This window comes from Leisingera sp. UBA4491, assembly GCF_002388965.1.
In the GTDB taxonomy this organism is placed as follows: Bacteria; Pseudomonadota; Alphaproteobacteria; order Rhodobacterales; family Rhodobacteraceae; genus Leisingera; species Leisingera aquaemixtae.
In genome coordinates, this window is the sequence record NZ_DGNN01000014.1 from 56933 (window position 1) to 99271 (window position 42339).

The following is a 42339-nucleotide window of genomic DNA, read 5'->3' on the forward strand; positions in this document are numbered from 1 at the left end:
ATCCTGCGGAACGTTTCATGTCGGGCTCCTGATCTCTGTTGCTGCCATATTGCGCCTGTCCGGAAGGTGATGGATTGCCAATTATGCCAGCCAGAGAGTAGAATTTGGCATAATCTGCCAATCGGGGGCCGCATGGACAGCAAAGACAGACAGATCATCCGCGCCTTGCAGCGCGACGGGCGGATGACCAACCAGGATCTGGCCGAGGCGGTGAACCTGTCGCCCTCGCCCTGCCTGCGCCGGGTGCGGAACCTGGAGGCGAGCGGGGTGATCCGCGGCTACAGCGCCGATGTGGACGCCACGGCCTATGGCCTGGCGATCACCGTCTTTGTGCGGATCCGGCTGGAGCGGCACAATGAAACCGACGTTCAGTCCTTTGAAGGCCGGGTGCGGCGGATGGACGAGGTGCTGGAGTGCCATGTGCTGACCGGGGCGATGGATTACCAGCTGCGGGTGCTGGTGCCGGACCTGGAAGCCTATGAAAGCTTCATCCGCAACCGCATCCACCCGATCGGCGGCATCGCCTCGATCGACACCAGTTTCGTGTACGGCACGGTCAAGAAAACAGCCGTGTTCCCGCCCGCCTCCTGACCGGCAGGGGCAGGCGCCGGCCCGCTGCCCGGTTTGGCATGCCAAACGGCCCCGTCTTGTGGTATCATGGCAGCTTGGGGGCATGCGGGCCGGACGATCCGGCATCGTGCCCGAAAACGGCTCGCCTTTTACCCCAAGGGAGAGTCAGAATGCCAAGATTTATCGTGACCGGTTGTTATACCGCCTCTGCCATGAAGGCTATGGTTGAACGCCCCAGCGACCGCGAGGCTGCGTCCCGTGCTTTGGTCGAAGCGGCGGGCGGCACCCAGGAAAGCTTTTTCCTGACCACGGGGGACAGCGATTTTGCCATCCATGTGAACATTGACGATGTGTCGGCCCTGCTGGCGGGCTTGCTGGCGGTGGGCGCCAGCGGTGCGGTCAGCAACCTCAGGACCGTGCGGGCCTTTACCGCGGACGAATTCCTCGAGATGCAGAAGAAGGCCAGCGGCATTGCCGGCGCCTACAAGGCGCCTGGGGCGTAAGCGCCGCCTGCGCCGCGTTTCTGCGATGATCTGACAGCTCCGCCGTGCGGAAGCCGCCCGCCAGCGGCGCGCGGCGGAGGTCTCTGTGTGTCTGCCCGGCTGCTGGAGTGGTGCGGGCTGAAAAGTAGCGAGTCGAAATAATACTTGAAAAAGATAGCGACTCGAAACTACAAGAGGGCATCGCGAAGGGCATAACGGAGACATTGCAATGCGGATTTCACTTATTTCGGGCGCGGCGCTGATGCTGGCGGCTAGCGCAGCTTTGGCAGATGAGGGCCACGGCCGCGCGGCGGATCAGGACGGCGCTGTGCTGTCGGCGGCATCGGCGGACGGGACGCGGGCGGCCTTTGATATTCTGGCAGCACATGCGCACCGCAAGGGCAACCTGGTGACCTTTCACATGACCACCAATGGCGACGCGGGCGCCGAGGTGCCGGAGGCAACGGGCGCCGTGGGCGGGGCAGGGGTGCTGTCCTATGTCTGGCCGACCTCGCTGGACCCGTCGGTGGTTGGGTTCGAGGGCGGCACCGGCATTCTGGCGCTGGCGGCGACCAGCCACCCGGATTTCGACGACACGCCCCTGTTCGACGAGAACCAGGACGGCGATCCGGCTAATGACGGGGTGGTCTGGCACAGCCATTGGGTGGTGCTGACGCCAACTGAGGCCTGCGGCCCCGGGGCGCTGGCGGTGCGCGACATTCCGGAAGGCGAGACGCCGCAGCTGCCTGCGACCTGGCCCGGGTTCCCGGTGTTCCTCGACAGCCCAGGATTCTCGCCCGTGTTCGACGGGCCGGAGATCGCGGTGACAGCGGCCTTCGGCCGGGAGGTGGCGCTGGAGGGCGCGGCCTATGACGGAGTCACCGCGGCGCTGCGGGTGAATGCCAATATCCACGCGCCGCTGCTGTGTGTCACCGATGTGTTCGATGTGGCCTCCGGCGATCTGAGCCTGCCGGGCAAGCTGTGACCCCTGCCGCCCCGGCGGCCCCTTTGGCCGGCGCGCCGGGGCGGCGCCTGTGACCGAGCGGAGACAAGGAGACAGACATGCCCGCACCCGAACTTGATACCGTGCAGTGGTTCAACAGCCCCGGTCCCGTCACCCTGCAGTCGCTGCGGGGCCGGGTGGTGGTGATCGAGGCGTTTCAGATGCTGTGCCCGGGCTGTGTGCGCCACGGGCTGCCGCTGGCGCAGAAGGTGCGGGCGGCTTTTCCGCAGGACCGGGTGGCGGTGCTGGGGCTGCACACGGTGTTTGAGCATCACGCGGCGATGACGCCGGTGTCGCTGGCGGCGTTTCTGCAGGAATACCGGATCACCTTTCCGGTAGGGGTGGACCGGCCCGGCGGCGGGCCGATGCCGCGCACGATGGAGGCCTATGGGATGCGCGGCACCCCGAGCCTGCTGCTGATCGGCAGGGACGGGGAGCTGCGGGCGCATCACTTCGGCGAGGTTTCGGAGCTGCGGCTGGGGGCGGAAATTGCCGCGCTGATGGCGGAGGACGCGCCGGCGGCGGCGGGCGCCGCGCCGGACGGGGCCGGACCCGCGGCCGGCTGCGGCCCGGCGGGGTGCACCGTCTGAGCCGTGCCGGGCAGAAGAGGTCAGGAGAACAGGGCGGTCCAGGTCTCGATCAGGCCGGGGACGGCCCCGGGCGGCAGCGCCAGAAGCAGAAGCTCATCCTCATGCGCGGCGGCCAGGATGCGCAGATCAGGTGAGACCGGCAGCAGCAGGCAGTCGGGCCTGTGGGCGGGCATTCTGGCCGATCCCGGGCGGGCGGCGCTGGCGGCAAAGGCGCTGCGGACCGCCTGCAGCTGTTGCAGCAGGGGGGGCGGGCCGCCGCTGTCCGGCGCCTGCGCACCGGCAGGGCAATGGATCCATGCCAGGGCCTGCGCTGCGGCGGCGCTGCGCAGCGTGCCAAGCGGGCTGCGGCTGGCGGCGGCGAGCGCCTCCTGCAGCTGGGCGGCGGTGCAGCTGCCTGCGCCCTGCGGCGCTGCGCAGGGGCGGCGGCGGAAAGTGATGCCGGCGCCTGCGGCCTGCGCCTCCAGCCGGCGCAGCCGGGCGGCAAACAGCCGGGCGGCGGCGGCGGGGTCCTCCGGCGCGGCGCCCGCCTCCGCCGTGCCGCCCAGGCTGAGGCCTGCGAGCCTGCGGTGGGCGGCGGTGAGAACGGCGGCGGGGGCCTGGCCGATGCACAGGGTGATTTCGCGCGGCAGCACGGTTTCCCCGATTTCGCGCAGCAGGGCGGGCAGCAGCGGTTCCTGCCCCGCGGCGGCGCGCTGAGCCTGAGCAGTCAGCGCCTGCACCGGCTGCGCCAGCTGCCGCAGCGCCTGGAGCAGGGCGTCCGGGGCGGGCTTTGCGCCGGGGAGCTGGCGGGCAGGGCTGGTCATCCTGCGCCCCCGCCGAGACCGGCCAGCAGCGCCCGCGCAGGCGCGGCGAGGCGGGCGGCGGTGTCCGCGTCGCTGCAGGCGCACAGCAGCGCGTCGCCGGAGCCATCGGGCGCGCGGATGCAGAGGCGGGCCTCGCCCGGGACCAGCATCAGGATGTCATCGGCGGGCGGGCACGCTGCCTCCGGCCCGGCCTGCGCCGCGGCGTCGAGCATCAGGAAGCCGCGGCGGGCCTGCTGGCACAGCGCGTCGAGGTATTCCTGCGGGTGGCTGGCGGCGCTGCTGCTGCGCAGAACGATGCTGGCGCCCAGATCGCCGAAGGCCGCCAGGCGGCAGCCGTCCGCGCTCTGGCGCAGGGTGTCGAGCTGGCGGGCAAGCGTCACCTTGGGTCTCCTTCGTGGCGCGGGCACTCCGGGGCGGCAGCGGCTGGCATGGCGGTGTCAGTCTCCGGCGGGCTGGGTTTCAGGGCGGGCGCGGCCCGGGCGCTGGCTGCGCTTGGCCGGCGGCGCGACGCGGCGCGGCATCACCCGGCTGGCGGGAGCGGCACTGGCGGCGGCCTCGCGTTTGCTGCCGAAATCCAGCACTTCGGCGCGCGGACCTCCGCCCGCTTGCGGTGCGATTTGCGGGGCAGACTGGGGCTGGGCCGGGGCTGCGGCCTGGGCCGGGCGGCGGCCGGGCTCTGCCCAGTTCAGCAGCAGATCCACCAGATATTCGGCAAAGCGGTCGGCGCCGCTGGTCTTCCACGCCTCCATGTCGTCGCCCGCGGTCAGCGCCTGGCTGAGCGACAGCGGGAAGATGGCGTTGAAGGCATCGCCGGTTTCCTTTTGCACGCGGCGCAGCACGCGGTCGCGGTCGCGGGGATTGCGGAGCTTGTCGAAGTGGGTGATCAGCAGGGTGCTGGGGCCGCTGAGACGGCTGGAGATCTCCTCCCACGCGGCGGCTTCGGACTGGCGCCAGGCCTGGGTGGCATGGGTGCACCAGATCACGCTGTCGACCTCGGGCAGCAGCGCCTGCCAGACGCTGGCGGGCATGTTCGGGTCGGAGATGCCGGGCATGTCGATCAGGTCGCACAGCTCCAGCGCCTCGGCGGGCAGGGTCAGGCGGATCAGCGCGGTGCTTTCCAGCGGTGCCGCGGCGATGTCCTCCAGCGGCACCTCGGTTTCGCTGCCGTCGGTGCCGGTGAGGCTGGCGCCCTCCGGCCCATGCGACAGCCAGACCGGCGGCAGCCGGGTGGCGGTGACGCGGGTGGGCAGCGGGGCGCGGCCGGCCAGCAGGTTGGTCAGGGTGCTTTTGCCGGCGCTGAATTCCCCCATCAGCGCCAGGCGGGGCTTGCGCGCCGGGGCCGCGTCCGGAGCGAGGGGGGCAGGAATGGCGGTGTGCTGGGTCATGCGGTGAAGCTCCTGAGGGTTTCCAAGGCGGTGGCGGTCTGGGTCTGGCGGCGGCGGGCCTCATCGCCGGCAAACAGCGCCTGCATGTCGCCGCCGCCGCGGCGGCAGTCGGCGATTTCCAGCAGGATGTCGCGCTGATCGTCGAAGAAGCCCTGCAGCCGGGCGAGGATGGCGGCGCGGGCGTCCGCGGTCTGCACGGTCTTGAGCTGGGTCATGAAGTCCTCTGTCTCGCCTGCGATCAGGCTGCGGAACTGTTTGGCAAAGGCCTTGTAGCCGCGGGTGCGGCGCCACCAGGAGGCCCACCAGCTATCGTTGAAATCCAGTGCGATGGACTGCGCCAGCGCCACCGGCGAGGCGGGCTGGGGCACCTCGGGCACCGCAAGCTGGATGCCCTCGACCGCCGGGCCGAAGCCGTCGTAAAGCAGCTCTGCCACATCCTGCACCGCGGCCTCGTAGCGGGTCTGCGCGGCGGATTGCAGGCGGCTGGCCATCACCGAATAGGCCGAGCGCAGCAGCATCCGCAGCCCGGCCGGGTCGTATTCCCAATGGCAGTCCTCGCCCCATTTCTCCAGATGGTCGATCAGCGCGTGGGTGGCGCGGTCGGTAAAGGTGGCATGCGCCCGGTCGGCGCGGTCGCGGAAGGCGTCGAGCACCTGGCCCGCCTCTGCCTCCAGCGCCTCAAGGTGGGTCTGGCACAGATCCTCAAAGGCGGTGCGGACGTCGTGCAGGTTGGCGCCGCCGCCGCTGCCCTCGCCCTGCACCATGACCGCGTTGGCGGCCTGCTGGCCGGTGGCGGCCGTGGTGGCGGAGGCGGCAATGCGCGTCAGCAGCGGGGTGCCGAGGTCGGCGGCGATGCGTTCGCAGACCGCGCGGTTCAGGGCCGGGATGCCCGACAGCTCCCACACCATGTTCTGGGCGGTGGCCTTGGCGTGGGACGCGTTGACCGACGCCTCGGCCCAGCTGAGCAGCGCGGCGGAACTGGCGGGATCCATATCCTCCAGCCCGCCGGTCAGCACCTTGTTGGCCCAATAGGCGCTGCCGAACAGGATGGTGGCCTCCTGCGGGCCGTGGTGCGCTTGCAGGGTCTGGCGGATGCTGGCCTCGATCTCGGCCACCTGGTTTGCGGGGTCGGCCAGCTCGTCGATGCGGTTGACGAAGATCACCACCTCGCGCGATTTGAGGTTGGAGATCATCCGGATCAGCCCCATGTCAACCGAGGTGAGCGCCTGGCCCGCCGACAGCACCACAACGCAGATGCGGCTGTCGCGGATCGCCTGGATGGTGATCTGCTCGCGCATCATGAAGGTGTCGTTTACGCCCGGCGTGTCGCGCAGGCAGAGGCGGTGCGGCACGCTCTGGCAGTTCAGGTACAGATCGGCGGCGCGGGTGATGTCGGCAAAGCGGCCCTGTTCGTCCACGGCGCCCGGTTCCTCGCCGCCGAAGTCGTCGCCGAGGCAGATGTAGCGTTCGATCAGGTTCTTGTCGAAATAGCCGTAGTCGTGCTTCTGCCCCATCAGGAGCTCGAACTTGCGGCCCAGCCGCTGGCGGGAGCGTTCGCGCATCTCCTCGATCTGGGCGCGGATCTTCTGCAGCTCGCTGCCGGCGCCGGCACGGCCGGCCATTTCGCCGATGCGGCCGCCCTTGGTGGTCAGCCGGTCCCATTCGTCCTCGGTCATGAACTGGAAGCTGGCCTTGTTTTCGGTGCGGGTCCCGTCCGGTTCCAGGTGCAATGAGGTGACAACCGAGGTCCAGGGATTGACGTCGGAGGGCAGCAGGTCGGCCCAGCCCGCCATGGCGTTCACCAGAGAGGTCTTGCCGGACTTCACCTGCCCCAGCAGGGTGACGCTGGGCTCGAACGCGGCGAGTTCCGCCTGCAGCCGGGCGAGGCTGCGCCGGACCCGCTCGCCCGACACCTCGGCAAGGGCGGCCAGCGCGGTATCCAGCCGCTGCGCCTTGCGGGCAAACGCCGCCAGCGGCTCCAGCCCGGCGTTCAGGTTGGTCGGCCGCGCGGAGGCGCGGATGTCGGTGGCACTCTCGATCTGGGCTTCCATGTTCATGGCTGAATCTGCTGTTCCTGCATTGGCGTGTTCTTGGGCGCGTTTCCGGGCGCGGGCGCTACCCGGGGGGGACTTCGGCCAGCTCCTTCTTCAGTTGGAAAAGCAGCGTCACCGCGTCGATGGCCGCGTCTTCGTCCTGTTCCAGCTGGCACAGCATCAACAGCTCCTCGCCGTCCTGGGCGGCGTCGCGGGCGGCGCTGACCGCGGCGCTGCCGGGCAGGGTCTCCAGCGAGGCGGTCAGGCTGCGGATCAGGTCCATGCAGTGCGCCAGGACAGGGCCTGCCTGCGGGCCGCCGGCCGCTTCGGCCTGGGCCAGCATGTCCTCGGCGCCGCTTTGCAGCTGGTCCAGCGCCGCGGCCAAGCTGGCGGCGGGGGCTGGCGGTGCTGCGGCGGGGCTGGCCGCGGGCGGCGGCGGAGCGTCTGCCGGGAGGGGGCCGCCAAACTGGCGGATCAGCAGTTCCGCCTGATCCGCATCCGAGGCGCGGCCCAGGCCGATCTGGCGCTGCACGTCTTCGGCCAGCTGCCTGCCGCCGCTGGAGCGCCACAGATCCTCTGCCGGGGCGCCGGCGTTCTGCGCCGTGAGGCCCTGGATGGCGGCCACCGGATAGACGCCGAGAAACTCCTCTGCGGCGACCGGCTCCAGCGACTGGATCAGGCCGGGAAGGATGCCGCGCATGATCTGGCGGTCGGCCATGGTGAGCACCAGAAAGCTGTGATCCTTGGTGCTGTCCGGCATCGCCGACCACAGGGCCTGCTCGGCCTCGGGGAAGGTTTCGCTGCACCACAGGATGATGTCCGCCATGGCGGCGGCCTGCTGCAGCGTGTCCTGCTGGCGGCCGGGCGGGCCTGCCAGCGGGATTTCGCAAAAGCTGTGGGCGCGCAGCCGCAGGTCGGGCAGGTGTTGGCGCACCCGCAGCGCATCCGGCGGCACGGCGGAGTCTGCCAGGCAGCCGGCCTGCTGCCGGCGCGTGCCCGCAGGGGTGTCGAACACCACCTGCTCCTCGGGCCCGTAGCAGATCTCGACCGGCAGGCCCGCGGCGGTCTTGCCGATCACCACCCGGCCCAGAAGCATGTCGATCAGCGCCGATTTGCCGGTGCCCGGGGCGCCGGTGACAGCCACCCGGACCGGCTGCCGCAGCCGTTGCAGCAACTGGCTGCCCCAGCCGGTGACGTCCGGCGGCAGCAGCCCGGTGCTGAGCGTGTGCTCCAGCTGGCCGGCAAGCGGGGTTATGTCTCGCTGGGGAAGGCTCACACCGGTGCATCCGTCTTGGTTTGGCTGGCGGCGGGCGCGCCGCGCCATGTCGCGGAGGCCAGCAGGGTCACGACGCGGCGTCCGGCGCGGGGGCGCGGTGCCGGAGTTTGCGGCGGCGGTGCGGGCTGTGCCGGGGCCGGAGCCGGGGCCGGTTCAGGGTGCCCGGCGCGCGGGTCGAAGGGTTTGATGACGCAAAGCGCGGCATTGTCCTGTTCGGGCGCGTTCAGCGCCTCCAGCCGCTGCATCAGCACCGCGCCGATGCGGGCGCTGGGGCTCAGGCGTTCGGCGGCCAGCACGGCGGCGATTTCGGCTTCGGGCAGGAATTGCAGCCCGTCGCTGGCGGCCAGCACGATATCGCCCGCCTGCAGGCGCACCGGGGCGCTGCGGCAGTCGAGGCGGGGGATGCCCGCGCCGGTCAGCACCGAGGTGACGCAGTGGCGGTCCGGGTGGCTGGCGGCCTCGGCGGCGTCCATCCGGCCCTCGGCCACCAGGCCATCCAATTCAGACGCCATCGAGTGATCGGCGTTGAGCCGGATCAGGCGGCCCTCGCGGAACAGGTAGAGCGGCGAGTCCCCGGCCGAGATCCAATAGAGCCGGTCGCAAAACAGCACCGGCGCCAGCAGGGTGGCGCCCATGCCGCGGGCCTGGGGCTGATGGCTGGCATATTCGCCAAGACAGGCGTCGGCGCCATTGGCGGCCTGCTGCAGCACCGCGCCGATGGCCTGTTCCAGCGCCGCCGGGTCGCCAGCCTGCAGTTTCAGCTCGCTGAACACCTCGGTAACCACGATCCGGCTGGCGATGTCGCCGGCCGCATGGCCGCCCATGCCGTCGGCCAGCACCGCAAAGCCGGTGCCGGTGCCGGCCGGGAAATCGGCGGCGACCGCATCCTCCTGACGCTCGCGGCGGCCCTGGCTGATGGCCGTCGCGGCGTCGTATTCGATCTCAGCGGAATGCAGCATCTGCGGCATCGCTGTGTTGCGGCTGGTCCCAGCCGAAGTCCGCGCCGCACAGCGGCACGAAGCGCAGGCTGGTTTCGCCGATCCGGATCACGTCGCCCGCCGACAGCGCCTCGGTGCTGAGCACGGGGCGGCCGTTGCGGCGCACCAGGTTGGCCTTGCCGCCGTGGCCGATGAAGAAGGACTTCTGCTCCGGATCATAAGCGATGGCGGCGTGGTTGTCGCGGGAGATGCTGTTGTCGCCGAAGTCGAGCCGCACGGTCTGGTCCGCGCCGCGGCCGATCACAGTGACGCCGCTGAACAGGGTGAAGGCGGCGCCGCGGCCCGGCCCCTGCACGATGGCGAGCCAGCCGACGGGAAACTGGGTGTAGCCGGGCGCCGCGGCCTCTGCGCTGCGGGCGAAGGGGTCGCTGGCGGCGGCCTGCGCCGGGCTGAACCCCAGGAGGCGGGTCTTGACCCGGCCCGCGCGGCTGGCGCCGCGGCCCATCGAGGGCGCGGGCACGTCAATCGGCGCGTCGGCCGGGGCGGCGGCGGGTGCGCAGACGGCGGCCTGCGGCGCCTCCGCCGGGGGCGCTTCCCATGCGGGCTGCGCTGCCGGGGCCGCGGCAGCCTGAGGGGCCGGGGGTTCCGCCGCGATGAAGGCGGGTTCCGGCTGCACTGCGGGCTGCACTTCCGGCTGCGGGTCCAGCTCAGGAGCGGGTGCTGCGGCGGTTTCGGTGCGGTCTCCCATGGCGTCCGGGGTCCGTCCGGCGGTGTGGCTGCGCGTGAAGATCCGGTAGGGTCTGGCGGTGTCCGCGTCCGGCTCCGGCTGCTGCAGGCGGCTGAAATCCGGATCCGCCGCGACGGCCTCTGCCGTGTCGTCGTTTGCGTGTTCCGGCTGGGCAAAGAAATCCTCTTCCGGCGCTTCCGCGGGATCCGCCTCTGCGGTGTCATGCTCCGGGGCGGCGAAGAAGGCGGCGGTGTCCGGGCGGTCCGGTGCCGCGGTCCGGGTCTGCTCGCGGGCGAAGAAGGCGGCAATCGCATCTTCTTCCGGTTCGGGCCCGCTCAAACCGGCGAAATCATCGTCCGGTTCACCGTCCAGGTCTGCCGCGGGCACGTCCGGCGGGTCGCGGAAAGCCTCTGTCAGAGCCGCGGCGGCGTCAGGGCTGGCGGGGGGCGGACCGGGTTCCGGGTCCAGCCGGAAGCTGCTGCCGAGGCTGAAGGGCGCGCGGCTGCCGGTGTCCTCTGCGGGCGGCTGCACCGGTTCCGCGGCTGGGGCGGCGGCGCCGTCCAGGCGGACTCGTTCCCGCTTTTCGCCAATGATATCCTTGATGAACTTCATACCCATTCCCTTCAGTTCTTAACCGTTTGCGGGCTGTTGGCGGGACGCCCGAAGATCCTGCGCAAGCGGCCGGCGAATGTCGGCTTGTCCCGGCGCAGGCCCAGTGCCGGGTCCGACGGATCTGCCAGCGGTACCGGGGCCGCGCCCGGCGGCTGCTGCGCGGAAGGGGCGATTTTCTTGCGCCAGGAGATCGCATCCTCTTCTTCCAGCCAGGCCTCCAGGTCGGTGACCGGCTCGCCGAAGATGTTGACCAGCGGGCGGCGCGGTCCGGAGGGCGGGGCGGCAGGCGGGGTCTGCGCCTGGCGGGCGGAGCGGGGCAGGCCGGGTTTGAGGCTGTCATTGGTCTTGGCGACCAGCTCGGAGATTGCCGCGGCCAGCCGGCTGCCGTCGTCGGCGCAGGCGGCTGCCGCCGCGGGGGCCGCCGGCCCGGTTTGCGGGTCTGCGGCCTGCTGCGGCGCGTCTTCCTCCGCCAGGGCGGCGGCCCAGCCGCTGGCGCTTTGGAACCGTTCCGCCGGAAGCACCGACATTGCCATGTCCACGGTCGCCAGCAGCGCCGGGTCCGCGGCCCAGGGCCCGCCCAGCAGCGGGCGGCAGGGGTCCGGAGAGCCCGCCAGCAGCGCCGCCAGCCGCTTTTGGCTGGCCGCGGGCGGAGCGCCGGTGATCAGGTAATAGAGCGTGGCGCCAAGCGCGTAGAGGTCGCAGGCCGGGCGCTGGGGCAGATCGGGGCTGTAAAGCTCATGGGCAGAATAGCCGTCCTTGACCGCCAGCAGCATCGGCAGCGCGGTGCTGTCATCGGGGGTGCTGCCGCAGGCGGCGCCGAAGTCGATCAGCGTCACGGTGCCGTCCTTGCCCAGCAGGATGTTGTCCGGTGAGATATCGCGGTGCAGGACGCCCAGCCGGTGCAGGCAGTCCAGCGCCTCCAGCGACTGATCGAGGATCCGGCGCAGCACCGGCCCGGTCAGCCGCTCCGGCTGCTCCTCGCGCACGGTGAGCAGGTCCAGCCCGTCGATGAACTCCATCGCGATATAGGCGGTCTGGTTTTCCTTGAACACCTGGTGGACACCGACGATGGCGGGATGCCGGGCGCGCGCCAGCAGATGCGCCTCGCGCAGGAAGGCGCGCAGCACGTTGCGGCAGGATCTGGCATGTTCGGGGGCGCTGGGTTCCACATCGGTGCCGCTGCGGCGGCAGAGTCCCGCCGGATAGCATTCCTTGATCACGACGCGGCGTTCCAGGCTGTCGCGGGCCAGATAGGTGATGCCGAAGCCGCCGCTGAGCAGAGGCCGCTCGATCTGGTACTGGCCCTGCAGCAGCTTGAAGCCGCAGGGCAGTTCGCAGGCCGGCGCCGGATCGGCGGAAAAGATGTCATGCGGCACAGCGTCAGGTCCTCGTGGCGGCGTGGGGCCCGGGCAGAGGGCGCGGGCTGGCCTTCACGCTGGAAGCCAATTGCGGAATGTTCGCGGCAGCTTCCGGGCAATTGCGGCAGGCTTGCCCGATTTTCGCCGCATTTTCCCGGAAAGGGCTGTAAACACAGGGTTAAGAGCCTGCCGGCGACTTGCGTTGAAGTTAGTTAAACTGGGCGCCTATACGGCAGGCAGCCCGGCAGCAGCGGGGCCAGGCCTGAAGCCGGCCGGCCAAGTGCCCCGCGGTAAGGGCCGCCCCAGCGCGGCTTGCGCAGGGGCAAGGCGCCTAAAGCGTTGCAAAACTTTGCTTTTCCCCGTCTTTTATCGCGGCGGAAGCCCATTGATTCGGTTTTGGCGAACGCTATAGTGCTGCTGACTAGGGGGAACGGTTCCGTGGCTAAGGCCCAATATGAGAACTTGCGTGCCCGGCTGCGCGGGGACACGCGGCACTGCCATGCCGCGCTGGATGATCAGGTAACCCGGCTGGATCAGCAGGGCACGGAGGGCTATGCGCGTTTTCTGCTGCTGCAGTGGCGGCTGTTTGCGGCGCTGGAGCCGGTGAGCCAGAGCGCCGCCTGCGCGCCGGTGATCCGTGATCTGACGCAGCGGGCGGGCGCGGATCTGGAGCAGCTGGGCCGCCTGGCGCCTGTGCCGCGGCTGCCGCTGGACCCGCATCCGCTGGCGGTGGATTACGTGGTGTCCGGCTCGCGCTTGGGTGCGAAGGTGCTGCGCAAGCGCTGGCTGGACCGCGGCCTGCCGGAGACCGCCTATGCGGGCAGCTATTTGTCGGCGCCGCCCTATATGGACTACTGGCGCGGCTATGTGGCCCGGGCCGAAGCGCTTCCGGCCGGCGGCGCGGCGGCGGACCGGATTGTCACAGATGCTACCGGCCTGTTCGAATTTTGCTTAGAATGCATTGATGCTGAGTCTGCCGAGGGGAGGGCGGTTCATGCCTGACGAAACTTCCAGTGCCGCCGAGGCGCAGGTGGATCTGACGACCTGCGATCAGGAGCCGATCCATATTATCGGCCATGTGCAGAGCTTTGGCTGCCTGATTGCGGTTTCTGCGGACTGGATCATCGCCCATGCCTCTGCCAATTGCGCCGAGGTTCTGGGACTGGATGAGTCGGATCTGGCGGGGCGGCCGGTGATGGATATTCTCAGCCCGCAGGCGTTGCACGATCTGCGCACCCGGATGCAGATGCTGCGGATGCAGCAGAGCGCGGTGCGGGTGTTCGGCTATGACCTGCGCGGCGACGGGCAGAAGTTTGACGTCTCGATCCACCAGTCCGGGCGGCTGTTCGTTCTGGAGTTCGAGCGCCGGGCAGCGGATGCGCGCGATGTGCATGATCCGGGGCTGGTGCAGGCACTGATCGGCCGGGTGCAGCGCCACGGGGCGCTGGACGCGATGGCGAAGGAGGCCGCAAGGGGCCTCAAAGCGCTGAGCGGCTATGGCCGGGTCATGGTCTACAAGTTCGAGGAAGACGGCAGCGGCACCGTCATCGCGGAGGCCCGCGATTCGGACCTGGAGCCGTTTCTGGGCCTGCGCTATCCGGCCAGCGATATCCCCAAGCAGGCCCGGGCGCTGTATGTGCGCAACATGCTGCGGATCATTCCCGACGTCACGGCGCCGGTCCACCCGGTGCTGCCGGAAACCGATCCCAATGGCGAACCGCTGGACCTGTCGCTGGCGGTGACCCGGGCGGTGTCTCCGATCCATATGGAATATCTCAGGAACATGGGGGTTGCGGCCTCGATGTCGGTGTCTATCCTGCGCAATGGCCAGCTTTGGGGTCTGTTCGCCTGCCATCACCCCAAGCCGCAGTACCTCAGCTATGAAATGCGCACTTCGGTGGAGCTGTTTGCGCAGCTGTTCAACTATGAGCTGGCGCAAATGGAAATGGCCGATGAGCTGGGCGACATCGACCGTTCCAGGGAGCTGCATGACAGCCTGATGCCGCAGCTGTCCAATGGCTCCAACCTGTTTGCGGCTTTTGAAGACCTGTGCAGCGGCATCGGCGAGGTCATCCCCTTTGACGGGGCCGCGATTTATTCGGACGGGCAGTACAAATCGACCGGATCCGCTCCGGTGGAAGAGGAGTTCCTGGGGCTGGTGCGGTTCCTGAACACCACGCCGCCCGCGCAGGTCTATAGCAACAGCAACCTGATCAAGCGCTATCCGGCCACTGACGGGTTTGCGGACCGGGTGGCCGGGCTGCTGGCGATCCCGGTGTCGCGCAAGCCGCGGGATTATTTTGTGCTGTTCCGGCGCGAGGTGATCAAATCGGTGACCTGGGCCGGCAACCCCGAAAAACCCGCCGAACCGGGGCCGAATGGCCTGCGGCTGACGCCGCGCAAGAGTTTCGAGGCCTGGCAGGAGGTGGCGCGCGGCCATTGCCAGCCGTGGAAGCAGCGCGAGCAGCGCACTGCCGAGGCCCTGCGCACAACCCTGATCGAAGTGGTTCTGAAGCTGTCGGATGAGAACAACGCCGCCCGCAAGCGGGCGCAGGACCAGCAGGAGCTGCTGATTGCGGAGCTGAACCACCGGGTGCGCAACATCCTGAACCTGATCCGCGGGCTGGTGTCGCAGGGCAAGGAGTCGGTGAAATCCGCCGATGCCTTTGGCGAGGTGCTGGACGCGCGCATTCACGCGCTGGCGCGGGCGCATGACCAGCTGACCGGCTCGGAATGGGACTGGAGCCCGCTGACGGTGCTGATCGGGACGGAAACCGAGGCGTTTCTGTCGGGCAAGGCCAGCCGGGTGTCGATTGACGGCGAAGCGCTGGAGCTGTCGCCCGCGGCGTTTACCTGCATGGCGCTGGTCATTCATGAGCTGGTGACGAACTCGGTCAAATACGGCGCGCTCAGCGACTCGTCCGGGCGGGTGGAAATCCGCACCGCGCTGAACGGCGATGGCACCGCCGCGCTGAGCTGGCGCGAATGCGATGGCCCGCCGGTCCAGGCACCGCGGCGCAGGGGCTTCGGCACCACGCTGATCGAGCAATCGGTGCCGTTTGAGCTGCGGGGCGAAGCGAACGTGAGATACCAGCTCACCGGGCTGGAGGCGGACTTTGTGCTGCCCGCCCGCCATGTGCGCAAGGCGGAAAAGCCTGCGGCCCCGGCGCCGAAGACCGGCGCGCGGCAGGCGTCGGTCGTGCCGCGCCTGTCCGGCAATGCGCTGGTGCTGGAAGACAACATGATCATCGCCATGGATGCGGCGGACATGCTGTCTCAGCTGGGCGCCGAAAAGGTGGAGACCTGCAGCGGGGTCGAGACCGCGCTGAACCTGCTGGAGCGGGGCGGCACACAGTTTGTGCTGGCGGACATGAACCTGGGGCCGGAAAACTCGCTGCCGGTGGTGGAGAGGTGCCGCGAGCTGGGCATCGCGGTGGTGCTGGCCACGGGGTACGGCGCAACGGATGACATCACCAAGCGCTTCCCGGGGCTGAAAATCCTGAAAAAGCCCTACACGGTGGAGCAGCTGAGTGCGGTTCTGGAGACGATGGCCTTCGCCGGCAACGCGGGCTGATTGCCGCCGCCGGGCAGCGGCCCCGCTGAACGGATCAGGGCTGAACGGAATAGGCCCGCCGGTGTTGTCCGGCGGGCCTGATCGTTTGCGGCTTGCCGCGCTGGCTGCGGGTCAGGCCGCGTTTCAGGCCACGTCGCTGAAGTTGATCACCCGGTGAATGCCGACGTCCGGTTCGCTCACGTCGTCGCGCATTGCGGCGTTCAGCATCTTCAGCCCGACCAGGATCGGGTTGGAATCCGACGCCCAGATCGCAGCCTCGCGCGGGGTCAGCTGCAGCAGGGTGACCTTGGGATCCTCGCGGCCCTTCTCGAACCAGGCCGCCACCGGCGGGCTCCACAGGCTGTCGAGCTTTTCCTCGCTCTGATAGACCACCAGCGGGCCTTTGACCGAGGCGTGGTAATCGCCCTTTTGCGACTGGTAGCAGAAGGTGGCCTCCGCCCCCAGTCCGACCGCAGCCACCAGATCGGTGTCGGCGGAGGTGATGAACCAGATTTCGCCGCTGTCAGGGTCGGAAAAATGGCTCATCGGCTGCGGGTGCTGGCTGCTGCCGTCGACCGACAGCATGCCGGTGCGGGTGTCCTCAAGGCGTTTCCACAGCTGGGCGGCGGCGTCGGCGTCACTGTCAGGTCTGCGGGCCATGTCAGAGGCTCTCCAGCATACGGTCGACAGTCTCGCGGATATCGTCCTTGGTCTTGCCCAGGCGCTGCTGCAGCAGCCCTTCCAGCTTCTGGCGCTCGCCCTTGGTTTCTTCCAGCTCGTTTTCGGTCAGTTCGCCGTAGGTTTCCCGCAGGCGGCCCTTCAGCTCGGTCCATTTGCCGGTGATGCGGTCGTCGTCCATGTCGTGTCCTCCTTGGGAAAGTGCAGGGGTCCGCCGCGCTGCGGCGGCAACACTAGGAGAACGCGGTGGCGGCTGCGAAGTTCCGTGATTGCGCGGTATCTCTGCCGTGCAGCCATCAGGCGAAACGGCTGGCCCCGTCCCGGACAGGGCTCCGGCGGCAGACAGGCCTGCTGCCGCCGGGCAAAAGGCGGCTATTCGCCCAGAAGCTGCATTGCCGCGTCCAGATGCGGGGTTGCGAACGGGCGGCTCAGCATCGGCAGCGACCGCAGCTCCGGCTCGGTGGTGTCGCCGTTGATCAGGATGAGGCGCCATTCCTTGGCCATGGCCGACTGCAGCCAGTCGCGGGCGGCGGGAACGCTGAGCGGAAACCCGAAGAACACAAGGTGCGGCGGCTGTGCGGCATAGTCCAGCGCTGCGGCAAGCCCGTCGAGGCGGGTCTCGGTGCTCACCGCCGGGTACCCCCGCCGCAGCAGGTAGTCGCTGATGTCCGCGGCCTCCAGGGCGTTGGGGGTCAGGATCAGAACGGGCGTTTGCGCGCCGGCGGCTGTAGTGCTCATTGGTCTTCCTCAGTTTTTTGAATGTGAGGAATGGCACCGACGTAGGGTCAGGCGCATTAAACTGTGACATATCAGCGGGATAAAATTTAAACAGGCGGCGGAGGTTCGCCCGGATCCGGTGCGGTTACGCTCTTGCGCTGGCGGTCTGCTGCGGCAAAGACTGGTTGGGCCCCGGTTGCAACTTGCGGGGCAGGTTTTTCATCAGGAGGATGCGGAATTGAGCCGCGACATGACATGTTTAACCGCGCGTGCAGGGCGCTGGCCCGGGGCGCGCCGGGCGCTGCTGGCGGGTTTGCATTTATTAATCCTGCTGGCGGCGCTGTGCCTTGGCGGCACCGGTGCCCAGGCGCAGACCACAGCGGATCCGGTGCAGACCGACGGCCGGATCGAGGTCGGCGACGCGGCGGTGCGCGACAGCGAAATCCTGAACCGGATCGAGAAGCTGCTGGCGGAAATCGAGGGCTACGGGGCGGTGACTGTGTCGGTGTCCGAAGGGGTGGTCCGCATCACCGGCGAGGTGATCGACAACGCCGCCCAGGACCGGCTGACGCAGATCATCAACCGGGTCGCCGGGGTGGTGGCGATCGAGAACGAGACCGAGATCAGCGGCACCCTGGAGGAGCGGCTGGCCCCGGCGATGGAGCGGATTGCGGCCCGGACCCGCAACCTGCTGGCAAACGGTCCGATCTTTCTGGTGGCGCTGGCCGCCTTTGCGGCGGTGGCGGCGGGCGGCTGGCTGCTGACCACCCGGATCGGCATCTGGACATGGCTGGCGCCCAATGCCTTTATCGCCGATGTTTACAGGGCGGTGGCGCGGATCCTGTTCATCCTGACCGGGCTGGTGCTGGCGCTCGACATTATGAATGCCACCGCGCTGATTGGTGCGGTGCTGGGCGCGGCGGGGGTGGTCGGCCTGGCGCTTGGCTTTGCGGTGCGCGACACGGTGGAGAATTTCATCGCCTCGATCCTGCTCAGCCTGCGGCAGCCGTTCCGGCCCAATGATTTTGTCGATATCCAGGGCGATCAGGGCACCGTGGCGCGGCTGACCTCGCGCGCGACGATCCTGATTTCGCCAGAGGGCAACCACATCCGCATTCCCAATGCCACGGTGTTCAAGGGCCGTATCGTGAATTTCACCCGCGACCCGCGGCGGCGCTTCGGCTTTGACCTTGGGGTGGATGCGGATGCGGATCTGGCGGCAGCGCTGTCGACCGCCGTTGCCGCGCTGGACGCGCAACCCTTTGTGCTGGATGATCCCGAAGTCGGCGCCTGGATCAGCGAGGTGGGGGATTCTAACGTGATCCTGACCTTCACCGGCTGGGTGGACCAGACCCGGGTGGATTTCGCCAAGGCGCGCGGCGAGGCGATCCGGGCCGCCAAGATGGCGCTGGAGGCAGCGGGCTTTGGCCTGCCGGAGCCGATCTACAGGGTCCGGCTGGACAGCGCCGCAGAGGCGGCGCCAGCCCCGGCCAAGGATACCGCCGCAAAACAGGCGCCGCGGGAGGCCGTCAGCGCGGACTTGCCGGAGGCCGCCGACCCCGAACGGACGGAACTGGCGGCTGCCGGCGCCGCGCGGCGGGAGCGCGAGGGACTGGATGGCGGCGAAAACCTGCTGGATGCGCAGCAACAGGCAGAGTGACAGGGCCGCGAGGCGGCGCTGCCGCGCAAACGGAAACGGCCCGGCTGTGAACAGCCGGGCCGGGACATGCCGTATGCGTAAAGATCAGATTTTTGCAGCCGAGGAGCGCGGTCCTGCGACAAGCCAGGCGATGAAGCCCAGCACCGGCAAGATAAGGATGACGAGCACCCAGACGATCTTGGCGGCGGTTGAGGCCCCGGACCCCAGAACCTGAATGATTGCGTAGATGTCGGCAGCAAGGACCAGAAGGCCAATCAGTCCATATTCCATTGTGTATCCCCTAATGATGCTCTGATGGCCTAACGCGTGCAGCCGGCGATTGTTCCAAATTTATTCTACAGGGCTGGTTTGCAGGGGCTTTTGCGGTCCCAGCGGCGGTGCCAGGCAGTCTGGCCCTGACCGCCCGCATTCCGCGGGGGCCGTGCAGCCCGATGCAGGCCGCACCAGAGCGCAAAAAAAAGCGCAGCGGCGTGCGCTGCGCTTTTTTTCCGTCCTGTAAAGCGCGGATTAGCCGTCTTCCTTGGCGTCTTCTTCCGGGCTCTGAATGTCGACGGTCGGAACGGTCACGGTCACGTCCTTGGTACCGGTCTCGATGTCGCCGACTTCGGCTTCGAACTCGGGCAGCTGGCCGCCCTCAACTTTGACATCGACGTCAGGCAGGCGGGTTTCTTCGGTCTGGTCGATGTCGACCATGTAAACAGCAAAAACCAGCACAAGAATGCCGGCGATGGCGGCGAAGATATAGGAAGGTTTCATCGTACTGTCCTTTCGGGTTTCGTCAGCCGGTCAACGCGCCGGAGTCCGCAAAGGTTCCCGCGCCAAGTGCCGCAGTTGCAGGTTTCCGCAGGGGCAGCCCGGGTTAAGGCATTGGAGTCAAAAGAAACAAAATTACGCCGTGCCGCAGCATTTTCGGGACTTTTCCGGGGCCGGGGCCGCGATCACAGGCTGAGACTGGCTTCGATTTCCGCCTGCATATGCCCGATTGCGGCGCACAGCCGCGCCGTGAAGGCCTCGGACGTCAGGGACGGGGTGGCGTAGCCGGGGGTGAGAATCGAGACGCTGGAACTGATTCGCGGCGTGAACCGGCGAATCGCCAGCCCTGCGGTTGTCTGGCGCTGCTGCAAACAGCCATAGGCGGTGATCATGTCGCAGATCATGTAACACATGCCCGCCGCAACAAACTGCAGGCCGGGGGCCCAGGTGCGCAGCTCCAGCCGCTTGCGGAACCGGCAGCCGCTGCGCTGAAACGCGGCCTCGGTCCGGACCGTCATGGGGTGCTTTTCAAACAGCACCGCCATCGGCGCCCCGTCCAGATCCTGCGGCGTGATCTGTTCGGCCGAGGCCAGCGGATCGCTTTCCGGGACGATGCAGACGCTTTCCAGGTCGAAGTCCGTCTGCTTGATGGACGGGCGCGGCTCCGGGGTTTCGGCAAAGCCGATGTCGAACTGCTGCGAGGCGATCAAATCCTCGATCACATCCGAGGACCGCATGATCAGCGAGACCTCCAGATCATCCTTGCCTTGCAGAAAATCCGTTAAAATCCTTGGCATGAACAGCCCGGCCGCCGCCGGGTGGCAGGCGACCCGCAGCTTGCCGGCCTCATGGCTGCGGATCTTGCTCACCGTGCGCTCGATCCGCTCGATGCGTTCCAGCACGGCCTCGCATTCCTCCAGAAAGAAACGGGCCTCCGGGGTTGGGATCAGCTTGCCCTGCTCGCGGACAAACAGGCTGAAGCCCAGTTCCCCCTCCAGCGTTGAAATCATGGTGCTGACAGCGGGCTGGGTGCGCCCGACGGTGCGCGCGGCCTGGGAAATGGAGCCGCTGCGCATGACCTCGCGGAAGGTGAAGATTTGGCGGATCGAGAAGTTCATGGCATGGGTATCAAGGAAATTGATGGAGTCAGAGATATTTTCAAATTGATCTTATGCCCTTTGTCCAGCCAAATCCGCCAAACCCGGTGAGGGGACACCGGAAGGAGGACCGATGGACACATTCACAAAATACTTGCTGACGGGGCTGATCTGTCTGGTGGCCCTGGGCCAGTTTGTACAGGTGGTCACCCGGTACCTGCTGCAGATCCCGGTGATGGGGCTGGAGGAGACCATGCTCTACCCGACCATCTGGCTGTATATCCTGGGCGCCGTGAACGCCTCGCGCGAGGACACCCACATCCGCGCCAACGTGCTGGAAATCGCCATCAAGACAGAGCGCGGCCACACCGTTCTGGCGATCATCGGCGAAATCATCAGCCTGACCGTCGGCCTGTGGCTGCTGAGCTGGGCCTGGGAATACACCCAGTACGCCTGGCGGGTCTGGAAAGAGAGCCCGACGCTCTACCTGCCGACATTCTATTCCGAAGTGGCGCTCGTGGCCGGGCTGGGGCTGATGATGCTCTACACCGCGGTGCACCTGCTTCGCCATATCAACGCCCTGCGCGCGGGAGCCGCAAAATGATTGAAATCGCACTCCTTGCCATTGCCGTTCTGGTGCTGACGCTGACCCTGGGCGTGCCGCTGCCCTACTGCTTTGGCGCCGCCCTGATGATCATGTATTTCCTGGGCGATGTGACCATGAAGGGCATGATGCTGTGGGGCTCCCAGCAGCTGGGCAACCCGGTGCTGCTGGCCATTCCGCTGTTCGTGCTGGCAGGCACTATTATGTCAGCCAGCGGTATCGCTGCCTCGCTACTGAACTTCGTCAATGCCTTCATCGGTCATATCCGCGGCGGCCTGGGCGTTGTGGCGGCGGTCAGCTGCGCCATCATCGGCGCGATCTCCGGCTCCGGCCTGACCGGCATCGCCGCCATCGGCCCGCTGCTGATCCCAGAGATGGAAAAGCGCGGCTACCCGCGGGAATACGCCACCGCGCTGATTGCCAACTCCTCGATCCTGGGCCTGCTGATCCCGCCGTCGGTCACCATGATCGTCTACGGCTGGGTGACCGATACCTCGATCCTCGCCTGCTTCCTGGCGACCCTGGGGCCGGGCCTGCTGATCATGTTCAACTTCTCGGCCATGAACCTGTGGATGAGCCGCAAGTTCGACCTGGTTCTGGATGACACGCCCAGCTTCTCGGAGCTGGCGGGCGATGTGGCGAAGAAGGGCTTCACCGCCACCCCGGCACTGCTGATGCCGGTGATCATCCTGGGCGGCATCTATGGCGGCATCATGACCCCGACCGAAGCCGCGGCACTGTCGGTGATCTATGCGCTGCCGGTCGGCTTTTTCATCTACAAGGGGCTGAAGTGGAACAGCTTCCTGGAGGCCGGTAAGGAAGCCGCAACCGCGGTGGGCGCGATCATGGTGATGATCCTGTTCTCGATGATCCTGAGCCAGATGTTCGTCTATGAGGCGATCCCGCAGAAGATGGTCAGCGCGATCTTCGAGATCACCGAAAACAAGGTGCTGCTGCTGATCTTCATCAACATCCTGCTGTTCCTGGTCGGCATGGTCGTGAACGACGTCACCGCCATCATCCTGATTGCGCCGCTGTTGCTGCCGCTGATGCAGGCGATCGGGGTCACCCCGGTGCAGTTCGCCGCGATCATGGGCGTCAACACCGCGATGGGCGGCGTCACTCCGCCATACGCCTCGATCCTCTACCTTGGCGCGCGGATCGGCAATGTGAAGGTCACCAAAGTGATCCCGCCCGCGATGATCCTGATCCTGACAGGCTATGTGCCGGTGGTCTTCCTGACCTCGCTGTGGCCCGACCTGTCGCTCTTTCTGCCGCGTTTCTTCGGCTACTGAACACACCTGACACCTTAAGGAGGAGACTACCCATGAAACACTTTCTGACCGGCACCGCTGCTGCTGCCCTGATGTCGCTGGCGGGCCTCGCCCAGGCTGCCGACCTCAAGATGAGCCACGTGCGCCCGCAGGACACCACCATCGACAAGGAGCTGCGCGCCTTTGCAGCCCAGGTGGATGAGGCCACCGGCGGCGATGTCTCGATCAACATCTTCCCGGCGTCTGCGCTCGGCGATTACACCACCGTGCAGGAACGCGTCAGCGTCGGCGCCATCGACATGGCGACCCAGCCTGCGGCGGCCGCGGCGGACCGCCGGATGCAGATCAGCTCCTTCCCCTACCTGGCCAACACCTGGGCCGAGGCCCGCGCGATCTACGGCCCCGACGGCCCGGTCCGCAACGTGATGGCAGATCTTTATGCCAAGCAGGACATCACCATGCTGGCGGCCTACCCGGTGTATTTCGGCGGCATCGCGCTGAACACCGATGCGGTCAGCCCGGGTGACCCGTCGCAGTCCAACGGCATCAAGGTGCGGGTGCCCGGCATCAAGAGCTTTCAGCTGACCGGCGAGGCCCTGGGCTACATCCCGTCGCCGATCCCGTTTTCCGAAGCCTTCACCGCGATCCAGACCGGTGTGGTTGACGGCGTGATCGGCTCCGGCGCCGAAGGCTACTATGCCTCGTTCCGCGATGTGACCAAGACCTATGTGCCCGCCAACACCCATTTCGAGGTCTGGTACATGATCATTTCCAACGGCTCGCTGGCTGAGCTGGACGCCGAAGATCAGGAGGCGCTGAAAGCCGCCGCGGCAGACTTCGAAGCGCAGCGCTGGACCGTTGCCGAAAAAGAGCAGGGCGATTGGGAGCAGCGTCTGGCCGATGACCTGGGCGCCAAAGTGGTCGAGCTGAGCGACGACGAACTGGCGGCGATGGCTGCCAAGGTGCGCAACGATGTCTGGCCGGTGGTTCTGGAGGACGTCGGCGCCGAGTGGGGCCAGGGCATTCTTGACCAGATCGGCAAGTAATCCCGCATGACAGACCGGGGCGGCTGCGCGCCGCCCCGCAACCGCAGCCAACCCCGGAGATACGGCAGGATGGAAGCAGATTATGCAGTGATCGGCGGCGGCGTTGTCGGCCTGTCCGTGGCCTGGGGGCTGCTCAGGCGCGGCAAGCGCGTCACGGTTCTGGACGGCGATGACGGATCGTTCCGCGCCAGCCGCGGCAACTTCGGCTTGGTCTGGGTCCAGTCCAAGGGCATGAAACAGCCGCGCTATGCCAGCTGGAGCCAGCAGTCCGCCGCGGCTTGGGCCGGATTTGCCGCCGAGCTGGAAGACGGCACCGGCCGCTCCGTCGGGCTGCAGCAGAACGGCGGCTATGACCTGCATTTCTCCGAGGAAACGCTTTATGCCACCGTCGCGCAGTATGATGCGCTGAAGGACAAGCTGGGCGGCAACTACCCCTACGAGGTGCTGGGCCGCAACGCGCTCAGCCGCGAGGAGCCGCATATCGGCCCCAAGGTGGCGGGCGCGATCCTGCATCACCAGGACGGTCACGCAAACCCGCTGCGCCTGCTGGTCTCGCTGGCCGAGGACGTGCGGCGGCTGGGCGGCACGGTCCTGAACGGCAAGACCGTCACCGAGGTTTCCAAACCGGATGCTTTCAAGGTCCAGTGCAGCGACGGCACCACGGTCACGGCGGCCAAGGTTGTGCTCTCCGCCGGTTTGGGCGCGATGGAGCTTGGCCCCAAGCTGGGCTTCAAGGCGCCGGTGCGGCCGCAGCGCGGCCAGGTGCTGATTACCGAGAAGCTGCCGAAGATGATCAACCGCCCCTCGCTGATTGCCCGCCAGGTGGATGAGGGCGGCATTCAGATCGGCGCCACCAATGAGGAGGTCGGGCTGGACGACAGCGTCACGCAGCCGGGCCTGTCGGGTTTGGCCGCCGAGGCCATCGCCGCCTACCCGGCGCTGGCCCGCGCGCAGCTGGTGCGCAGCTGGGGCGCGCTGCGCATCCTGTCGCCCGACGGGCTGCCGATCTACCAGGAAAGCCCGGACCTGCCGGGCGCCTATCTCGTCACCTGCCACAGCGGCATCACCCTGGCCGCGGCCCATGCGCTGTTCCTGCCCGACTGGCTGGAAGGCACCGAGGCCGCCCCTGATCTGGAGGTGTTCAGTGAAGACCGATTCCCCGTTTCTTGAGCTGGCAGACGATGCCCCCCGCGTGCGGGTCTGGTTCGACGGCCAGCCGCTGGACCTGCCCGCAGGCGCCAATCTGGCCGCCGCGCTGCTGGCCGCCGGTGTGCAGGTGTTCCGCCACACGGCCGTATCCGGCGCGCCGCGGGCACCGTTCTGCATGATGGGCGCCTGTTACGAATGCCTGGTGGAGATTGGCGGCCGCGTGCAGCAGGCCTGCATGCTGGAAGTGGAAGAGGGCATGAAAATTGCCCGCCCGTTTGAAGCGGAGGCTGGCGATGAAACGCTGTGACCTGGCCATCATCGGCGCGGGCCCGGCCGGCATGGCCGCCGCTGCCGAGGCAGCCCGGCAGGGCTTGAGCGTCACCCTGCTGGATGAACAGAACCGCCCCGGCGGGCAGATCTACCGCGAGGTGGACCGCGCCGGCGGACCGCGCGGCGCCATTCTGGGGCAGGAGTATCTGCACGGGGCAACCCTGACGGCGGGCCTTGGGCAGGCGGGCATTACGCATTTGTCAGGTGCAATTGTCTGGGCCATCGAGGAGGGATTCCGCATCTCCTTTATCCGCGGTGGCCGCGGGGAGCAGCTGGAGGCCGCGCGGGTGATCCTGGCCACCGGCGCGCTGGAGCGCCCCATGCCGCTCCCCGGCTGGACCCTGCCCGGCGTGATGACCGCAGGCGCCGCGCAGATCCTGCTGAAGCAATCCGGCGTGCTGCCGCGCCGCGCCGTGCTCGCCGGGTGCGGGCCGCTGCTCTATCTGATTGCGGCGCAGATGGTGCGGGCGGGCACGCCGCCGCTGGCGCTGGTGGAGACCCAGACTGCGGCCAGCCCGCTGGTCGCAAGCCGCCACTTGCCCGGCGCGCTGCGCGGCTGGCGTTATCTGGCCAAGGGCCTGAAGATGCTGGCGGAGATCAAGCGCGCCCGCGTGCCGCGCTATACCGGCGCAACGGACATCGCGGTGGCAGGCAGCACCGGGGCCGAGGCGGTGACTTTCCGCAGCAAGGGACAGGCGCACCGCATCGCGTGCGATACCGTGCTGCTGCATCACGGTGTGGTGCCGAACACCCAGGCCGCGCGCTCGATCAATGTGCCGCATGTCTGGTCCGAAGCGCAGCAGTGCTTTGTGCCCGAAACCGGCCCCTGGGGCGAGACCGGCAAGGACGGTGTCCTGATCGCCGGGGACGGCGCAGGCATCAGCGGCGCCATGGCGGCAGAGTATGCAGGCCGCATTGCGGCGCTGAAAGCGGCGGAGGAGCTGGGCCGGATCACCGCGCAGGAGCGCGACCGCCTCGCCGCGCCGCTGATCAGCCGCCGCAGCCGGGAAACCGCCGTGCGGCCCTTCCTGGATGCGGCCTATCCGCCCTATGCCAGCGCCCTGCGGCCCGCCGACAGCACCATCGTCTGCCGCTGCGAGGAGGTCACCGCGGGCGACATCCGCAGCTATGCCAAGCTCGGCTGTCTTGGCCCGAACCAGGCCAAGGCCTTCGGGCGCGCAGGCATGGGGCCGTGCCAGGGCCGCTATTGCGGGCTGACCGTGACTGCGCTGCTGGCCGAGGCCAACGGGCAGACCCCGGATGAGACGGGGTACTACCGCATCCGGCCGCCGATAAAACCCGTGACACTGGGCGAACTGGCAGCGATGGAAGACCCCTCCGCCACTGCCGCTGAATAGGAGAAGAAGATGATCGAACGGATCGAAACCGGCCCCCGCATGAGCAAGATCGTGAAGCACAACGGCGTGGCCTATCTGTGCGGCCAGGTCGGGGACGGCGCCGATGTGGCCGAACAGACCCGCGACTGCCTGTCCCGCGTCGAGGCGCTGCTGGAGAAGGCCGGCTCCTCGCCGCAGCAGATCCTGCAGGCGATTGTCTGGCTGGCCGACATGAAGGATTTTGCCGAGATGAACGCGGTCTGGGATGCCTGGGTGCCGCAAGGCCATGCCCCGGCGCGGGCCTGCGGCGAGGCCAGGCTTGCGCGGCCGGATCTGAAGGTGGAAATCATCGTCACCGCCGCCTGCTGACACGGCGCTCTAGCACAAACACCAAACCCGGCCCTTGCGTCTGACAGGGGCCGGGCACTTTACCGGCACCTCGCGCGTTGTATACCTGAAGCAGCAACGAGGTCCGATATGTTCAAGCACGCACTGCACCGCACCGCCCTTCATGCCGAAAATCTGCTGGACAGGCTGCTGCCCCGCAAGGTGCGCAGCGGCGCGGATCTGGTGATCGACCCTTACATCGGCTACGCCACGCCGGAGGCCCTGATCGTGCGCGGCCGGGTGCTGACACAGCTGCGCCACAGCGCGCCTCGCGCAGGCCAGGGGGTTTTGCGCAATGTGCGGCAGATGATTTCGCTGTTCCTGACGGATGAGGCGGCCGGGATTACGGTCTGCCACGGCGATGCCACCGCAGTCAGCGATGAAGAGGGGTATTATCAGCTGCCGCTGCCGCCGGGCCGGGCGCCGGGCTGGCATGAGATCCCGGTTGCTGTCGCGGACAGCAAAGCGCAGACCGTCTGCCCGGTGCTGATCCCGCGTCCGGATGCCCGGTTTCTGGTCATTTCCGATATTGATGACACGGTCCTGCAGACCTCCGCCTATTCGCTGGTGCGCAACCTCTGGACCACCTTCAGCGGCAATGCGCTGACACGGCATGTGTTCCCCGACTCGGCGGCCCTGCTGCGCAAGCTGTCGCAACAGGGCCGCAACCCGGTGTTCTATGTCAGCTCCTCCCCCTGGAACATGCACGCGTTTCTGGACCAGGTGTTCCGCCAGGCGGATATGGTCCGCGGCCCGATGTTCCTGCGCGACCTCGGGCTGAGCGAGACCCAGTTCATCTCCGCGGGCCATGGCAGCCACAAGGGGCAAAGCATCGATCTGCTGCTGAATGCGCACCCGGAGCTGCCTGCAATCCTGATGGGCGACACCGGCCAAAAAGATGCGTCTATCTACGGAGCGGCGGTGCGCCGCCATCCGGGCCGCATCGCCGCGGTGCTGCTGCGGGTGCCAGCAGACGGGCTGAGCGCGGACGACGAGCGCGATCTGGCAAAGCTGAGGGAAACCGGCATCACCGTGGTTGCCGCCCCCAGTTTCGACGGAGCAGCGCAGCAGCTGGAGACGATAACCGCGGGCGTGTGACGGCGGCCCGGAGGCGGGTCGCGCGGCGCTCAGACGCTCAGGTTTTCAGCCTGCCGTTCCTCTTCTCTTTTGCTTCTTCCACCTCAGGCCGGATCTGTGCCCAGGTCAGCAGGGTGAACACTGCGGTGCCGCCGATCACATTGCCTGCCAGCACCGGCAGGAAGAAGCGGAACACGGCTGGAGCCAGGGACAGCTCGCCCTGCACCATCAGAAAGGCCATCTCGACAGAGCCTGCGATGATATGGGTGAAATCCCCCAAGGCGATCAGCCAGGTGATGAGGATGATCAGCGGCAGCGCCGAGCCGTTGGCCTGGGGCAGCATCCACACCAGCGCCGCAATCAGCACGCCCGCAGGTATACCGCGCACCAGCCCTTCGGCCCACGGCATTCCGGTCGCGTGATGGCTCAGCGCCAGCATCGCGTCTGCCATCGGACCGGACATCACCGGTGTGAAGGCCAAAAAGGCGGCAGCGATGAAGGCGCCGGTGACGTTTGCTGCCAGCACCACCGCCCACAGCCGCCCCGTGCGCCCGAACGATTTCCACGTCGGGCACAAGGTCACCGGCACCACGGTGGTGATGGTGTTTTCCGTGAACAGCTGCATCCGGCCCAGAATGACCAGCACAAACCCCAGACTGTAGCCCAGATTTTCAACGATAAACCGCCAGTCCCCGTCCGGCAGGCTGGAGCGCAGGATCGCCTCGCCCCAGACCGAGAAGGAAATCAGCAGACCGGCGGCCAGACCGGACCACCACAACGCCCGCATCGGGCGCCGCAGCTCCTCTTCGCCTTCCAGCCTGATGGTCTCGAAAATCAGCTTGGCGGACAGGCCGGTGGCCTCCTCCACTGCGTCGCGTTCCTTTTGCTCTTCTGCAAGCAGGTGCTTGTCAGTGGGGGTCATTACTCGGTCTCCTGCGTGTTCGGAAAGCCCGCGCGGCGGGGCCGGGGAGGGGGCCCGCCATGCCGCAAAGGCCGCAAATGGCCCGCTGGGGTGCGCACTCTGTCCCTGATTCAACGCCCGAAACAGCGGAATGTTCCCGGCTTGGCCCAGTTTTACGGCGGGTGCGCGAGACTGCACGCACGGTCCCGGCGGGCATAAGGTCTGCGGGCCTCACGCTGTGATGTGCCGGGTGATGCGGGTGCTCTGCGGCCACAGCCCGGTGCGCCGGGCGGCCCAGACCGCCCCGGCAACCGCGCCGAGGTTGGCGGCAACGGCCGCCGCCAGGATGCCGCCGTAGCCGAAAGTCCAGACCCCAAGCCAGGCCAGCGGCACATAGATCAGCGTGATCCGCCCCAGGCTCAGCCCCATCGAGTGCAGCGCCTTGGAGCGGGCGTTCATCGCCGCGTTTGCGGTCACCAGGATGCCATAGCCGAACAGGCTCCAGCCGACGACCTGCAGGTAACGGCGTGTGTAATCCGCCGCCTCCGCGTCCTCGGCGATGGCAGCGGCGATCCAGCCGCCGCACAGGCTCAGCACCGCGCCTAGGGCAAGGCCGTACACCAGGCAGAACGCCCAGGCCTGCACCACCGCGGATTGCGCCCGGGTTTCCTTGCCCGCGCCCCAGTTCTGGCCGACCACCGGCCCGATCCCGGCAGACAGCGCCAGCAGCACCACGATCGCCAGCGACTGCACCCGCGTTGCGGCGCCGAACCCGGCGACCGCGGCGTCGCCCAGCGTGGCCACCGCAGCGGTGACCAGCGCCATGCCCGCCGGGTTGATCGCATTGGAAAACGCGGCTGGCGCGCCAACCTGGGTGATTTCCCGCAGGCTGCGCCACAGGTCCTGCCAGATCCGTCCGCACAGCTGCAGATATCCCGCATGCACGGCAAAGGCGATGGCGCCGGCCGCTGCCGCCAGCCGCCCGGCCAGCGTCGCCAGCGCCGCGCCGCCGGTTTCCATCGCCGGCACCGGCCCCCAGCCAAAGATGAACAGCGGGTTGAGCGCGATGTTCACAGCCGCCGCCAGGATCATGAACAGCGAGGCATGGACCGCATTGCCATGCGCGCGGAACAGTGCGTTGACCAGCATCATCAGCACCAAAAACGGAAATGACAGCGCCCAAAGCGGGACATAGGCGGAAATCTCCGCCATCACCTTGCCGCGCGCGCCCATCAGGGAAAAGATCTGCCCGTGCAGGGCGTAAAAGGCCAGCGCCACCAGCACCGACAACAGCAGGCCCAGCCCGGCCGCATGCAGCGACATCCGCGCTACCGCGCTGTCCTCATCCTCGCGGCCCAGGGCCTGCGATACGGCGGCGTTTGCGCCGGCCGACAGCCCGATTGCCAGCGAGGCCAGTGCCGTTGTGACCGGATAGATGAACCCAACCGCCGCCAGCGGCGCGCCGCCCAGCTGGCCCAGGAAATACGCATCGGCTAATCCGATCGACAAAACGGCCAGAATGCCCAGCGACATCGGCGCCGAAACCCGCGCCAGCGCCCGCCAGACCGGCCCTTCGGTCAGATCAGACCGCGCCATACGTGTACCTCCCGCTGCGGATGGGTGTTGCAGACCCAACGCCGCAAACGGGCGCGGCGTTCCCGGCCACCGGTAAAAGAGGTGAATGAACCAGCCGTCCCCGCCCTGCGGGGCAATCAATTACCATAACACTGATTATGGCCCCTGAAGGCAGCCCGCACGGGCAGGCCTTGCGGATCAGCGGTTGACCGTAACGGCGGCGCAGCCCTTCAGGGCCGCCGCGTCGTCGAGGATGACATACACCGGCGCCTCTATCCCGGTATCGAGGGCGAAAGGCTGGCGGAAGGCCTCCGCAAACACCTGCCGCGCCGGGGAGGCCAGCAGGCTGCGCGCCACCGCACCCGCGAAATAGATCCCCTGCGCGGGCAGAAACGCCAGCACCAAGTTGCGCGCCAGCAGCGACAGCAACTCCGCATAAAAGCCCTGAAACGCCTGCGTGCCGGCGGTATCCTCCGGGAACTGCGCCCGCACCGCCGCATACCCGCGGCCGGAGAACAGATGCTCCACCGTGCGGAACGCCCCGGCGTCGCCGGTCCGGCTGCTCAGATGCTCCGCCACGTCCAGCGGCAGGCTGACGTGGCCGTATTCCACGTTCAGGCATTGCACCCGCCCGCCCGCGTGCAGCACCGGCGACAGGTTGAAGCCGGTGCCGATGCCCGCCACCAGCCGCTGGCCGTCTCCGCCTGCATCATCCGCGGGCGCGATCACCGTATCCAGGCAGTCTGCCCCCAGATGCGGGCACGCCTGCCCCAGCGCTGCGAGGTCATTGAGCAGATGCACGCGCGCGCCATTCAGATGCCGCGACAGCGCCGCGGCGTCGAAATGCCAGTCCCGGTTGGTGAGCCGCGCGGTGGTGCCGGTGACCGGCCCGGCAATGGCAATCACCACCTCCGCCACACCGCCGGGCGCGGCGTTTTGCAGGTACTGGTCCATCACCTCCGCAAAGCCCGAATGGGCATCGTTGCGAAAGCTTTGCACCGTGTCCGCCAGCAGGACGCCGTCCCGCGCCAGCCCCAGCCGCGTATTTGTGCCGCCGGCGTCCGCGGCAAGCCGCAGCCGGGTCAATTCAGCCGCTCGCCGGTGGCGGGCGAGAAATAGGACACCTTGGACAGATCAAAGGCCAGATCCAGCATCTGCCCCGGCTGCGCCCGGGTTTCCGCATGGAGCCGCGCTGTCACCTGCTTGCCGCCCAGCTGCGAGACCACATAGGTGTCAGCGCCCGCAGGCTCCACCATGTCGATGAGGCAGGCGGCCTCCTGCACACCCTCGCCCGCGCGGAAGCCCGCCTCGGCGATGTCTTCGGGCCGCACGCCCAGGATCACGTCCTGCGGCAGGCCGGTGGCGCGGCTGTCTTTCAGCACGATCGGGGCGCTGCCGCCGCAGTCCATCTCGATCCGTGTGCCCTGCCCGTTCGGCTGCGCGCGGGCCGGGATCAGGTTCATCGCCGGGCTGCCCATGAAATCGGCCACGAACAGGTTGGCGGGCTTGTTGTAGATCTCTGCGGGCGTGCCGATCTGCTGCACCACGCCGCCTTTCATGACCACGATCTTGGTCGCCAGCGTCATTGCCTCGATCTGGTCGTGGGTGACATAGACCATGGTGGCGCCGAGGTTGTGGTGCAGCTTCTTGATCTCGGTCCGCATCTCCACGCGCAGCTTGGCGTCGAGGTTCGACAGCGGCTCGTCGAACAGGAACAGCTTGGGATCGCGCACTAGCGCCCGGCCCATCGCCACCCGCTGCCGCTGCCCGCCAGAGAGCTGACCGGGACGGCGGTCCAGCAGTGCTTCGATCTGCAGCTGCGCCGCCACTTCCTTCAGCTTGCGCGCCTGGGTGGCCGCATCGGCGCCGCGCACCTTCATGCCAAAGGTGATGTTCTTGGCCACTGTCATCGTCGGGTAGAGCGCATAGGACTGGAACACCATCGCGATGTCGCGGTCCTTGGGGCTGACTTGGGTCATGTCGCGCCCGCCGATTTCGATGCGCCCGCCGGAGATCGGCTCCAGCCCGGCGATGCAATTGAGCAGCGTGGACTTGCCGCAGCCGGAGGGGCCGACCAGCACCAGGAAGTCGCCTGGCTCGATACTGACATTGATGTCCTTCAGGATCTCGGTCGCGCCGTAGTTCTTGCGCAGGTTGGTGATGTCCAGAATAGGTGCCATGGATTTACCCCTTTACGGATCCGGCGGTCAGGCCGCGGATGAAGTATTTGCCGGCAACGGCATAGACCAGCAGCGTCGGCAGCGCGGCGATGATCGCGGCGGCCATGTCGACGTTGTATTCCTTCACGCCGGTGGTCGAGTTGACGATGTTGTTGAGCGCCACAGTCACCGGCTGGGTGCCTGCCTGGCTGAAGGAGACGCCGAACAGGAAGTCGTTCCAGATCTGGGTGAACTGCCAGATCACGGTCACGACGATGATCGGCAGCGACAGCGGCAGGAAGATCGACCAGAAGATCCGGAAGAACCCCGCGCCGTCCACCTTGGCCGCCTTCACCAGATCCTGCGGGATGGTGACATAGAAGTTGCGGAAGAACAGCGTGGTGAAGCCGATGCCATAGATCACATGGACAAAGATCAGCCCCGGAATGCTGCCCGCCAGCCCCATCAGCCCCAGCATCCGCGCCATTGGCAGCAGCACCACCTGGAACGGGATGAAGCAACCGAACAGCATCAAGGAGAAGATCAGGTTGGCTCCCTTGAACCGCCATTGCGCGATGACATAGCCATTGGCCGCCCCTAGCATGGTGGAGATCGCCACCGCAGGCACCGCGATCACCACCGAGTTCCAGAAGAACGGGCGCAGGCCCTCGCATTGGATGCCGGTGCAAGCCTCCGACCAGGCGGTGCGCCAGGCGTCGAAAGTGACCTCGCGCGGGAAGGCGATCAGGCTGCCGGTGCGGATTTCCTCCAGGCTTTTCAGCGAGGTGGTGATCATCACAAAGAGCGGCATCAGGTAGAACAGGGCAAACAGGCCCAGGAGGGTGAACAGCAGCCAGCGCAGGGCGATACGGCTCCAGTTCTGCGCAGGCGCGCGGGCGGGGGCAAGCGTCGCATCAGTCATGTTTGGCCCTCAGCTCGGAGTAGAGGTAGGGAACGATGATCGCAAAAACCACAGCCATCATCACCATGGCGGAGCTTGCCGCCTGGCCGATGTCGCCGCGGGAGAAGGCCATCGTGTACATATAGGTGGCGGGCAGGTCGGTGGCATAGCCGGGGCCGCCGCCGGTCAGCGCAATCACCAGGTCGAAGCTCTTGATCGCCAGATGCGCCAGCACGATGAAGGCAGACAGGAAGATCGGCGCCATCGAGGGGATGATGATCGCGGTATAGATCCGCCAGGCCGGGATGCCATCGACCTGCGCGGCCTTGATAATCTCGCCATCGACCCCGCGCAGGCCCGCAAGAAACAGCGCCATCACGAACCCGGACGCCTGCCAGACACCGGCGATTACCACCGCATAAATCGCCTTGTCCGGGTTGATCACCCAGTCGAAGGTGAAGCTCTCAAACCCCCAGCCGCGCACCATGGCCTCGATGCCCAGACCCGGGTTCATGATCCACTTCCAAGCGGTGCCGGTCACGATCAGCGACAGCGCCATCGGATACAGGTAGATGGTGCGCAGAACGCCCTCGGTGCGGATCTTCTGGTCCAGCAAGATCGCCAGCATCAGGCCCAGCAGCATCGAGATCAGGATGAACAGGGTGCCGAACACAAACAGGTTCGACATCGCGGTGTCCCAGCGCGGCGCATTGAACAGGCGCTCGTATTGGATCAGTCCTTCAATCTCGTATTTCGGCAGCAGGCGGGAGCGGGTCAGCGACACCCAGGCGGTCCAGATGATGAAGCCGTAGACAAACACCAGCACCGCGGCGAAGGACGGTGCCAGCACCATCTTCGGTATATGACGTTCTAGCCATTGGGACATTGTAACGGCCCTTGCATAAGCGGCCCCGCACCCCGAAGGACGCGAGGCCCGGGGGAGGATCACATGGAGTTGGCGACAGCGTCGGCCAGCATCTGCACGGCCTCGTCCGAGGACATGTCGGAGTTGAAATGCGCGGTCACCACGTCGGTGATGGCGCCGGCTTGCGCGCCGCGCAGCGCCATGCCGTGGGCATAGCTCGGCAGCAGAGAGCCGTTTTCGGCGCTTTCGCCCATATCCTTGGCCGACAGATGTGCGCAGGAGTCAAATGCGTCCAGTTTCACATCGACCCGCGCCGGGATCGAACCCTTGTTGAGGTTGAACACCTCCTGGAACTTCGGCCCGACGATCAGCTTGGCCAACAGGTCCTGCCCGGCCTGCTTGTCCTCGCCGTCGACCTCGAACATGGCGAAGCTGTCGACGTTATAAAGGAACCCGTCGCCCGGCACCGAAGCGCAGAGGAAATCCTTGCCCGGCTCCTTGCCCGCGGCCAGGAATTCGCCCTTGGCCCAGTCGCCCATGATCTGGAACGCGGCCTCGCCGTTCATCACCATGGCGGTGGCCAGGTTCCAGTCGCGGCCCGGGAAGTTGGCGTCTACATAGCCGCGCATCTTGCGCATCTGGTCAAACACCGCGACCATCTTGCTGGACTTCAGCGTCTCCATGTCCAAGTCGACAAAGGCCTTGCGGAAATCCTCCGGCCCCAGAATGCCCAAGGCGACAGCCTCGAACACGGTGGCGTCCTGCCAGGCCTGGCCGCCATGCGCCAGCGGGGTGACGCCCGCCGCCAGCAGCTTGTCCGCGGCGGCGTTGAACTCCTCCCAGGTCGTTGGCATCTCGATACCGCTGGCCTCCAGAACCGCCGCATTGGCCCAGATCCAGTCGACCCGGTGGACGTTCACCGGCGCGGCGCACCATTTGCCCTCGCATTTCATATGCTCGGCGATGGAGCCGGGCAGCACATCCGCCCAGCCCTCAGCCTCCGCGACAGAGGAGATATCGGCCAGCACGCCTTCCTCGTACCATTCCTGGATCGCCGGGCCTTTCAGCTGCACCGCGGTCGGCGCGTTGCCGGAGAGCACCCGGGCGCGCAGCGCGGTCATCGCCGCATCGCCGCCGCCGCCGGCCACCGGCATGTCGGTCCAGGTGCCGCCGTTATCGGCAAACTCCTGTTGCAAGACGGCCGCCGATTTGGCCTCGCCGCCGGATGTCCACCAGTGCAGAACTTCGGCCTGCGGTCCGGCCACTGCCGGGGCCGCGCAGGCCAGTGCCACGGCCGAGACGGCCGCAAAAGCGGTGCGTTTCATCGCTTATTCCTCCCTTATGTGCAGGCCGCTCCCCGCAGCCTTCCCCATCAGCTTGCAAAACCGCGGGGCCGCTTTTCAATCGCTCAGCACAGCCTGGGGCGCGGGCCGCAGCAGTTTTTCCGCCGGGCTGTTACCTGTTGTTACGCAGCAATTGATTTTGTTGCATGATGTTACAGACAAACGGGCGGGACAGCCACAACCGGCGGTCTTCGGGGAGGATACGGACAGATGGCGATTCCGCGGCTTCTAGTGGTGGATGACGATACTGAGACGCGCATGATGCTGACCCAGTACCTGCGCCAGAACGGCTTTATCGCCCTGCCCTGCGCCAGCGAGGCGGACATCCGCGCCCAGATCGGCGCGGGCCGGATCGACCTGATCCTGCTCGACGTGATGCTGGGCGACGAAAACGGGGTGGAGATCTGCACCCGCCTGCGCGCCGGGCAGGATGTTCCGATCATCCTGGTGTCGGCCCTGTCCGCCGACCACCAGCGGATGGCGGGATATGAATCCGGCGCCGACGACTACATCGCCAAGCCGTTCAACCCTGACCTGCTGCTGGCCCGCGTCCGCGCCGTGCTGCAGCGCGCGCGCCGCTCCTCCTCGCTGATCTACCGGCGCAGCGTGGCGACCTTCCGCTTTGCCGGCTGGACCTATGACGCCAAGCGGGACGAGGTGATCTCGCCTGCGGGCGTGCAGGTGGCGCTGTCGCGGCGCGAGACCGGCTTGCTCAAGGTGTTTCTGGCCAACCCGCACATCCCGCTCACGCGCGAGGAGATCGCCGCGGCGCTGGATGTGACCGGCGAGGGCGGCAGCGATGAGGGATCGGGCCGCGCCATCGACGTGCTGGTGGGCCGCCTGCGCTCCAAGATCGAACAGACCCCCAAGGAGCCGAAACTGCTGCGCACCGAGCGCGGCACCGGCTATGTCCTTGCGGTGGATGTCGAAACCGGCGGGGACTGACGCCGGTGGCGCTGCGGCTCAGAACACGGGGGCTGATCCTGCTGGCGCTGGCCTTTGCCGCGGGGCTGGCGGCAGCCTGGGCCTGGGCCCGCTCCAGCGCCAGCTGGCAGGCGCACCAGACCCGCGCCGCGATTGCGGGCATTGCCTTGGACGGCACCCTGCGCCGCGGCGCCGCGCCGCCTGAAGGGGTGGTTGTCACCCCGGTGGACCCGGCGCAGGCTGCGTTTCTGGCCAGCGGCGATTACCTGCGGCTGGACGGTATCCCGAAACCGGCTTTCTTCACCTATGTCTCTCTCCTCGACAGCGGCCCCGATCCCCTGTCGGGCGAGGTTCTGGCGTTGGTCATCGCCTCCCCGGACCTGCGCTATCCGGTGGCGGAACTGCCGCCCGCGGGCGGCCAGTCCGCGGCAGAGAAACTGGGCGCTGCCACCCGGCTGCTGGCTGCCTATTGCAGCGAACCGGTGATCTTTGCCCGCGCAGGCTATGGCCCGTGGCAGCGGGTGGACGGCACCGCGGTCTGGGGCTGCTCCGCCGCGCCCCGCGACCTGCGCCTGCCGGCGGTGCTGCTGTCGCTGCTGGCCCTGGCGGTGCTGGCGACGCTGGTGATGGACACCTCGGCCCATTTCGACCGCTTCGCCCGCGCCCTGCGCGACCGCCGCCGCCTGGGCGGGCCGGACGCCTATGCGCTGCAGGGCCCGGGAGAGCTGCAGGAGATCGTGACGGCGGTGAACAGCTACCTTGAGACCGAGCGCGAACAGCTTGCCAGCCGGGCTGCGGTACTGTCCGGGGTCAGCCACGACCTTGGCACCCCCGCCACCCGCCTGCGGCTGCGCGCGGCGCTGATCCAGGACGCGGAGCTGCGGCAGAAGTTCGAGACCGACCTGGACGCCATGACCGGCATGATCGAAAGCGTGCTGACCTACACCCGGGCCGAGATGAGCGCCGAAACCCCGCGCCGCCTCTCCCTCACCTCGCTGGTGGAGGCGGTCGCAGCCGATTACCAGGACTTCGGCAAGCCGGTCGAACTGCTGCGCCCCGCGCCGCAGGTGGCGGCAGGCGGGCGGTCGGTCTTTACCTCCGCCGCCGGCCGCAGCGCGATGCCGCCGGACCAGCCGATGCTGGTGGTGGCGCGCCCGGTGTCCTTGCAGCGGGCGGTCACGAACCTGATCGACAATGCGCTGAAATACGGCCGCCGCGCCGCCATCGGCCTCAGCGCCACCGCCGATCACGCCATTATCACGGTCGAGGACGAAGGCTCCGGCATGACCGCCGCCGAAATCACGGAGGTGATCGCCCCGTTCCGCCGCGGCGATAACACGCGGGCCATCGACGGCTTCGGGCTGGGGCTGACGATTGCGGCCACCGTTGCCGAACAGCACGGCGGGCGGCTCTACTTCGAGGACGGCCGCCGCGGCCTGCGCGCCTGCCTTGAGATCTGCCGCAACTGACCGCGCCCGGACGCATTGATCAGGATCATGGGCATCCGCCGCAGGGACTGGTTTAATGGTCGAAGCGGCACATCCGGCGTCTGCCGCGCTGACCGGAGAGGAGGCCCGCCATGCACCGCAGAACGTTGCTCTTTGCAATCAGCAGCAGCACCAGCGACACCGCCATCACCGCCGCCGCCGAGGCCGCCCGCGAACAGCAGGCGCATCTGGCCTGCCTGCTGCTCAGGACGCTGCCCGGCATGCCCCATTTCGCCTATGGCGCCTCTGCCTACGGCGTGATGGCGGTGCCGGATGAATGGCTGGAAACCCTGCAAAGCTGCCGCACCGCCCAGGCCGCCCGCGCGGCAGAGGTGGAGGCGCTGCTGTCGCGCAGCAACACCGCGGGCGACGTGCAGTATGCGACCGGCAGCGACGCGGACATCCGGCTGCTGGCCGCCCGCCGGGCGCTTTCCTGCGACATTGCCGAGGCCGCGGACGGCCTGCGCGAGGATCCGGAGGTGTTCCGCGATGCGGTGCACGGCATCCTGTTCGGCGCGCCGGTGCCGCTGATGGTGAACGGCAGCCCCCTGGCCCCGCGCAAACGCATCTTCCTGGCCTGGAACAGCAGCCTGTCCGCCGCCCGCGCGGCCCATGCCGCCCTGCCCTATTTCAAGGTCGCGGAAGAGGTGGTGATCGGCTGCTTCGACCCGGACATGAGCGACACGCGCGACGGCGAGGACCCCGGCGCGGACATGGCCGCCTGGCTCAGCCACCACGGCTGCACCGTCACCCTGTCGCAATTTCCCAGCGGCGGCCGCGATACCGGCTCCGCCATTCAGGACCGCGCGCGCGAGGCCGGCGCGGATCTGGCGGTGATGGGCGCCTACGGCCATTCCCGCCTGCGCCAGGCGGTGTTCGGCGGCACCACCCGCAGCCTGCTGGAGCAGACCGCCCTGCCGGTCCTGTTTGCCCATTGACCCGCAGCCGCCGCCCAGCCGCAAGGGAGCAGCCGATGACGGACCCCGCCGCGTTCAATGCCTATAAACCCGCTGAAATCGCCGCACTGGTGGAAACCGCCGGCGTTGCCAAGGCGCGGCTGCCGCTGCCGCAGATGTTTGTGCTGGCGATGCTGGCGGGCGCCTTCATCGGCTTTGGCGCCGCCGCCTATACCACTGCGATGACCGGCGCGGACAGCGCGTCAGGCCCGGTGCGGGTGCTGGGCGGCGCGGTGTTCTCGCTGGGCCTCATTCTGGTGGTGGTGGGCGGCGCCGAGCTGTTCACCGGCAACGTGCTGATGGTGATCGCCGCGGTGGACCGCAAGATCCGGCTCAGGCGGCTGTGGCGCAGCTGGGCCATCGTCTATGCCGGCAACCTTGCAGGCGCCGCAGGCCTCGCCGCCGCCTTTGCCTTCACCGGCCTGCTGGACGGCCCGGCGGGCGCCACCGCCGCCCGTATCGCCGAGGCGAAATCCGCCCTTTCCCCGGTGGAGGCCTTTCTGCGCGGCGCCCTGTGCAACGGGCTGGTGTGCCTGGCGGTCTGGCTCTCCTTCGCGGCCCGCACGGCGGCGGGCAAGATCCTTGCGGTGCTCTGGCCGATCACCGCCTTTGTGCTCCTGGGGCTGGAGCATTCGGTGGCCAACATGTTCTTCTTCCCGCAGGGCTGGGCCGCCGGTGCCGATGTTTCCCTCCATGCCGCTGCGGCCAATCTGTTCTGGGTGACGCTGGGCAATATCGCGGGCGGCGCCGGCGGGGTCGCCTTTGCCTACTGGTTCGCCTATCTGGGCCGCACCGCCCCGGCGGCCGGCAAGGCGCAGCGCAAGCGGTGACGCCCGCTCAGCGGGCCGCGGCCCCGTCGCTTGCGGCCTCCGCCAGATAGGCCACCCGCCTTTCCGCCCGCTTGTCGTCGACCATGCCGCAAACCGTCCAGCGGACCGGCCTGATGCCGCAGAACTTCAGGATGTTGCGTTCGAAACTGCGCAGCGAATGGGCAAAGTAGAACCAGCGGTAGAAAGCGGACGGCATCCCCATGGTGACGATGATCCGCGCGCTCTTCCCCTTCAGCTTGGGGTGCCAGCCCTTATCTCCGACGGTAAAGGCGAACTGCTCGCGGAACACCTGTTCCAGCCAGGCCTTCAGCAGCGCGGGCATGGTGCCCAGCCACAGCGGATAGACAAACACCAGGTGATCCGCTGCTGCCACCGCCTGCTGGCCGCGGGCAACATAGTCCGGCAGTTCTTCCGCTTGCCATTCTGCGCGGCTGCGCAGGCAGGTAACGCCGCTGGCGGCCACCTCGATGACCTCCACTTCATGGCCCGCGTCCCTGGCGCCCTTGGCATAGCTCTGCGCCAGCGCGTGGCAGAAATGCGCCTGGCTGCTGTCCGGGTGGCCCTGAATGATCAGTATCCGTGTCATGTGTTCTCCCCCTTGCCGCCCATCCGCCGCACCTCCTGCAGCAAGGCTATGTATCCGGTAAGGTCCGTCAGGGTGATCACCCCCAGCAGGCGGCCCTTGTCGGTGACCAGAAACTTGCGCCGCCCGGTCTCCGAGATCTTCCGCATCAGCGCATCGGCCTGCATCTGAGGCGCGACCGAGTTGCTGCCGTCGGGCGGCTGATAGACCTCCTCCACCGGAGTCTGCGCCCACCGCTCCTGCGGCACCCGCGCTAGGTCCTGGGTGTCGGTGCAGCCCAGCAGCACGCCCTGCTGCACCACCGGCACAAAGCTCTTGCGCTCGGGCAGCAGCACTTGGTTCGCCAGCGCCTGCAGGCTGATCTCCGGGCCCACGGTCACCGGATCGCGGGTCATCAGGTCGGCCACGGTCTTGCCCTTGAAGGCGGCGGTTTGCAGCTGATGGGCATAGGTGCCCTTGGCCGCCGACAGCACAAAGACCCCGATCAGCACCTGCCACAGCGCCGCCACCGGATTGCCGGAGAACAACCCAAGCAGCCCGTAGAGAATAAGCGCATAGGCAAAATAGCTGCTGATCCGGGTGGCGGTCCGGGTCGCCGCCAGCAGGTCGCGGCTGCGGCTCCACAGCCAGGCCCGCAGGATGCGGCCGCCGTCCAGCGGAAAGGCCGGCACCAGGTTGAACACCGCCAGCACCAGGTTGATCAGCGCCAGATAGCCCAGCACCGGGTTCAGCGCCCCGCCCGGCACCAGCGCCCAGCCGATCTGCGCCAGCAGCCAGAAGCCAAAGGCCAGCGCAAAGCTCATCAGCGGCCCGGCGATGGCAATCCAGAATTCGCTGACGGCGGTCTTGGGTTCCGAGCCCAGCTCTGCCACGCCGCCGAAGATGAACAGGGTGATGCCCTTGATCTCCACCCCGAACCGCCGCGCCACCACGGAATGCGACATCTCGTGCAGGATCAGCGAGGCAAAGAAGCCGAGCATCGCCAGAACCGCCAGCAGCAGGTAAACCGCCTGCCCCGCCCCGGGATAGGACATCGGAAAGAACTGCGTGGCCAGGCTCCAGGTGATCAGCGCCGCGATCAGCAGCCAGCTGGGGTCGACCTTGATGTCAAACCCCTGCAGCCGCGCGATCCTGACTGCGTTTGAGAACATGAAACTCCCCCCTCCTGCCGCAATTAATAGCGCTGCCGCGCCGATCCCCCATTGATCCGGCTCAACCCCGGAACAGGCTGCCCGCGCCATAGGCCAGCGCCGCCGCGCAGGAGCCGATCAGCAGCGTTTCCAGCCCCGAAATCCACCAGGGCGACAGCGACCAGATGCTTTTGCTGGCGCCGATGGCAAAAAACACCAGCCCCGTCGCCGCCGAGGCCAGCAGGAACGGGTCCGGCAGTCCCAGGATGAACGGCAGCAGCGGCACGATCCCGGCCAGCATGAAGGCCAGAAACGTGGTCAGCGCCGCCGCCACCGGGTTGGGCTCCGCAGGCCCCAGCCCGTATTCGCTGGCCAGCATCAGCGAAATCCACTTCTCGGGCTTGGCCGCCACCGCCTTCACCGCGCCCTCCAGCACCCCGCCGCTCAGGCCCAGCTCCTGCAGAATCTGGCGCAGCTCCTCGCGCTCGCCCTCCGGATAGTCGCGGATATGGCTTTGCTCCACCCGGTACAGCCGCCGCCGGTCGTCCAGATCCGCCTTGGTCCCCAGGTAATTGGCGGCGGCCATCGAAAAGCCGTCCGCCAGCACATTGGCAATCCCCAGCGCGATGATCACTGACGAGTTAAACCCCGCCCCCTCGACCCCCGCCGCAATGGCAAAGGTCGTCACCGCGCCGTCGATGCCGCCGTAAACCGCATCCCGCAGCCGCCCCTCCTTCCTGCTGCCTTGCAGGCGGCGGGCGATCTCTTCCCTGCTGTGCCCGTGTTCCGCTTTCATGGCCCCATGATCCGCCAAGCGGGCCCCCGCCGCCTTGAGCGAGGTCAAGCCGTTGCCGCTGTGCGGCGCCGCATAGTTTTCCATCAAGGCTCCGCCAAGCCTTTGATTTTGTGCCAGCGGAGAACTCACGCTCGCACCAGTCTTTCCTGTTGCGACCCATAGGTTTTCCATCGACGGAAGCAGACTTTCATGTCCCGGGCAGCGAAAGCCTGGACCTGTCGCGGAATTCCTCGGTCGGCCGTGATGCCATCTGTGTTCGCCTTTGCGACACGATACGTGGTCAAAGGAGCGGCACAATCCCGCGACAGGTCCAATTCTGAAATCACGAACTCGCGCAGCACCGGCCAAAGTGAAAATTCGCTGCGAACTGCTTCAAAGGCGGCGAACTGCGCATTTTGCCTGCGGCAATCCATAGGAAGGGCGGAAAGCGGCTCTCTGTTTGCGGGATCG

45 protein-coding genes (1 of these 45 running past the window's edge) are annotated in these 42339 nt (G+C 67.6%); 19 read left to right on the top strand and 26 right to left on the bottom strand.

All coding sequences use genetic code 11. The features are described 5' to 3' along the window. Positions 1–19, bottom strand: partial view of a methionine gamma-lyase gene (locus B2P87_RS07460; RefSeq protein WP_141892194.1) — the start only. It extends 1184 nt beyond the left edge of the window; only the first 19 of its 1203 coding nucleotides appear in the window; its start codon is at positions 17–19; the stop codon falls past the left edge of the window. Between the two features lie 113 nt (positions 20–132). Here B2P87_RS07460 and B2P87_RS07465 point away from each other — a divergent pair, with 113 nt between their 5' ends. The 4 genes from B2P87_RS07465 (at position 133) to B2P87_RS07480 (ending at position 2645) form a co-directional block, all read left to right on the top strand. After that, positions 133–591 (top strand): Lrp/AsnC family transcriptional regulator, encoded by a 459-nt coding sequence (locus B2P87_RS07465; RefSeq protein WP_058285682.1) that lies wholly within the window; start codon positions 133–135, stop codon positions 589–591. Positions 592–740: 149 nt separating this feature from the next. Further along, positions 741–1073 (top strand): GYD domain-containing protein, encoded by a 333-nt coding sequence (locus B2P87_RS07470; RefSeq protein ID WP_141892193.1) that lies wholly within the window; start codon positions 741–743, stop codon positions 1071–1073. A 208-nt stretch (positions 1074–1281) separates the two neighbouring features. Next, positions 1282–2037, top strand: coding sequence for a hypothetical protein (locus B2P87_RS07475; protein WP_286852327.1), 756 nt, complete (start codon positions 1282–1284; stop codon positions 2035–2037). Between the two features lie 77 nt (positions 2038–2114). After that, the gene (locus B2P87_RS07480; RefSeq protein WP_141892192.1) at positions 2115–2645 is read left to right on the top strand and encodes a redoxin domain-containing protein; all 531 of its coding nucleotides are present in this window, start codon (positions 2115–2117) and stop codon (positions 2643–2645) included. A gap of 20 nt (positions 2646–2665) precedes the next feature. Here B2P87_RS07480 and B2P87_RS07485 read toward each other — a convergent pair whose 3' ends face one another. From B2P87_RS07485 to B2P87_RS07520, 8 genes are read right to left on the bottom strand one after another with little or no spacing between them, the layout of a single operon-like run. After that, a complete protein-coding gene (locus B2P87_RS07485) occupies positions 2666–3448 on the bottom strand; it encodes a hypothetical protein (protein WP_286852330.1) in 783 nt (260 codons plus the stop codon). After that, on the bottom strand, positions 3445–3828 hold the full coding sequence (locus tag B2P87_RS07490) for a hypothetical protein (protein ID WP_141892190.1): 384 nt from the start codon (positions 3826–3828) through the stop codon (positions 3445–3447). The genes B2P87_RS07485 and B2P87_RS07490 overlap by 4 nt, the downstream gene beginning before the upstream one ends. A gap of 57 nt (positions 3829–3885) precedes the next feature. Next, positions 3886–4833 carry a dynamin family protein gene (locus tag B2P87_RS07495; RefSeq protein ID WP_141892189.1) on the bottom strand — a complete coding sequence of 316 codons (948 nt, stop codon included), beginning with the start codon at positions 4831–4833 and terminating at the stop codon, positions 3886–3888. After that, positions 4830–6890, bottom strand: coding sequence for a dynamin family protein (locus B2P87_RS07500; protein ID WP_141892188.1), 2061 nt, complete (start codon positions 6888–6890; stop codon positions 4830–4832). Before B2P87_RS07500 ends, B2P87_RS07495 begins: the two co-directional genes overlap by 4 nt. Positions 6891–6948: 58 nt before the next feature. Beyond that, entirely contained in the window at positions 6949–8142 is a 1194-nt protein-coding gene (locus tag B2P87_RS07505) for a hypothetical protein (RefSeq protein WP_141892187.1), read from the bottom strand. Continuing rightward, a complete protein-coding gene (locus B2P87_RS07510) occupies positions 8139–9101 on the bottom strand; it encodes a PP2C family protein-serine/threonine phosphatase (RefSeq protein WP_141892186.1) in 963 nt (320 codons plus the stop codon). The genes B2P87_RS07505 and B2P87_RS07510 overlap by 4 nt, the downstream gene beginning before the upstream one ends. Continuing rightward, entirely contained in the window at positions 9085–10419 is a 1335-nt protein-coding gene (locus tag B2P87_RS07515; protein ID WP_244940840.1) for an FHA domain-containing protein, read from the bottom strand. Before B2P87_RS07515 ends, B2P87_RS07510 begins: the two co-directional genes overlap by 17 nt. Before the next feature lie 11 nt (positions 10420–10430). Beyond that, a complete protein-coding gene (locus B2P87_RS07520) occupies positions 10431–11795 on the bottom strand; it encodes a serine/threonine protein kinase (RefSeq protein WP_141892185.1) in 1365 nt (454 codons plus the stop codon). A 420-nt stretch (positions 11796–12215) separates the two neighbouring features. Between B2P87_RS07520 and B2P87_RS07525 the strand changes: the two genes are divergently transcribed. Beyond that, positions 12216–12779: a biliverdin-producing heme oxygenase gene (locus B2P87_RS07525; protein ID WP_141892184.1), complete on the top strand. Its 564-nt coding sequence runs from the start codon at positions 12216–12218 to the stop codon at positions 12777–12779. Continuing rightward, entirely contained in the window at positions 12772–15351 is a 2580-nt protein-coding gene (locus B2P87_RS07530; RefSeq protein WP_141892183.1) for an HWE histidine kinase domain-containing protein, read from the top strand. Before B2P87_RS07525 ends, B2P87_RS07530 begins: the two co-directional genes overlap by 8 nt. A 123-nt stretch (positions 15352–15474) precedes the next feature. On the opposite strand, the gene B2P87_RS07535 is transcribed toward B2P87_RS07530, so the two are convergent. The 3 genes from B2P87_RS07535 to B2P87_RS07545 form a co-directional block, all read right to left on the bottom strand. Beyond that, the gene (locus B2P87_RS07535) at positions 15475–15990 is read right to left on the bottom strand and encodes a pyridoxamine 5'-phosphate oxidase family protein (protein ID WP_027245959.1); all 516 of its coding nucleotides are present in this window, start codon (positions 15988–15990) and stop codon (positions 15475–15477) included. Position 15991: 1 nt separating this feature from the next. Further along, a complete protein-coding gene (locus B2P87_RS07540; protein WP_141892182.1) occupies positions 15992–16189 on the bottom strand; it encodes a CsbD family protein in 198 nt (65 codons plus the stop codon). Between the two features lie 191 nt (positions 16190–16380). Beyond that, positions 16381–16746 carry a hypothetical protein gene (locus B2P87_RS07545; protein ID WP_058285669.1) on the bottom strand — a complete coding sequence of 122 codons (366 nt, stop codon included), beginning with the start codon at positions 16744–16746 and terminating at the stop codon, positions 16381–16383. 229 nt (positions 16747–16975) lie between these two features. Here B2P87_RS07545 and B2P87_RS07550 point away from each other — a divergent pair, with 229 nt between their 5' ends. Beyond that, the gene (locus B2P87_RS07550) at positions 16976–18385 is read left to right on the top strand and encodes a mechanosensitive ion channel domain-containing protein (protein WP_244940839.1); all 1410 of its coding nucleotides are present in this window, start codon (positions 16976–16978) and stop codon (positions 18383–18385) included. An 84-nt stretch (positions 18386–18469) separates the two neighbouring features. On the opposite strand, the gene B2P87_RS07555 is transcribed toward B2P87_RS07550, so the two are convergent. From B2P87_RS07555 to B2P87_RS07565, 3 genes are all read right to left on the bottom strand, one after another. Further along, a complete protein-coding gene (locus B2P87_RS07555; RefSeq protein ID WP_141892180.1) occupies positions 18470–18655 on the bottom strand; it encodes a PLD nuclease N-terminal domain-containing protein in 186 nt (61 codons plus the stop codon). A 237-nt stretch (positions 18656–18892) separates the two neighbouring features. Then, a complete protein-coding gene (locus B2P87_RS07560; protein ID WP_141892179.1) occupies positions 18893–19141 on the bottom strand; it encodes a hypothetical protein in 249 nt (82 codons plus the stop codon). A gap of 182 nt (positions 19142–19323) precedes the next feature. Continuing rightward, positions 19324–20256 (bottom strand): LysR family transcriptional regulator, encoded by a 933-nt coding sequence (locus B2P87_RS07565; protein WP_141892178.1) that lies wholly within the window; start codon positions 20254–20256, stop codon positions 19324–19326. A gap of 112 nt (positions 20257–20368) precedes the next feature. On the opposite strand from B2P87_RS07565, the gene B2P87_RS07570 reads away from it, so the two are divergent. From B2P87_RS07570 to B2P87_RS07605, 8 genes are all read left to right on the top strand, one after another. Next, entirely contained in the window at positions 20369–20839 is a 471-nt protein-coding gene (locus tag B2P87_RS07570) for a TRAP transporter small permease (RefSeq protein ID WP_058285665.1), read from the top strand. Next, on the top strand, positions 20836–22134 hold the full coding sequence (locus tag B2P87_RS07575; RefSeq protein WP_286852338.1) for a TRAP transporter large permease: 1299 nt from the start codon (positions 20836–20838) through the stop codon (positions 22132–22134). The genes B2P87_RS07570 and B2P87_RS07575 overlap by 4 nt, the downstream gene beginning before the upstream one ends. Positions 22135–22166: 32 nt before the next feature. After that, a complete protein-coding gene (gene dctP / locus B2P87_RS07580; RefSeq protein ID WP_286852339.1) occupies positions 22167–23159 on the top strand; it encodes a TRAP transporter substrate-binding protein DctP in 993 nt (330 codons plus the stop codon). A gap of 69 nt (positions 23160–23228) precedes the next feature. After that, a complete protein-coding gene (locus B2P87_RS07585; RefSeq protein ID WP_286852340.1) occupies positions 23229–24329 on the top strand; it encodes an NAD(P)/FAD-dependent oxidoreductase in 1101 nt (366 codons plus the stop codon). Continuing rightward, positions 24304–24615, top strand: coding sequence for a (2Fe-2S)-binding protein (locus B2P87_RS07590; RefSeq protein WP_141889041.1), 312 nt, complete (start codon positions 24304–24306; stop codon positions 24613–24615). The genes B2P87_RS07585 and B2P87_RS07590 overlap by 26 nt, the downstream gene beginning before the upstream one ends. Then, positions 24602–25996, top strand: a complete 1395-nt coding sequence (locus tag B2P87_RS07595) for an NAD(P)/FAD-dependent oxidoreductase (protein WP_141889042.1) — start codon at positions 24602–24604, stop codon at positions 25994–25996. Before B2P87_RS07590 ends, B2P87_RS07595 begins: the two co-directional genes overlap by 14 nt. A 9-nt stretch (positions 25997–26005) precedes the next feature. Beyond that, entirely contained in the window at positions 26006–26344 is a 339-nt protein-coding gene (locus B2P87_RS07600; protein WP_008558530.1) for a RidA family protein, read from the top strand. Between the two features lie 108 nt (positions 26345–26452). Further along, positions 26453–27460 (top strand): App1 family protein, encoded by a 1008-nt coding sequence (locus tag B2P87_RS07605; protein WP_141889043.1) that lies wholly within the window; start codon positions 26453–26455, stop codon positions 27458–27460. A gap of 37 nt (positions 27461–27497) precedes the next feature. On the opposite strand, the gene B2P87_RS07610 is transcribed toward B2P87_RS07605, so the two are convergent. The 7 genes from B2P87_RS07610 to B2P87_RS07640 all read right to left on the bottom strand — a co-directional run bounded on the left by B2P87_RS07610 (position 27498) and on the right by B2P87_RS07640 (position 35165). Continuing rightward, the gene (locus B2P87_RS07610; protein WP_141889044.1) at positions 27498–28361 is read right to left on the bottom strand and encodes a formate/nitrite transporter family protein; all 864 of its coding nucleotides are present in this window, start codon (positions 28359–28361) and stop codon (positions 27498–27500) included. A gap of 210 nt (positions 28362–28571) precedes the next feature. Then, complete coding sequence (locus B2P87_RS07615) at positions 28572–29936, bottom strand: MATE family efflux transporter (RefSeq protein ID WP_141889045.1); 1365 nt, start codon at positions 29934–29936, stop codon at positions 28572–28574. 177 nt (positions 29937–30113) lie between these two features. Next, positions 30114–31001 (bottom strand): glucokinase, encoded by an 888-nt coding sequence (locus B2P87_RS07620; RefSeq protein WP_141889046.1) that lies wholly within the window; start codon positions 30999–31001, stop codon positions 30114–30116. Beyond that, positions 30998–32095, bottom strand: coding sequence for an ABC transporter ATP-binding protein (locus tag B2P87_RS07625; protein ID WP_141889047.1), 1098 nt, complete (start codon positions 32093–32095; stop codon positions 30998–31000). The genes B2P87_RS07620 and B2P87_RS07625 overlap by 4 nt, the downstream gene beginning before the upstream one ends. Positions 32096–32099: 4 nt before the next feature. Further along, positions 32100–32996, bottom strand: coding sequence for a carbohydrate ABC transporter permease (locus B2P87_RS07630; RefSeq protein ID WP_008558552.1), 897 nt, complete (start codon positions 32994–32996; stop codon positions 32100–32102). Then, positions 32989–33861 (bottom strand): carbohydrate ABC transporter permease, encoded by an 873-nt coding sequence (locus tag B2P87_RS07635; protein ID WP_141889048.1) that lies wholly within the window; start codon positions 33859–33861, stop codon positions 32989–32991. Before B2P87_RS07635 ends, B2P87_RS07630 begins: the two co-directional genes overlap by 8 nt. Positions 33862–33920: 59 nt before the next feature. Next, positions 33921–35165, bottom strand: a complete 1245-nt coding sequence (locus tag B2P87_RS07640) for an ABC transporter substrate-binding protein (protein ID WP_141889049.1) — start codon at positions 35163–35165, stop codon at positions 33921–33923. Positions 35166–35393: 228 nt separating this feature from the next. On the opposite strand from B2P87_RS07640, the gene B2P87_RS07645 reads away from it, so the two are divergent. The 4 genes from B2P87_RS07645 (at position 35394) to B2P87_RS07660 (ending at position 39380) form a co-directional block, all read left to right on the top strand. After that, complete coding sequence (locus tag B2P87_RS07645; RefSeq protein ID WP_141889050.1) at positions 35394–36128, top strand: response regulator transcription factor; 735 nt, start codon at positions 35394–35396, stop codon at positions 36126–36128. A 5-nt stretch (positions 36129–36133) separates the two neighbouring features. Continuing rightward, entirely contained in the window at positions 36134–37576 is a 1443-nt protein-coding gene (locus B2P87_RS07650; RefSeq protein ID WP_286852347.1) for a sensor histidine kinase, read from the top strand. Between the two features lie 110 nt (positions 37577–37686). Next, positions 37687–38532, top strand: a complete 846-nt coding sequence (locus B2P87_RS07655) for a universal stress protein (protein ID WP_141892176.1) — start codon at positions 37687–37689, stop codon at positions 38530–38532. 35 nt (positions 38533–38567) lie between these two features. Next, positions 38568–39380, top strand: a complete 813-nt coding sequence (locus B2P87_RS07660; RefSeq protein WP_141892175.1) for a formate/nitrite transporter family protein — start codon at positions 38568–38570, stop codon at positions 39378–39380. 7 nt (positions 39381–39387) lie between these two features. On the opposite strand, the gene B2P87_RS07665 is transcribed toward B2P87_RS07660, so the two are convergent. The 4 genes from B2P87_RS07665 to B2P87_RS07680 all read right to left on the bottom strand — a co-directional run. Further along, complete coding sequence (locus tag B2P87_RS07665; protein ID WP_141892174.1) at positions 39388–39966, bottom strand: NAD(P)H-dependent oxidoreductase; 579 nt, start codon at positions 39964–39966, stop codon at positions 39388–39390. Next, a complete protein-coding gene (locus B2P87_RS07670; protein WP_058285646.1) occupies positions 39963–41114 on the bottom strand; it encodes a site-2 protease family protein in 1152 nt (383 codons plus the stop codon). Before B2P87_RS07670 ends, B2P87_RS07665 begins: the two co-directional genes overlap by 4 nt. 61 nt (positions 41115–41175) lie before the next feature. Then, the gene (locus B2P87_RS07675; RefSeq protein ID WP_141892177.1) at positions 41176–41889 is read right to left on the bottom strand and encodes a VIT1/CCC1 transporter family protein; all 714 of its coding nucleotides are present in this window, start codon (positions 41887–41889) and stop codon (positions 41176–41178) included. A 125-nt stretch (positions 41890–42014) separates the two neighbouring features. Continuing rightward, on the bottom strand, positions 42015–42339 hold a 325-nt coding region (locus B2P87_RS07680), incomplete at its 5' end, for a hypothetical protein (RefSeq protein ID WP_286852351.1).

Excerpts from the sequence above, each read along its gene's own strand:
- B2P87_RS07465 (WP_058285682.1), top strand. The coding sequence starts at position 133 with ATGGACAGCAAAGACAGACAGATCATCCGCGCCTTGCAGCGCGACGGG.
- B2P87_RS07470 (WP_141892193.1), top strand. The coding sequence starts at position 741 with ATGCCAAGATTTATCGTGACCGGTTGTTATACCGCCTCTGCCATGAAG.
- B2P87_RS07475 (WP_286852327.1), top strand. The coding sequence starts at position 1,282 with ATGCGGATTTCACTTATTTCGGGCGCGGCGCTGATGCTGGCGGCTAGC.
- B2P87_RS07480 (WP_141892192.1), top strand. The coding sequence starts at position 2,115 with ATGCCCGCACCCGAACTTGATACCGTGCAGTGGTTCAACAGCCCCGGT.
- B2P87_RS07485 (WP_286852330.1), bottom strand. The coding sequence starts at position 3,448 with ATGACCAGCCCTGCCCGCCAGCTCCCCGGCGCAAAGCCCGCCCCGGAC.
- B2P87_RS07495 (WP_141892189.1), bottom strand. The coding sequence starts at position 4,833 with ATGACCCAGCACACCGCCATTCCTGCCCCCCTCGCTCCGGACGCGGCC.
- B2P87_RS07500 (WP_141892188.1), bottom strand. The coding sequence starts at position 6,890 with ATGAACATGGAAGCCCAGATCGAGAGTGCCACCGACATCCGCGCCTCC.
- B2P87_RS07510 (WP_141892186.1), bottom strand. The coding sequence starts at position 9,101 with ATGCTGCATTCCGCTGAGATCGAATACGACGCCGCGACGGCCATCAGC.
- B2P87_RS07515 (WP_244940840.1), bottom strand. The coding sequence starts at position 10,419 with ATGAAGTTCATCAAGGATATCATTGGCGAAAAGCGGGAACGAGTCCGC.
- B2P87_RS07530 (WP_141892183.1), top strand. The coding sequence starts at position 12,772 with ATGCCTGACGAAACTTCCAGTGCCGCCGAGGCGCAGGTGGATCTGACG.
- B2P87_RS07535 (WP_027245959.1), bottom strand. The coding sequence starts at position 15,990 with ATGGCCCGCAGACCTGACAGTGACGCCGACGCCGCCGCCCAGCTGTGG.
- B2P87_RS07540 (WP_141892182.1), bottom strand. The coding sequence starts at position 16,189 with ATGGACGACGACCGCATCACCGGCAAATGGACCGAGCTGAAGGGCCGC.
- B2P87_RS07545 (WP_058285669.1), bottom strand. The coding sequence starts at position 16,746 with ATGAGCACTACAGCCGCCGGCGCGCAAACGCCCGTTCTGATCCTGACC.
- B2P87_RS07550 (WP_244940839.1), top strand. The coding sequence starts at position 16,976 with ATGACATGTTTAACCGCGCGTGCAGGGCGCTGGCCCGGGGCGCGCCGG.
- B2P87_RS07555 (WP_141892180.1), bottom strand. The coding sequence starts at position 18,655 with ATGGAATATGGACTGATTGGCCTTCTGGTCCTTGCTGCCGACATCTAC.
- B2P87_RS07560 (WP_141892179.1), bottom strand. The coding sequence starts at position 19,141 with ATGAAACCTTCCTATATCTTCGCCGCCATCGCCGGCATTCTTGTGCTG.
- B2P87_RS07565 (WP_141892178.1), bottom strand. The coding sequence starts at position 20,256 with ATGAACTTCTCGATCCGCCAAATCTTCACCTTCCGCGAGGTCATGCGC.
- B2P87_RS07570 (WP_058285665.1), top strand. The coding sequence starts at position 20,369 with ATGGACACATTCACAAAATACTTGCTGACGGGGCTGATCTGTCTGGTG.
- B2P87_RS07575 (WP_286852338.1), top strand. The coding sequence starts at position 20,836 with ATGATTGAAATCGCACTCCTTGCCATTGCCGTTCTGGTGCTGACGCTG.
- dctP (WP_286852339.1), top strand. The coding sequence starts at position 22,167 with ATGAAACACTTTCTGACCGGCACCGCTGCTGCTGCCCTGATGTCGCTG.
- B2P87_RS07585 (WP_286852340.1), top strand. The coding sequence starts at position 23,229 with ATGGAAGCAGATTATGCAGTGATCGGCGGCGGCGTTGTCGGCCTGTCC.
- B2P87_RS07595 (WP_141889042.1), top strand. The coding sequence starts at position 24,602 with ATGAAACGCTGTGACCTGGCCATCATCGGCGCGGGCCCGGCCGGCATG.
- B2P87_RS07600 (WP_008558530.1), top strand. The coding sequence starts at position 26,006 with ATGATCGAACGGATCGAAACCGGCCCCCGCATGAGCAAGATCGTGAAG.
- B2P87_RS07605 (WP_141889043.1), top strand. The coding sequence starts at position 26,453 with ATGTTCAAGCACGCACTGCACCGCACCGCCCTTCATGCCGAAAATCTG.
- B2P87_RS07610 (WP_141889044.1), bottom strand. The coding sequence starts at position 28,361 with ATGACCCCCACTGACAAGCACCTGCTTGCAGAAGAGCAAAAGGAACGC.
- B2P87_RS07615 (WP_141889045.1), bottom strand. The coding sequence starts at position 29,936 with ATGGCGCGGTCTGATCTGACCGAAGGGCCGGTCTGGCGGGCGCTGGCG.
- B2P87_RS07625 (WP_141889047.1), bottom strand. The coding sequence starts at position 32,095 with ATGGCACCTATTCTGGACATCACCAACCTGCGCAAGAACTACGGCGCG.
- B2P87_RS07630 (WP_008558552.1), bottom strand. The coding sequence starts at position 32,996 with ATGACTGATGCGACGCTTGCCCCCGCCCGCGCGCCTGCGCAGAACTGG.
- B2P87_RS07635 (WP_141889048.1), bottom strand. The coding sequence starts at position 33,861 with ATGTCCCAATGGCTAGAACGTCATATACCGAAGATGGTGCTGGCACCG.
- B2P87_RS07640 (WP_141889049.1), bottom strand. The coding sequence starts at position 35,165 with ATGAAACGCACCGCTTTTGCGGCCGTCTCGGCCGTGGCACTGGCCTGC.
- B2P87_RS07645 (WP_141889050.1), top strand. The coding sequence starts at position 35,394 with ATGGCGATTCCGCGGCTTCTAGTGGTGGATGACGATACTGAGACGCGC.
- B2P87_RS07655 (WP_141892176.1), top strand. The coding sequence starts at position 37,687 with ATGCACCGCAGAACGTTGCTCTTTGCAATCAGCAGCAGCACCAGCGAC.
- B2P87_RS07660 (WP_141892175.1), top strand. The coding sequence starts at position 38,568 with ATGACGGACCCCGCCGCGTTCAATGCCTATAAACCCGCTGAAATCGCC.
- B2P87_RS07665 (WP_141892174.1), bottom strand. The coding sequence starts at position 39,966 with ATGACACGGATACTGATCATTCAGGGCCACCCGGACAGCAGCCAGGCG.
- B2P87_RS07670 (WP_058285646.1), bottom strand. The coding sequence starts at position 41,114 with ATGTTCTCAAACGCAGTCAGGATCGCGCGGCTGCAGGGGTTTGACATC.
- B2P87_RS07675 (WP_141892177.1), bottom strand. The coding sequence starts at position 41,889 with ATGAAAGCGGAACACGGGCACAGCAGGGAAGAGATCGCCCGCCGCCTG.